A 44,009-nucleotide genomic window follows, 5' to 3' on the forward strand; every position below is an offset into this window, starting at 1 on the left:
GTGGGTGTAAGGCCCCCGGTAGACGACCGGGTTGATAGGCCGGAGATGGAAGCGCGGTAACGTGTGGAGTCGACCGGTACTAATAGGCCGAGTGGCTTGAACACACTGAACGTTCAAAGCGAGTCGCTGTTGTGGGTTTGTTCGCGTCCCTGTGTGGTTCTCAGGAAACAATCCGGGAACCGCAGTGCATAATATAATACCGAGCTGAGTCGCTCGGACGTTGATTTGCCCGCCCGTGAGGGTGGTGCGTTGAGCGTTCGGTGGTTTTGGCGAAGGGGAAACACCCGGTCCCATTCCGAACCCGGAAGTTAAGCCCTTCAGCGCCGATGGTACTGCATGGGAGACTGTGTGGGAGAGTAGGACGCCGCCGGACTTGAATTGGTCGAGGGTCGCCCCGATTTCACGGGGCGGCCCTCGACGCATGTGGGGCTCCGGCCAAAGTAGGCTGCACGTATCCACGAACACCATCAAGAACAGTGACGGACGTGATGAGCGCGGAAGAGGACGGCCGCGGCGACGACAGCCGCGAACGGCGGGGCGACAACGGGCGGCGGGGCACCCCGCCCCGCCGCGGGGCCGGGCCCCGCGGCGGCCAGGGCGGGCCTGGAGACCGCAAGGGCGGCGGCCCCCGTGGTGGAGCGCCTCGCGCCGGCGGTCCGCAGGGCGGACGCGGCCGTCCCGCGGGCGGCGGGTGGAAGGACCGGGACGCGCGCGGCAAGCGCGATGACCGCAAGCCCGGCCGTCCGTTCAAGCGCTCTGACGACCGGCGTCCGGAATCGCGCGAGGGACGCCGGGAGGACCGCCGGGAAGGGCGGTTCGACGGGCCCCGCGGCGACCGTTCCGAGGGCCGCTCCGAGCGGCCGCGCGGCCAGGGCAAGCCGGGCGAGCGCCGTTTCGGTGGTCCGCGCGGCGGCGGCCAGGGCAGGCCGGGTGAGCGCAAGGAAGGCCGCTTCGGCGGGCCACGCGGGCCCAGGCAGGGTCAGGGCGGCGGGCCCCGTCAGCAGCAGGGCGGCGGCCCGAGGCAGGGTCAGGGCGGCGGGCCGCGACGCGAAGGGCGTCCGGCGGGTGCGCAGGGTGAGCGGCGGTTCGAAGGACGTCCTCCCGAGCGCAGGTTCAAGGACCGCGACGACCGGCCGGGGCGCGACGAGCGCCGTCCGTCGGGGCGCCGGTTCGAGGGCAAGCGCGAAGGGCGTCCGGGCGACCGCGACCGGGGCGGGGCGCCGTTCAAGGGGCGCGGCCCCAGGCGTCCGCAGGAAGGCGGGCGCTCCTACGGGCCGCCGCGCGACCGGCAGGACCGGCGGCCGCGGGCGGAGGAGCGCGAGCGTCCCGCGCCGGCGCACGACGATCCGCTGCTGCCGGACGACGTCACCGGCGAGGAGCTGGACGCCGACGCGCGCGTCGAGCTGCGCACGCTGCCGAAGGAGCTGGCGGCCAAGGTCGCGCGCCATCTCGTGATGGCGGGGCGGCTGGCCGAGGAGGAGCCGGAGCAGTCCTACCGGCACGCGAAGGCGGCGCGGCGGCTCGCGTCCCGGGTCGGGATCGTCCGGGAGGCGGCCGGGATCGCGGCCTACCACGCGGGCGAATGGGCGGAGGCGCTCGCCGAGCTGCGCGCCGCCCGCCGGCTCGGCGCCGGGGACGACTCCTACCTGCCGGTGATGGTCGACTGCGAGCGGGGCCTCGGGCGACCCGAACGGGCCCTCGACCTGATCAAGTCGCCGGAGGCCGGGAAGCTCGACCAGATGGGACGCGTCGAGCTCCGCATCGTGGAGTCGGGCGTCCGCCGCGACATGGGGCAGTACGACGCGGCCGTCGTCATCCTGCAGATCCCGGAGCTGCGCGACCGGCGGCTCCGGCCGTGGTCGATGCGGCTGTTCTACGCCTACGCGGACGCGCTCGTCGAGGCGGGCCGCGCGGACGAGGCCGCCGACTGGTTCGCGCGGGCCGCCGCCGCGGACCGGGACGGGGAGACCGACGCCGCCGAGCGCTACGCCGAGATCGAAGGGCTCCACATCCTCGACACCGAAGAGACCGAGGAGACCGAAGACGCCGAGGAGACCGAGGACGCCGAGGGCGCGGCGGACTCCGAAGCCGCCGCGGAGGCGGGGGACGACGGCGGTTCCGGTGCGGAGCCCGAGCCGGCGGCCGCGACCGACATCGCGTTCCAGCCGCCCGAGCCCGAGGTGATCGAGGCGCAGGAAGGGGACGCCCCGCAGGCTCCGGCGGTGTTCCTGGAGCCCGGGGCGCCGGGTGAGGACGGGCCGCGGGAGTCCGGCGAGTCCGAGGAGGAGCCGCCCGCGGGACCGTGACCACCGGTACTTGACTGGCGGGTAGGTTTCCCGGATATTCACGGGACCGCGCCGTTCGGGGGCCGCCGGACACGTCCGGCGGAGATCGACTCCTTGAGGAGAGTCATGTCCCTGGACCGACGCATGTTCCTGCGCGCCTCCGCCGTCGCCGGCGGCACGACCGCGTTCTCCGGCGCCCTGTGGCAGCGCGCCTTCGCCGCCGCGGGGCCCGCGCAGCCCGGCCCGAGCCCGTACGGGCCGCCGGGGGCCGCGGACGGCAACGGCGTGCAGTTGCCGGAGGGCTTCACGAGCCGTGTCGTGGCGCGGTCGATGCGGCGCGTCGAGGGGACGCGCCACACCTGGCATCCCGCGCCCGACGGCGGCGCGTGCTTCGCCGACGGCGACGGCTGGATCTACGTCAGCAACTCGGAGGTCCCGCTCGTCGGCGGCGTCTCCGCCATCCGGTTCGACGCGACGGGGAAGGTGACGTCGGCGTACCGGATCCTCAACGGCACCACGCTGAACTGCTCCGGCGGCGCGACCCCGTGGAACACGTGGCTGTCCTGCGAGGAGCACGACTTCGGCCTGGTGTACGAGACGGACCCGCGCGGGCAGAGGTCCGCGGTGGCGCGCCCGGCGATGGGCAGGTTCAAGCACGAGGCCGCCGCGTCCGACCCCGAGCGCGAGGTCGTCTACCTGACCGAGGACCAGGGGGACGGCTGCTTCTACCGGTTCCGCCCGGACACGTGGGGCGACCTGTCGTCCGGGACGCTCGAAGTGCTGGTCGGCTCCGGGACGGGTCCCGTCCAGTGGGCGAAGGTGCCGAGCCCGCAGCTGTGGCTGACGCCGATCCGCGACCAGGTGGCGGGCGCCATGCGCTTCGACGGCGGCGAGGGGTGCTATTACACGCACGGCGTCTGCTACTTCACCACCAAGGGCGACAACCGGGTGTGGGCCTACGACGCCGCCGCCGAGAGCCTGGACATCGCCTACGACGACGACCTCGTCACCGGCGGGGAGGCGCCGCTGCACGGCGTCGACGCCGTGACCGCGACCGCGTCCGGTGAGCTGTACGTCGCGGAAGACGGCGACAACATGGAGATCAACCTCATCACCAGGGACGGGATCGTGACGCCGTTCCTGCGGGTCGTCGGCCATGACGAGTCGGAGATCACCGGGTGCGCGTTCAGCCCGGACGGGTCGCGGCTCTACTTCTCGTCCCAGCGCGGGAAGGACGGTTTCATCGCCGGGACGGACGGCTACACGTTCGAGGTCACCGGCCCGTTCCGCCGCTGAGCGCTCACGCGTGCCGGTCGAGGGCGTGCATGATGCCGGCGACGTTGCTCTCCGCGCTGTTGAGCACTTCGTACTTGGCGACCAGTTCGGGGTCGGTGTCCTCGCTCATGACGGCGTAGCGGTGCCTGGTCCGGTCGACGACCATGGCGACGGCGTGGTCGAGGTCGAGGTCCTGGTCCTTGGCGTCCTGGACGGCGTCCACCCAGACGCGCAGTTCCTCCGCCGACCGCTCCAGCGTGTCCTCGACCTCGTCGACGGGCCCGTAGTGCGCGAACAGCAGCCGCTGCGGGCCCAGTGACCGGAACCTGCCGAGGGAGGCGAGGGCGGTGTCGAGGTCGAAGTCCGGCGGCGGTGTCGCGGGCTTCACGTCCGCCGTCTCCGGGATGTAGATGCCGGCGGCGTCGCCCACGTACAGGTCGCCGGTCCGGGAGTCCATCAGGCCGACGTGGTGCTTGGCGTGGCCGGGGGAGTAGTGCGACTCCAGCAGCCGCCCGCCGCCGAGGTCGATGCTGCCGGTGTCCTCGACGGCCCTGATCCGGGCGGCGTCCGTGGGCTTCAGCTCGCCGAACAGGGTGTCGAGGCTGTCCCCGTACACCATGCGGGCGCTGCGCATGAGCCGCGACGGGTCGGCCAGGTGCCGCGCGCCCTTCTCGTGGACGACGATCTCCGCCCGCGGGTACATCTCCGCGATGTCGCCGACGCCGCCCGCGTGGTCGAGGTGGATGTGCGTCACGACCACGGACGCCAGGTCGTCGGCGCCCACGCCCAGCTGCCGCAGCGCCGCCCGCACCACGGGCGCCGAACCCGACGTGCCCGGCTCCACCAGGCACGGCCGGTCGGAGAGGATCAGGTACGCGGCGGTGATGCCGCTGTAGCCGGCCATCCGGGTGTCGATCTCGTAGACGTCCCCGCCGAGGGGTGTGATCGTGGTCGCGGTGTCCATTCCACGATCATGGCCTCTCGGAGGCGTCCGGGTCGAGGAGCCGCAGGACGAGACCGGTGCGGGGCTTCGGCCCGAACGAGGTCGACTTGCGGGGGACGCGCTCCCCGCCGCCCGCCACGGCGAGGACGTCCTCGACCTTCAGGGGGTTCAGGACGACCGCCGTGCCGCCCGCGCGGCGGGCGCGGGCGATGGCGGCGGACGGGTCGTCGTGCACCACCTCGATGGCGTTCTCGTTCTCCGGGACGTTCCACACGGCGTCCATGAGGACGTGGTCGAGGACGGCGGTGTCGAGCCTGCGCCAGCGCGGTGAGTGCTCGGACGGCATGGAGCGGGCGAGCACGTCCTCGTCGGGGTCGGTGAGCAGGTGGAGGGTGCCGCCCCCGCCGAGGAGGAACGCGGGGCCGTCCGCGCCGGCGAGGGCCCGCACGGCGGGCCCCTCGTCCCCGTAGCCGGTGACGCGGAACACCTTGCGCGCCTTCTCGACCGCCTCGTCCGGGCGGAGGCCGGGCAGGACGCGGTGGATCGCGCCCAGATGCGGCGGGTAGCGCGTCGAGTCGACCAGGAGCGCCAGGCCCGCGTCCCAGGGCCCAGGTCCGTCGCCGGCGGCGTGGCGGCGGGCCTGCAGCGCGCGGTAGGTGGCGTAGCGGTGGTGGCCGTCGGCGATGAGGGCCCGCTTGTCGCGGAGGTCGCGGGCGATGCGCGCGTGCGCGGCGGGGTCGGTGATGCTCCACAGCCGGTGCGTCAGCCCGTCGTCGGCGCCGAACTCCAGCAGCGGGGCATGCGAGGCGGCCTCGTCGACGATCCGGGCCGCGTCGCCGCCGCCCTCGTACACCAGGAAGATCGGCTCCAGGTTGGCGTTCGCGGCCGTCATCAGCGCGAGCCGGTCGCGGACCGGCCCCGGGAAGACGTTCTCGTGCGGCAGGACGACGCCGTCGGCCTCGGCGCGCAGCCCCAGCGCGCCGATGAGGCCGCGCTGCAGGACCGTCCCGCCGCGGGCCGCCTCGTAGACGTAGAGGGCGGGCTCGGGGTCGGCGGCGAGCGCGCCCTCGGCGAGCCAGCGGCGGAGCCGCTCGCCCGCCGCCGCGTAGCTCTCCCCGGCGGCGCGCGGCAGGTTGAGCCGGACGATGTTGTGCCCGCCGCCCGCCAGCAGCCGCAGCGCCGCGGCCTCGTCGATCAGGTCGTAGGGCGGCATGGTCACCGCGGCCGGATCGCCCGCCACGGCGGGGACGAACCGGACGCCGCGGAACGGGGACAGCTCCAGGCCGGCGCCCGTGCGCGGCCCCGCCGTCCCGAAGATCCGGGCGCTGAACTCCTCCGGCGCGAGGCCGGAGGAGAGGTCGTCGTCCACGCTGGGCATGGTATTCAGCTGAGGGCGCGCGGCGTCCCTGCGGGTACGGTCGTAATGATCCGAGGGGAGGTCCATATGAGTGGTCAAGGGCCCGGACGGCCGGAGGATTCCCCAGGCGGGCACCCGGGCGCGGACCGGGGCGCGGAAGCGGGCGGCGACCCGGGCGAGCATGCGGCCTCGCCGGGCGGCGGGGTCTACGAGTGGTACACGCGGGGCCTGGAACTGCTGCGGGCGGGCAGCGCCGCCGCGGCGCTGCAGCTGCTGACCAGGGCGGCCGAGGCCGAGCCGGGGTCGCACAGCATCCGGGAGGCGCTCGGCCGCGCCCAGTTCGGCGCCCGCCAGTTCGACGCGGCCGCCGAGAGCTTCCGCGGGATCGTCGAGGCGGAGCCCGCCGAGGACTACGCCCGGTTCGGGCTCGGGCTGGCGCTGAGCCGTCTCGGCGATTTCGCGGGCGCCGTCGAGCAGCTGGCGCTCGCCGCCGCCATGCGCCCCGACAACCCCGACTACGCCAGGGCGCTGCGGCAGGCCAGGGCCACCCTCGACGCCCGGCGCTGACCCGTCCATTACCCGCCGGTAACGACTCCCGTACGATCGCACCCATGAGGAGCGCGATGAAAGGCAGCGACCGTCCCCTGAGCGAGGCCTACGACGTCGCCCTGCTCGACCTCGACGGGGTGGTCTACGTCGGCCGCAGGCCCGTCCCGGCGGCGGCGGACTCGCTCGCCAAGGCGCGCGCGGCCGGGCAGCGGCTGGCGTTCGTGACCAACAACGCCTCCCGGACCCCGTCCGCCGTGGCGGCGCTGCTCACCGAGGTCGGCGTCCCGGCCGAGCCCTCCGACGTCGTGACCTCCGCGCAGGCCGCGGCGCGGCTGCTCGCCGAGCGGCTGCCCGCCGGGTCGGAGGTGCTGGTCGTCGGCGGCATGGGCCTGCGCCAAGCCCTGTACGCGCAGGGGCTGCGGCCCGTGTCGACGGCGGCGGGACGCCCGGCCGCCGTCGTGCAGGGCTACCACCCGGACCTCTCCTACGGGACGCTCGCCGAGGGAGCGCGGGCCGTCAGCATGGGCGCCCTGTTCGTCGGCTCCAACGGCGACCTGACCATCCCCGGCGGCGACGGCCCCCCGCAGCCCGGCAACGGGGCCCTGCTGCGCGTGATCACGGCGGCGACCGGCGTCGAGCCCGTCGTGTCCGGCAAGCCCGAGCGCCCGCTGCATCAGGAGTCGGTCCTGCGCACCGGGGCGCGGCGCCCGCTCGTGGTCGGCGACCGCCTCGACACCGACATCGAGGGCGCGTGGAACGGCGGCGCCGACAGCCTCCTGGTCTTCACCGGCGTCACCCACCCCCTGCAGGCCCTCACCGCGCCGCCGCACCGGCGCCCCAGCTACCTCGCCCCCGACCTGACGGGGCTGCTCGTCCCGCACCCGGAGCCCGTCCGGGAGGACGGGGCGCACCGCTGCGGTGGCTGGACCGCCCGGCGCGACGGCGACGCCTTCACCGTCACCGGCTCCGGCGACCCCTGGGACGGCCTGCGCGCCCTCGCGTCCGCCGCCTGGGAGGACGACGCGCCGCCGCCCCCCGAGGCCCTCACCGGCGCCCTCGACGCCCTCCGGCTCTAGACCGGCCCCGAGACCGGCCGCGGGGAACCGGCTCTAGAGGAGCCTCCGCAGCCGCAGCAGGTCGAGGAAGCTCGCCTCGATCTTGACGCGGCCGGCCGCCCACGCCTTCGCCGGATGCAGTTCCTCGCCGGCCATGGCGACGAGGTCGTCGCTGCCGACGGTGAGGCGCACCTGCGCCGACTCCGGGTCGCCGTCGGCCTCGAACGGGTCGAGGCCGCCCGCGTGGAGCCGGGTGCGGTAGGCCAGCCCGAGGTCGGTGATGCGGCAGCTGATCGTCCGCTCCACGACGTGCTCGGCGAGCCGGTCGCCGTCCACCTCCGCCAGCCGCGCCGCGATGCGCGCCAGCGCCGCGCGGCAGTCGTCCTCGTTCGCCATGGTCAGGCCGTTCCCCCCTCGTCCGGCAACGATGTCGCTCAGGGACGGTAGCGTTCGGAATGAGCCGGAGGCGACTCGTGGCGGGCGCTCCGGGACCGTTTGGGAGGTAAAAGTGATGTCCGACGAGGCCGCGGAGGCCGCGCAGGCGCCCGACCCGGCGCCCGAGCCGGAGCCGGAGTTCCCGGCGGCGCCGCCGCCCGACCCGACCGGCGACCCGCGCGTCGACGCCGCCGTCGCGCCCCTCGGCGGGCTGGGCGCCCTGCCCGTCGCCGAGCACGTGCGGGTCTTCGAGGACGTCCACCGGCGGCTGCAGGACCTGCTCGCGTCCGCCGACCAGGACGAGCCGGCCCCCGCCGCGCCGCCGCGCCCCGCCTTCCCCGACGCCCTGCGCCCCCGCCCGTGAGCGCCAGACGCAGGCTGGACGCCGAGCTCGTCCGCCGCAAGCTGGCCCGGTCGCGCGAGCACGCCGGGCAGCTGATCGCCGACGGCCGGGTCCGGGTCGGCGGGCAGCGCGCCGCCAAGGCCGCGACGCAGGTCGAGGCGGGCGCGGCGATCCTCGTCGAGGACGCCCCCGGCGGGCCCGAGTACGTCTCGCGCGGCGGGCACAAGCTCGCGGGCGCGCTCGAGGCGTTCCCCGGCCTGCGGGTCGCGGGCCGCACCTGCCTCGACGCGGGCGCCTCCACCGGCGGGTTCACCGACGTCCTGCTGCGCGCGGGCGCCGCCCATGTCTACGCGGTCGACGTCGGGTACGGCCAGATCGCCTGGTCGCTGCGCACCGACCCGCGGGTCACCGTCATGGAGCGGGTCAATATCCGCGACCTGGAACCGGGCTCGCTCGGCGACCCGCCGCCCGAGCTGGTCGTCGGCGACCTGTCGTTCATCTCGCTGAAGCTCGTCCTCGGGCCGGTGCGCGCGTGCGTCGCCCCCGGCGCCGACTACGCGGTCATGGTGAAGCCGCAGTTCGAGGTCGGCAAGGACCGGGTCGGCGCGGGCGGCGTCGTCCGCGAGCCGGAGCTGCGCGCCGAGGCCGTGCGGGGCGTCGCCGAGCACGCCGTGACGCTCGGCCTGGGCGTCCTCGGCGTGGCGGCCAGCCCCCTGCCCGGCCCGTCGGGCAACGTCGAGTATTTCCTGTGGCTGCGGGCCGGGGCCCCGCCGCTGGACGAGGCCGCCCTCGCCAAGGCGATCGAGGAGGGGCCCCAGTGAGCGGCGCGCTCCCGAACGTGGACGGTCCCCGGAACGTACAGAGGACGTCCGGGGAGGGAACCCCCGTGGGAGGGGAGTTCGTCCAGACGTCTGCAGGCCGGAGCGCACCGGGGAGTGGGGCGAGAGCATGAGCGAGAGGTCGGTGCTGGTGGTGGCGCACACCGGGCGGCCGGAGGCCGTCCGCAGCGCGCAGCTGGTCATCGAGCGGCTCGGCCAGGCGGGGATCGGCGTCCGCGTCCTGGACGGCGAGGCCGACCAGATCGGCTGCGCGGGCGTGCGGGTCATGCCGAGCACCGCGGCCGCCGCCGACGACGCCGAGGTCGTCATGGTCCTCGGCGGCGACGGCACGCTGCTGCGCGCCGCCGACCTGACCCGCGCGTCCGGCACGCCGCTGCTCGGCGTCAACCTCGGGCACGTCGGGTTCCTCGCCGAGGCCGAGCGCGACGACCTCGCCGCCACCGTCGACCGGGTCTGCGACCGCCGCTACGAGGTCGAGGAGCGGATGACCATCGACGTCACCGCCCGCCGCAACGGCACGGTCATCGGCGCGACGTGGGCGCTGAACGAGGCGAGCATCGAGAAGGCCGAGCGGGAGCGGATGCTGGAGGTCGTCCTCGAGATCGACGGCCGCCCCCTGTCGAACTGGGGCTGCGACGGAGTGGTGTGCGCCACCCCGACCGGCTCCACCGCCTACGCCTTCTCCGCCGGCGGCCCGGTGGTGTGGCCGGAGGTCGAGGCGATGCTCGTCGTGCCGATCAGCGCGCACTCGCTGTTCTCCCGCCCGCTGGTGGTGTCGCCGCGCTCGTCGGTGGCCGTCGAGGTGCTGCCCGGCACGCCCCGCGCGGTGCTGTGGTGCGACGGGCGCCGCACCCTCGACCTGCCGCCGGGCGCGCGGGTGGAGGTCCGCCGCGGCGCGGTGCCGGTGCGGCTCGCGCGGCTGCACCTCACCCCGTTCACCGACCGGCTGGTCACGAAGTTCGGGCTGCCCGTGACGGGCTGGCGCGGGCGCGTCAGGCAGCCGTCCCGGCCGTCCCCGCCGCTGGCGGACTCGCAGGTCGCGGACGGATCCGGGCCCGCCCGCCCCGACCCGCCGCCGGAGCCCGGCGGCGCCCCGGAGGGCGGCTCCGGCGAATCGCCCGGGGGAGCGGCGGGCGGGCAGAGAGGATAATCTCCACAGGCGCCGATCGGGGATTCGTTTGCGGAGGGTTGTGACGCCGGTGCGTCCGATGGTCGATGAGGTGCGGATCCAGGGCCTCGGAGTGATCGACGAGGCCGTGCTCGATCTGTCGCCGGGCTTCAACGTGGTGACCGGGGAGACCGGGGCGGGCAAGACCATGGTGGTCACCAGCCTCGGGCTGCTGTTCGGCGGCCGCGCCGACCCGCAGCGGGTCCGGCCGGGCGCGGGCCGCGCCACGGTCGAGGGGCGGCTCGTCGTCGACCCGGGCGGCCGGGTGGTCGAGCGGGTCGAGGAGGCCGGCGGCGAGCTGGACGACGGCGCGCTGATCGTCACCCGGTCGGTGTCGGCGGAGGGCCGCTCCCGCGCGTTCCTCGGCGGCCGGTCCGTCCCGGTGAGCGTGCTGATCAACCTGGCCGACGACCTGGTCGCCGTGCACGGCCAGTCCGACCAGCAGCGGCTGCTGCAGGCCGGGCGGCAGCGCGCCGCGCTCGACCGGTACGCGGGCGGCGCGCTGACCAAGCCGATGCGCGCCTACACCAAGGCGTACCAGCGGCACCGGCAGGTCACCGCGCTGCTGGAGGAGCTGACGACCCGGGCGCGCGAGCGGGCCCAGGAGGCCGACATGCTCCGCTTCGGCCTGGAGGAGATCGAGAAGGTCGACCCCAAGGACGGCGAGGACGCCGACCTCGCCGCCGAGGAGGAGCGCCTCGGGCACGCCGACGCGCTGCGCGGCGCCGCCGACACCGCGCACGAGGCGCTGCTCGGCGACCCGGCCGCCGCGTTCGAGGCCGCGAACGTGACGAGCCTGCTCGGCCAGGCCCGCAACGCGCTGGACGCCGTCCGCGACCACGACCCCGAGCTCGCGGCGCTCGCCGACCGGCTCGCCGAGGCCGGCTACCTCGTCTCCGACGTCGGCACCGACCTCGCGTCCTACGCCGAGTCCGTGGACGCCGACCCGGCGCGGCTCGCGGCCGTCCAGGAGCGGCGGGCCGAGCTGACCGCGCTGATCCGCAAGTACGGCGGGCCGGACGGCACGGCCGCCGGGGTCCTGGAGTGGGCCCGCACGGCCGCGGCGCGGCTCGCCGAGCTCGAGGGCGACGACGACCGCATCGAGGAGCTGCGCGCCGAGCACGCCGAGCTGACCGAGCGGCTCGCCGCCGAGGCGGGCGAGCTGACCGCCGTCCGCGCCCGCGCCGCCGAGCGGTTCTCCGGCGCCGTCACCGAGGAGCTCACCGCCCTGGCGATGCCGCACGCCCGCGTCACCGTCACCGTCAGCCCCACCGGGGAGTACGGCCCGCACGGCGTCGACGAGGTCGAGGTGCGGCTCGCGCCGCATCCGGGCTCGCCGCCGCTGCCGCTGCACAAGGGCGCCTCCGGCGGCGAGCTGTCCCGGGTGATGCTGGCGATCGAGGTCGTGTTCGCGGGCGCCGACCCCGTCCCGACGTTCGTGTTCGACGAGGTCGACGCCGGCGTCGGCGGCAAGGCCGCGGTGGAGATCGGGCGCCGGCTGGCCCGGCTCGCCCGGAACGCGCAGGTGATCGTCGTCACGCACCTGCCGCAGGTCGCCGCGTTCGCCGACCAGCACCTGGTGGTGGAGAAGTCCGACGACGGCACCGTGACCAGCAGCGGCGTCACCGCGCTCGACCGGGAGGGCCGCGTCCGGGAGCTGTCGCGGATGCTCGCCGGCCTGGAGGACTCCGAGCTCGGCCGCGCCCACGCCGAGGAGCTGCTCGCCATGGCCGCCGAAGACCGGTGACCTCACCGTCCTCCTCCCGGCGGGCTCTGCCCCGGCCGCCCTCCGCCGGGGCTCCCGCGCGGCGGGACGGCCCGGCAAACGCTACAGAGCGTGCTCGATCGGACACGCCTGGACGGTCGCGGCTGCCAGCGTCCCCCGCGGCGCTCTGGCAGGATGGTCGGTGATGAACGACCCGTCACCCACCGCCGAGCCCGGCGCCGAGCGCGGCGCCCGGCCCGCCCTGAAGCTGCCCCGGCGCGTGCTCACGCTCGGCCGCGGCCGCGACGACGGCCGGTCCGGGGTCACCGCCACCGCCCGGCTCGACCGCCGCACGAAGGATTTGACCAAGCGGCTGCAGCCCGGCGACGTCGCGGTGATCGACCATGTCGACCTCGACCGCGTCAGCGCCGAGGCGCTGGTGTCGTGCGAGGTCGGCGCCGTGGTGAACGTCGCGCCGAGCATCTCCGGGCGCTACCCCAACCTCGGCCCGCAGATCCTGGTCGACGCGGGCATCCCGCTGGTGGACGACGTCGGGCCGGAGATCTTCACCAAGCTGAACGAGGGCGACCAGGTCCGCGTCGAGGGGCCCGCCGTGCACCGCGGCGAGGACGTCGTGGCCAAGGGCACCGAGCAGACGGCCGAGACCGTCGAGGCGGCCCTGACCGAGGCCAAGGCGGGGCTCGCGGCACAGCTGGAGGCGTTCGTCGCCAACACGATGGAGTACGTCAAGCGCGAGCGCGACCTGCTCATCGACGGCGTCGGCGTCCCCGACGTCAGCACCAGGATCGCCGGCCGGCACGCGCTGATCGTCGTCCGCGGCTACCACTACCGCGAGGACATCGCGACCCTGCGGCCCTACATCCGCGAGTACCGGCCGGTGCTGATCGGGGTGGACGGCGGCGCCGACGCGCTGCTGGAGGCCGGCTACCGCCCCGACATGATCGTCGGGGACATGGACTCGGTGTCCGACGACGCGCTCACCTGCGGCGCCGAGATCGTCGTGCACGCCTACCGGGACGGCCGCGCGCCCGGGCTGAAGCGGGTGCACGAGCTCGGGCAGGAGGCCGTGGTCTTCCCGGCCACCGCCACCAGCGAGGACATCGCGATGCTGCTCGCCGACGACAAGGGCGCCACCCTGATCGTCGCCGTCGGCACGCACGCCAACATGGTGGAGTTCCTCGACAAGGGCCGCGCGGGCATGGCCAGCACCTTCCTCACCCGGCTCCGGGTGGGCAGCAAGCTCGTCGACGCCAAGGGCGTCAGCAGGCTCTACCGCAGCCGCATCTCCACCTGGTCGCTGCTGTTCCTCGTCCTCGGCGCGTTCATCGCCATCGTCACCGCCGTCGCCATGTCCCCGGCGGGGGACGTCATCAGTCCCCTGATCGCCGACCGCTGGCACGCCTTCGTCTTCTGGCTGACCGGACTCTTCACGTGATCGATTTCCGCTACCACCTCGTCTCCATCGTCGCGATCTTCCTCGCGCTGGCGCTCGGCATCGTGCTGGGCTCCACCACCCTGTCGGACTCGGTGAGCGACACCCTGCGCCAGCAGGCCAACTCGGCGGCCAAGACCGCCCAGCAGGCCCGGCTGGCCCAGCGGGAGCTGCAGCACCAGGTCAACGGGCAGGAGCAGTTCGCGAACGTGCTGTCGTCGCAGATCGTCCAGAACCGGCTGAAGGACCAGTCGGTCGTGCTGATCGAGACGCCGGGCGCCGGCAACGACGGCATCGAGCGGGTCAGCGAGCTGGCCAAGAACGCGGGCGCCGCCGTCACCGGCCGCGTCACGATCCAGAAGAAGCTCCTGGACGCCGACCAGCAGACCACCGTCGACGAGCTGGCCACCCAGCTGAAGGCCGACGACGTGGCGTTCCCCCGCGACGCGAGCGCCTACGACAAGGCGGGCGCGGTGCTGGCCAATGCCCTCGTCACCAAGGACCCCGCCAAGTCCGGCCGCGAGGACGCGGTCGGCGGCGCCGTCCTCAACGGCTTCAAGGAGGCCGGGTACGTCACCACCAGCGGCAAGCCCGGCCAGCACGCCACCCTCGCGGTCGTCGTCGCGCCCGCGGCCCCGTACAACTACGACGGCGGCGACGCCGCCACCAAGGGACTGATCTCGCTGGCGACCGCCCTCGACGCCGCCGGGCGCGGTACCGTCGTCGGTGGCCCGCCGACCTCCGCGCAGGAGGGCGGGCTGATCGCGGCGCTGCGCGACTCCGACGCCGGCGACTCGGTCTCCACCGTGGACGCGGTGGACACCGCGTCCGGGCAGGTCGTGACGATCCTGGCGCTGCAGAAGGAGATCGGCGGCAAGTCCGGGCAGTACGGGACGGGCGCCGGCGTGAGCGGCTACCTGCCCTCGCCCGCGCCCACGGCGGGGAAGAACGGGTGACCTGATGAGCAGAGGCATCGCGAGGGGCGCGCGGCTCGCGGCGGGCCTGGCCCTCGGCGCGGTGGCGGCGCGCGCCGCCCACGCCGCGCTGACCGGCCGGCCGCCCGGCCTGAACGGGCTGCCGGGCGAGGAGGTCTGGGGCCGCACCAACCACCGCGGCGAGCCGGTGACGCTGCTGGAGGGGCCCGCGTTCGTCGCGGGCGCCGCCGCGGCCGGGCTGCTCGCCCCCGGCACCCCCGGCCGGATGCGCGCCGCCGCGCTGCTCGCCGGCACCGGGTCCGGCGTCCTCGGCGGCTACGACGACCTCGCCGGGTCGGGCGCCTCCCGCGGCTTCAAGGGCCACCTCACCGCGCTCGCCCGCGGCGAGGTCACCAGCGGCGCGGTGAAGATCCTCGGCATCGGCGCGACCGGGCTGGCCGCCGCCGCGGTCGCCGGATCGCCCGCCCCGTCCCGCACCGGCCGCGCGTTCGACACGCTGGTCAACGGCGCCGTGATCGCCGGCGCCGCGAACCTGATGAACCTGTTCGACCTGCGCCCCGGCCGGGCGATCAAGGTCGGCCTGCTCGCCGGCGGCCCGCTGGCGCTGACCCGGTCCGGCTCCGCCGTCGTCGCGGCGCCGCTCGGCGCCGCCGCCGCGCTGCTGCCCGAGGACCTCGGTGAGCGCGCGATGCTCGGCGACACCGGCGCGAACGCGCTCGGCGCCCTGCTCGGCCTCGGCGCGACCCGGCTCGGGCGCGGGCCGCGGCTCGCGGTGCTGGCCGGGCTGCTCGGGCTGAACGCCGCGAGCGAGTTCGTCAGCTTCACCAGGGTCATCGCGGGCAACCCGGTGCTGAACCGCATCGACATGCTCGGCCGCCGCCCGGCGGCGCCGGCCCCGGCCCCCGCCCCGGCGGCGGAGGCCGGCGCGCCCGACGCCCACCGGGCGTCCGTCCCGCCGCAGGCGGGTCCCGCGGGCGACGGCGTCGCGGCGGGCCCGGCCTAGGCCCGCCCGCCCGCTCCCCGGAGAACGTCCACGCGCGTGACCCCTCCCGAAACGTCCCCGCCGGCCCGGCGGTCCCCGGGCATGCGCCGGTTCGCCGGCGGCCTCGCCGGCGCGGCCGTCGTCATCGCCGTCATCACGGTGCTGGCGCGGCTCGCCGGGTTCGGCCGCACCTACGCCTTCTCCCAGACGGTCACGACGTCCTGCCTCAGCCAGGCGTACTTCACCTCGACGCAGTTCCCCAGCATCGTCTACGAGATCGTCGCGGGCGGCGCGCTCGCCAGCATGGTCGTGCCGGTGCTCGCCGGGCCCGCCGAGCGCGGCGACCGCGAGCAGGTCCGCCGGATCGGCTCGGCGCTGCTCACCTGGATCGTCGTGCTGATGGTGCCGCTGTCGGCGCTGATGGCGCTCGGCGCCCGCCCGATCATGCGGGCGCTGGTCGGCGACGACCTGCAGGGCTGCTCGCCGGACCAGATCGTCGACGCCGGCTCCACCATGCTCGCGATCATGTCGGCGCAGATGGTGATGTACGGGCTCGCGGTCGTCCTGTACGGGCTGCTGCAGTCGCACCGCCGGTTCGTCGCGCCCGCGCTGGCGCCGCTGATGTCGAGCCTGGTGGTGATCGGCGCGTACCTCGCCTACGCGCCGCTCGGCCGCGGTTTCGAGAACGACCTCGCCGGGCTGCCGACGGAGGCGATGCTGACGCTGTCGGTCGGGACGGCGCTCGGCGGCGTCGCGATGGCGGCGACCGCCGGGGTCGCGGTGTGGCGGCTGAGGCTGCGGCTGCGGCCGACGCTGCGCTTCCCCGAGGGGGTCGCGCCGCGGGTGCGGCGGCTCGCCGCCGCGGGCCTCGCCACGGTCGCGGCGCAGCAGCTGTCGGCGCTGCTGGTGGTGCGGCTCAGCTCCCGGGGGACGAGCGGCGCGCTCGCCAACTACCAGTACGCGTGGGCGATCTACCTGCTGCCCTGGGCGATCCTCGCGGTGCCGATCGCGACCAGCGCGTTCCCGCTGCTGTCGGCCCGGATCAGCGCGGGGGAGCAGGACCGGTTCGACGCGGTGACCGCGTCCACCACCCGCGCGGTGATCCTGGTGTCGTGCGCGGGCGCCGCGGCGCTCGCCGCCGTCGCCGTCCCGATCGCGGCGGTGTTCAACCCCGGCCACCCCGACCAGCAGGAGGTGCTGTCGCGGGCGGTGCTCGCGTTCGCGCCGGGCCTGCTCGGCTACGGCCTCGTCGCGCATCTCGGCCGCGTCCTGTACGCGTGCCACCGGGGGCGGGCCGGGGCCGTGGCGGTCGCGACGGGCTGGGGCGTCGTGATGGTCGCCGACGTCGCGCTGGTGCTGGTGGTCGAGCGGCAGTGGGTCGTCGCGGCCTTCGGCGCCGGCAACGCCCTCGGGATGACCGTCGCCGGTGCGCTGCTGCTGAGCACGCTCGTGCGGGCGCGGGGCGGTGCGGCCGCGCGCGGCCTGCCGCGCGCGCTCTCGGCCGGGGTGCTGGGCGGCGCGGCGGGCGGCGCCGCCGGCTACGCGGTCGCGGCGCTGCTCGGCCCCGGCGGCACCGGCGCCGCGGGGGAGCTGCGCAACGTCGGGACGGGCGCCCTCGCCGCGCTGGTCGCGGGCGCCGTATTCCTCCTGCTCGCATTCCTGATCGACGGCCGCGACCTGCGCGCCGTCCTCACCCGGAAGGTGACACGCCATGGCTGACGGCCGGGACCTGGAGGGCCTGCGCGTCGCGCTCGTCCTCGGCACGAGCGCGGGCGGCGTCGGACGGCACGTCCGGTCGGTGGCGGCGGGCATCGCCGCGCGCGGCGCCCGCGTCCTCGTGTGCGGGCCCGCGCAGACCGAGGAGCAGTTCGGGTTCGGCGCCGCCGGGGCCCGCTTCGCCGAGGTCGACCTCGCCGACCGGCCCCGCCCGGTGCACGACGCGAAGGCGGTGGCGCGGCTGCGGTCGCTGCTGCGCGGCGCCGACGTCGTGCACGCGCACGGGCTGCGGGCGGGCGCCCTCGCGGTGGCGGCCGGGGCGCGGGTCGCGCCGGGCCCGCTGCGCTTCTCCAGGGGCGGCCCGCCGCTGGTGGTCACCCTGCACAACGCGGTGATCGCGGGCGGGCGGACGGCCGCGGTCTACGGGGCGCTGGAGCGCGTCGTCGCGCGCGGCGCCACCCGCGTCCTCGGCGTCTCGCCCGACCTGGAGGAGCGGATGCGCTCGCTCGGCGCCCGGTCGGTGGGGCACGCGATCGTGCCCGCCCCGGCGCCGACGGCGCAGCCGGGCCCGGCCGCCCGCGCCGACCTGCGGGCGGAGCTGGGCGTCGGGGACCGGCCGCTGATCCTCACGGTGGGGCGGCTCGCCGCGCAGAAGGGCCTGCCCACGCTGCTCGATGCCGCCGCGGTCTGGGCGGCCCGCACCCCGCCGCCGCTGGTCGCGATCGCCGGGGACGGCCCCCTGGCCGGCGAGCTGCGCGACCGGATCGAGGCCGAGGACCTGCCCGTCCGGCTGCTCGGCCACCGCTCCGACGTGCCCGCGCTGCTGGCCGCCTGCGACGTGGCGGTGCTGCCGAGCGTGTGGGAGGGGCAGCCGCTGATCGTCCAGGAGATCCTGCGGGCCGGGCGGCCGCTCGTCGCGACCCGGGTGGGCGGCATCCCCGGCATGGTGGGCGCCGAGCCGCGCCCCGCCGGCGGCTCGCTGCTGCAGGGGCCGGAGAGCAGGGCGGCGCTGCTGGTGCCGCCGGGCGACGCGGAGGCGCTGGAGCGCGCGGTGAGCCGGGTGCTGGACGACCCGTCGCTCGCGGCGCGGCTCGGCTCGGCCGCCGCCGAGCGCGCCGCGGCGCTGCCCGGCGAGGAGGACGCCGTCATCCAGCTGGCCGGCGTCTACCGGGAGCTGGCCGCCGCGCGTTAGACGCGCGAACCGGGGACATGGTTCGGAACGGGTCCGGAAAAAGCCCGCCGAAGCGGGAACCGTCCCACCGGGGGCCGCGTTCAAGTAGGCAAGTGGAGGGGAGTATCCCCGCGCGCGGTTCTCGTCAATACGGTCGGCCCATGCCGGCCCGGGTCCGCGGCCCCCGTGCTCTTCTGGGCGGGAGAGACCTCCAGCGCTCGTTCGTGTCCGCTGGAGGTGTTCACGTTGTCCGTGTCCCCGCTGGTGTGGGGCCTCACCATCGCAGGCATCCTCGCCGTCATCGCCGCCGACCTCTTCCTGATCCACCGGAACGACACGCGGGAGTTCACCACCCGCAGGGCCGCGTTCTGGTCCTCGATCTACATCGGCCTCGCCGTGCTCTTCGGCGCCGGGGTCTGGCTCTTCGCCGGGGGCCGGTACGCCGGTGAGTACTTCGGCGGGTTCGTCACCGAGAAGAGCCTCAGCGTCGACAACCTCTTCGTCTTCATGGTGATCCTCGCCCGGTTCGCGGTCCCGAAGCAGGCCCAGCACACCGTGCTGATGGCGGGCATCGTGATCGCGCTCCTGCTGCGCGGCCTGTTCATCGCGGTCGGCGCCGCCGCGATCTCGACCTTCACGTGGGTCTTCTTCCTGTTCGGCGCGTTCCTCATCTGGACCGCGATCGGCCTGGTGCGCGGCGGCGACGAGGAGGAGGTCAAGGAGAACGCGCTGCTGCGGTGGGCCAAGCGCGTCATCCCGACCTCCGAGGAGTACGACGGCGGCCGGTTCACCACCCGGCGGGACGGGCGGCGGCTGCTGACCCCGATGGCCATCGTCATGATCGCGATCGGCTCCACCGACGTGCTGTTCGCGCTGGACTCCATCCCGGCGATCTTCGGGCTGACCACCGAGCCGTACCTGGTGTTCACGGCCAACGCGTTCGCGCTGATGGGCCTGGTCCAGCTGTACTTCCTGCTCGGCGGGCTCACCGACCGGCTCGTCTACCTCGCGCACGGGCTGGCGTTCATCCTCGGCTTCATCGGGGTCAAGCTGATCTTCCACGCGCTGCACGAGTACGGTGTCGCCTGGGCGCCGGAGATCCCGATCTGGGTGTCCCTCGCGGTGATCGCCGGGACGCTCACCGCCACCACCGCGGCGAGCCTCGCGGTCGGCGGCGGCCGGACCGCCGGGTCCGGCGAGACCGCCGGGTCCGGCGGGGACGCGGCGGCGGAGTCCGCCGCGGCGACACGCGAGAGCTGAGACCCGGCTCTCCTCCCACAGATCCGAATCCTGTTCTAGAATCGCGGTCAAAAGGGTCTGAGAGAGGGTTGACGCATGGCCATCGGGCTGACCGAGGAGCACGAGGCGCTCGCCGAATCGGTGCGCGGCTTCGCCGAGCGCAACATCCCGGCCGCGGCCGTCCGGGCCGTGCTGGACGCCGACGAGGAGACCAGGCCGGGCTTCTGGCCCGCCCTGGCCGAGCAGGGCCTGCTGGGCCTGCACCTGGACGAGGAGCACGGCGGGCAGGGCTACGGCCTGCTGGAGCTGTCGGTCGTGCTGGAGGAGCTGGGCCGCGCCGCCGCGCCCGGCCCGTTCCTGCCGACCGTCCTCGCCGGCGCCGTCATCGACGCGTCCAGCAACGCCAAGCTGCGCGCGGAGCTGCTGCCCGCGCTCGCCGGCGGGTCGAAGACCGCCGCGGTCGCGCTGGACGGCGCCCTGACCGGCCGCCGCGAGGACGGCTCCCTGGTCGTGACCGGCACGTCCGGCACGGTGCTCGGCGCCGCGCTCGCCGACGTCGTCGTCCTGCCGGTCGCCGCCGACGAGGGCGAGCAGTGGGTCGCGGTGGACGCCGCCGACCTCACCGTCACCCCGGTCGCGAGCCTGGACCGGGTCCGCCGCGTCGCCGCCGTCGAGGCGTCCGGGGTGGCCGTCGCCGCCGACCGCGTCCTGGACGGCGTCACCGCCGGCCGGGTCACCGACCTCGCCGCCGCGCTGTTCGGCGCGGAGGCCGCCGGCCTCGCCGGATGGCTGGTCGACACCGCCGCCGAGTACGCCAAGGTCCGCGAGCAGTTCGGCCGCCCGATCGGGCAGTTCCAGGGCGTCAAGCACAAGGCCGCCCGCAGCCTGATCGCGCTGGAGCAGGCCCGCGCCGCCGCCTGGGACGCCGCCCGCGCCCTGGACGAGGGCACCGGGGAGGCCGGGTTCGCCGCCGCCGTCTCCGCCGTGATCGCGCTGGACGCCGGCGTGCAGACCGCCCGCGACGCCATCCAGATCCTCGGCGGCATCGGGTTCACCTGGGAGCACGACGCGCACGTCTACCTGCGCCGCGCCCTCACCCTGCGGGCGCTGCTCGGCCCGTCCACGCGGTGGGCCGCCAAGGTCGCCGAGCTCGCGCTCGCGGGCGGCCGCCGCGAGGTCGTGCTGGAGCTCGACGAGGACGCGCAGCCGCTGCGCGAGCGGATCCGCGCCGAGATCGCCGAGCTGGCCGCGATCGAGGACAAGGACGCGCTCGCCGCGAAGATGGGCGACGAGGGCTGGACCGTCCCGCACTTCCCGAAGCCGTGGGGCCGCGAGGCCGGGCCGGTCGAGCAGATCCTCATCCAGCAGGAGCTGAAGGCCGCCAAGGTCAAGGCCCCGAACCTCGGGATCGGCGCGTGGCTGGTGCCGTCCCTCGTCCGGTACGGGTCGGACGAGCAGAAGGAGCGCTTCCTGCGGCCGACGCTGCAGGGCAGGATCGTCTGGTGCCAGCTGTTCTCCGAGCCCGGCGCGGGCTCCGACCTCGCGTCGCTGTCGATGAAGGCCGAGCGGGTCGAGGGCGGCTGGAAGCTCACCGGGCAGAAGATCTGGACGTCGCTCGCCCAGCACGCCCAGTGGGGCTTCTGCATCGCCCGCACCGACTTCGACGCGCCCAAGCACGACGGGATCACCTACTTCCTCGTCGACATGAAGTCCCCGGGCGTCGACGTCCGGCCGCTGCGCGAGCTGACCGGTGAGGCGCTGTTCAACGAGGTGTTCCTGGACGGCGTGTTCGTCCCCGACGAGCAGGTCGTCGGCGAGGTGAACAAGGGCTGGCAGGTCGCGCGGAACACGCTGTCCAACGAGCGGGTGTCGCTGTCGACCGGCGGCGGGCTCGGCATGGGCGTGCCCGAGCTGCTGCGGTTCTTCGCGAACCGGACGCCGGACGCCGTCGGCGCCGCCGAGGTGGGCAGGCTCGTCGCGCAGGGCCAGTCGATCGACCTGCTCGGCCTGCGCACCACGCTCAAGCAGCTGAACGGCGTGGAGCCGGGCGCGGAGGCCAGCGTCCGCAAGCTCCTCGGCGTCCAGTTCAACCAGGACGTCGCCGACTACTGCTGGGCGGCGCAGGGCACGGCCGCCGCGACCGAGGTCCCGATGACCGAGAGCGGCATCGTGGCGCGCGCCATGCTGTTCAGCCGCGCGATGACCATCTACGGCGGGACGACCGAGGTGCAGCTCAACATCATCGGCGAGCGCATCCTCGGCCTGCCCCGCGACGCCGAGCCCGGCAAGTAGCGCCGCTACCGGCGCGGACGGAAGGTGTAGGTGACGTTCACCAGGACGACGCCGGCGAGGGCGACGAACAGGCCCGCCAGCCCGGCGTTGACGACGCCGAGCGCGCCGAGCGGGATGGCGGCGAGCAGCGACAGCACGGCCATGGCCAGGCTGTGATCGTGCTCGCCGCCGCGCGCGGGCGCGGGACGCGGCCGGGGCCGCGGCGCGGCCCCGGCCCGGGCGTCGAGGGTCTCCTCGATGCGGTCGACGACCGTCTCCAGGAACGCCTCGTCGTACTCGGGCCCGAGCTCGCGCCGGGCCGCCATCGCCGCGGTGAGGTCCTCGCGCGGCAGTCGTGGGGACGTCATGTCCCGGTTATAGGCGGCCGGGCGCGCCGGACGCGTCACCCGGCAGGACGAACCGGCCGGTACCCCCCAGGTAGCAACCGCACTACACTGCCGCTTCCGCCCCCGACCATCCGGAGGTCCGCGTGACCCGCCAGGGCGTTCTCGCCGTATGCGCCGCCACTGCCGCCGCCGCGCTCGCGCTCGGCGGATGCGGGAGCGGGACGGAGCCCGCGGCGGACGACGGCCCCTCCGAGGCGGCCACCGCGCTGGCGGCGCTGCCGGCGGTGAAGCGGTCCGACGTCCGCCCGCTCGTCGGCCGCTGGGTCGGCACGGCCAAGGACTACTTCCAGTTCAAGGTGGACGGAAGCGGCGTCTGGGTGCGCGACGGGCAGACGATGTGGAGCGGCGTGGTCATCCCCGAGGGCGACGGCAAGTTCCGGTTCTCATGGCAGGGCGGCGATCCGCAGGTCGCGTCCTACTGGGGCCTCGAGCTGGAGGACCGGACGACGTTCGTCTTCTCAGCGACCAACCAGAAGTACAAGGCCGTCGCGAAGAAGGGCAAGGAATGACCGACGCGATGTTCTCCTCGCCCGCCGACGTCGAGGCGCGGCTGGCCGAGGCCGGCTACCTCGCGGACGAGGCGATCGCCACCACCGTCTACCTCGCGCAGGCGCTCGGCAAGCCGCTGCTCGTCGAGGGCCCGGCCGGGGTCGGCAAGACCGAGCTGGCGAAGGTCGTCGCGGCCTCGACCGGCGCGGAGCTGATCCGGCTCCAGTGCTACGAGGGGCTGGACGAGGCCCGCGCGCTGTACGAGTTCAACTACAAGAAGCAGCTCCTCGCGATCCAGGCGGCGCCCGCCGACCGGGCCTGGCAGGAGACCCACGACGACATCTTCTCCGAGGAGTTCCTGCTGGAGCGGCCGCTGCTGGCCGCGATCCGGCGCACCGGCCCGACCGTGCTGCTGATCGACGAGGCGGACAAGGCCGACGTCGAGGTGGAGGGCATGCTGCTGGAGGTCCTGTCGGACTTCCAGGTGACGATCCCCGAGCTCGGCACGGTCGGCGCCGTGCGGCGCCCGTTCGTGCTCATCACCTCCAACGCGGCGCGGGAGCTGTCGGAGGCGCTCAAGCGCCGCTGCCTCTACCTGCACCTGGACTACCCGTCGGCCGAGCGGGAGCGCGACATCGTGCTCGCGCAGGTGCCGGGGATCGAGGTGGAGCTGGCCGAGCAGCTCGTCCGCACGGTGGGGACGCTGCGCGACCTGGAGATCAAGAAGGCGCCGTCCATCGCCGAGACCGTCGACTGGGCCCGCACGCTGCTCGCCCTCGGCCTGGACGAGCTGGACGAGGCCGCCGTCGCGCGGACCCTCGGCGTCGTCCTCAAGCACGTCGCCGACCAGCGGCGCGCCGCGAAGGAACTCGGGCTGCGGGGCTGACATGGCATCGCTGGTCGACCGGCACACCGGGTTCGTCGCGGAGCTGCGCCGGGCCGGGCTGCCGGTGTCGGTCGCCGAGGGCCTGGACGCGGTCCGCGCCATGCAGGCGATCGACCTGCTCGACCGGGAGTCGCTGCGCGCCGCCTACGCCGCGACGGTCGTCAAGCGGCCGCAGCACCGCGCGACCTTCGACACCCTCTTCGACCTGTGGTTCCCGGCGGCCGTCGGGGACGGCGCGGCGGCCTCCCCGGAACGCCCGGAGCGGACACTGGCCGGCGACGGGCGGCCCGTCCCGCCCGCGCTCGACCCGCTGGTGCAGGAGCGGCGGGACGAGCTGGCGGAGCTGCTGCTCACCGGCGACGACGCGGGCCTGCGGCAGTTCGCCCGGACGGCCGTCGCCGAGTACGGGCGGACACCGGGCCAGGAGTCGTGGTTCTCCTCCGGCGTGCTGAACGCGCTGTCGCCGGACACGCTGATGGCGCGGCTGCTCAACGCCGTCCTCGGCGGGCAGGAGCGCGGCGGGATGGCCGAGCGGGTCGCCCGCCGGACGTTCCGCGACCGCATCGCCCGGTTCCGGGACCTCGTCGGCGCCGAGGTGCGCCGCCGCATCGCCGAGGACACCGGCGTCGAGCGGACCGCCCGGATCACCGTCCGGCCGCCGCTGGAGCGGCTCGACTTCGCCGGCGCGAGCCGCGCCGAGATGGAGGCGCTGCGCCGCGAGGTGCACCCGCTGGCCCGCCGGCTGGCGGCCCGGCTGGTGCAGCGGCAGCGGCACGGCCGGCGCGGGCGGCTGGACTTCCGCCGGACGGTCCGCGCGTCCCTGGCCAGCGGGGGAGTGCCGCTCACCACCCACCACCGGCCGCCGCGCCCGCACCGGCCCGAGCTGGTGGTGCTGTGCGACGCCAGCGACTCGGTGTCGGCGTTCGCGCACTTCACGCTGCTGCTGACGTTCGCGCTGCGGGAGCAGTTCAGCAGGGTCCGGGCGTTCGCGTTCATCGACACCACCGACGAGATCACCAAGTACTTCGCGCCGGGCAGCGACGTCGTGGACGCGATGGCCCGCCTCGCCGCCGAGGCGGACCTCGTCTGGATCACCGGCCGGTCCAACTACGGCCACGCCATCAAGGTGTTCGACGAGAAGTACGGCGACGCCGTCACGTCCAAGACGGCGCTGCTCATCCTCGGCGACGCCCGCTCCAACTACGGGGAGCTGTCGCTGCCGGTGCTGGAGTCGCTGGTGGACCGGGCCCGGCACGCGTACTGGCTCAACCCCGAGCCGCGCGGCCGGTGGGACACCGGCGACTCCGCCGCGTCCCGCTACGGCGAGCTGGTGCCGATGTTCGAGTGCCGCAACCTGACGCAGCTCGCCGCGTTCATTGAGGAGCTGGCTTGAGTGGATGGGTGGGGGCACCCATAGGGAGCTAGGTTCGCGCGGGGCGGCGGTCGCGGATGATCAGAGCCAGGGCGGCGTAGGCGAGGGACGCGACCGCGGAGACGACCATGGCGGTGTTGGTGCCGTGCGCCAGTGCGGCCGGGTCGTGCCCGGAGCCGGTCGCGATCGCTCCGACGATCGCGACGCCCAGCGACGCCCCGATGTAGCGGGCGGTGTTGTTGGCGCCGGCGCCCATGCTGGCGCGGTCCGCGGGGACGCTCTCCACGGCCAGCCGGGCGAGCATCGCGTTGGTGAGGCCGCTCGCGACGCCGGCGACCGCGAGGCCGGGGGCGAGGCGCCACCAGTGCCCGTCCGGGGCCATGTCGGCCATCGCGAACTCGCCCACGGCGGCGAGCGCGAACCCGGCGGCCAGCAGGCGCCGGACGGGCAGCCGCGCCGGGAGCCGGTGCGCCTGCAGCGCGACCGCGAACGACAGCGCCGACCAGATCGCGAGGACGAGCGCCGCCTCCACCGGTGACAGCCCCATGACCAGGGTCATCATCGTCGCCAGGTAGGTCATGACGCCGATCACGGCGAGCCCGGTGACGAGCGCGCCCGTCACCGACAGCAGGAACGCGGGCCGCCGGAACAGGGCGAGGTCGACCAGCGGCTCCCGGCGCCGCGCCTCGATCAGCACGAACGCGGCGAGCAGGGCGGCCGCCGCGGCGAGCAGGGCGAGCACGCCCGGCGCCGTCCAGCCGGTGCGGCCCCAGGTGATCGCGGCGGTCAGCGCCGCGATGCCGAGGCTCATGGTGACGAGGCCGGGGACGTCCACGCCGCGCGGCCGCTCGGCGCGGGACTCCTCCAGCGCGCGTGCCGCCGCGACGGTGAGCAGGACGGACGCGGCGACCGTCGCCCAGTACCAGAGCCGCCAGCCGCCGAGCACGGTCAGCCCGGCGGCGCCGATCGGGCCGAGCGCGATGCCGAGGCCGACCATCGCGCCCCACATCCCGGTGGCCCGCGCCCGGTGCGGCCCCTGCTCGAACGAGGCGCCGATGATGCCGAGCCCGGTCACCAGCAGCGCGGCGCTGGCGGCGCCCTGCGCGATGCGGCCCGCGACGAACACCAGGGCGTTCGGGGCGAGCGCGCACGCCACGCTGGAGGCGGCGAGCGCCGCCGCGCCGGCCACGAACGTGCGCTTGCGGCCGTGGTCGTCGGCGAGGCCGCCGGCGGCGAGCAGCGCCGCGGACAGGCCCAGGCTGATGGAGCTCATCAGCCAGATCTGCGCGGTGGCGCCGGCGTGCAGGCCGCGGGCGGTGTCGGCGAGCGTCGCCGCCGGCGCGCAGTAGTTCATCAGGGCCAGGAGGGTCGCGGCGGCCGGCAGTGCCAGCGCGGCGGGCGGGCCGGGCGCGCGGCGCGCCGCGCGCGGTGCGGCCAGGGTCGTCATGCGGACTCCGATCAAGTTCAGTGAACGAACCGACTGGGTGACGGTAGCACGTGAGGTTCGGTCAATGAACTACCTGGCGGGTAATGTGGGACGCATGGCACTCGGCAAGGACTACGCGGCGCAGGACTGCTCGCTGGCCCGCGCGCTGGAGGTCGTGGGGGAGCGCTGGACGCTGCTGATCATCCGGGACGCCTTCTACGGCGTGCGCCGGTTCAGCGACTTCCTCGTCCACCTCGACATCCCGCGCGCCGTGCTGTCGGCGCGCCTCCAGGCGCTCGTGGAGGCCGGCGTCCTGGCGAAGGACGACCACGACTACGTGCTCACCGAGGCGGGCAAGGAGCTGTGGCCGGTCGTGCACACGCTCGCCCGCTGGGCGGAGGACCACCTGTCCGCCGACGTGTGCCGCGTCTTCCTGCACGCCGGCTGCGGCACCCGCATCGGGCCGGACGGGATGTGCGCCGCCTGCGAGCGGCCGGTCCGGCCGGAGGAGTTGGAGGTCCACGCCGGCCCCGGCGTGCGGCGCCGCACCGACCCGGTCAGCCTGATCCTGCGCTCGCCGCACCGGATGCTCGACCCGATCCGCACCTGAGTGAGCAATCCCTCGCCGGGATCGCGCGCTCCGCACGGCGATATGCGAGTTATGACCGGATAATCTGCACGCCCATGGAGACCGACAAGGCGACGCCTGCGCCCCGGCCCAGGCGGATCATCTTCGGTCCCCTGTGGCGGTTCATCGACGGCGCCCCCGGCGACTCGCGCGCCCGGATCGCCCGCCGCGCCCGCGTCCTCGTCACGATCGCCACCGGCCTCGCCAACCTCGGCGGCGCGCTGGTCGTGCTCGCGTTCACCGTCGTCGTCCCCGACCCGGTCGGGCACGTCTCCGAGCGGCTCCGGCTGATCAACCTGAGCGTGTTCATCGCCTACGTGTCCGCGGCCGTGCCCGTCGGCCTGCTGCTCGGCGAGCGGTTCTTCCGCCGCGTGCGCCGCCTCGTCGAGCGGCACGGCGAGCCCGACCGGCACGAGCGGGCGCTGCTGCTGTACGGGCCGCTGCGGCTGATGGCGCTGCACCTCACGCTGTGGGGGATCGGGACGGTCGGCTGGGTCGTCATCAACGCCCCGTTCTCCGGCATCCTCGCCGTCAAGCTCGGCCTGACGAGCCTGCTCGGCGGCCTCACCACCTGCACGGTCGTCTACCTGCTCACCGAGCGGCTGCTGCGCCGCGCGGTGACCACCGCGCTGGCCAGCGAGGTGCCGAGCCGCACCGGGCTGCCGGGCGTCGTCGCCCGCTCCGTGCTCGCCTGGGCGCTCGGTACCGGCGTCCCGATCCTCGGGCTGATCACCCTCGCCGTCGGCAGCTTCCTCATCGCGAGGATCACCGTGCGGGACTTCGCGGTCGCGGTGCTCGCGCTCGGCGGCATCGCGCTGCTCGTCGGGCTCGGCGTCACCTACACCGCCGCCCGCGCCATCGCCGACCCGGTCGAGTCGGTGCGGGCCGGCCTCGCGCGCGTGCAGCGCGGCGACCTGGACGTCGAGGTCCCCGTCTACGACGCCAGCGAGGTCGGGCTGCTGCAGGCCGGGTTCAACCACATGGCCGCCGGGCTGCGCGAGCACGAGCGGCTGCGCGACCTGTTCGGCCGCCAGGTGGGCGCGGACGTCGCGCGCGTCGCCGTCGAGCGCGGCATCGACCTCGGCGGCGAGCTGCGCGAGGTCGCGGTGATCTTCGTGGACCTGATCGGGTCCACCCGGCTCGCCGCCGACCGGCCGCCCGCCGAGGTCGTCCGGCTGCTGAACCGGTTCTTCGCCGTGGTCGTCGAGGTCGTCGGCGCGCACGGCGGCTGGATCAACAAGTTCGAGGGGGACGCCGCGCTCGCGATCTTCGGGGCGCCGCTGCCGCTGGAGGGCGCCCCGGACCGCGCGCTGGCGGCGTCCCGGGAGCTGGCCGCCCGCCTGCGCGCCGAGGTCCCGGAGGTGGCGGCGGCCGTCGGTGTCTCGGCCGGGGAGGCCGTCGCCGGGCACATCGGCGCCGAGGAGCGCTTCGAGTACACGGTGATCGGCGACCCGGTGAACGAGGCCGCCCGCCTCACCGACCTGGCCAAGGGCACCGAGGAGCGCGTCCTCGCCGCGGGGTCGCTGGTCGGCCGGGCCGCCGAGGAGGAGAGGGAGCACTGGCGCCTCGGCGACGAGGTCACCCTCCGGGGGCGGACACGGGCCACGCGGCTGGCCTCGCCCTGCCCGCCCGAGCGCGTCCCCGGCGTCCCCGGCTAGGACGGGCCGAGCGTGGCGCCGTTCAGCGTCGTGTAGAACGGCGACTCCGACAGCCGCGAGCCCTTCTCCTCGCCGATGTAGACGTCGGCGTGGTTCTCGCCCCCGTAGCCGGGGCGGAACAGGTCGGTGACGGTCCAGCGGGCGTTACGGAACGCCGCGCACACCCGGTCGCCGATCGGCCGGCCGTGCGCGTCCCGCCCGCAGCCGGTGATCGCGAACCGCTGCCCCCGCGCCAGCACCGACGTGTCGGCCGCCGCCGACGCCCACGCCCGCAGCGGGCGGCCCTGGGAGTCGCGCGTCGTGTCGTCCAGCCAGAACCCGACGCTGTGCGACCAGTTCAGGTACCGGCCGCGCTGCGGCCCGGCGGTGATGCGCCCGCTGCCCTCCATCTGGACGACCTTCAGGAAGTCCTCGGGGTAGGACCCGAGCGGCTCCTTGCCGTGCGAGCAGTGGAACCGCGTGCAGCCCCGGACGGCCTTGCGGCGGCCGTCGTAGAGGCTCTCAAGCGCCGTGTAGTAGGTGGTCACGCGCCACCCGCCGGGCCGTCCCAGCGGCGCCGCGGGGGACGCCGGCGCGGAGGGGCCCGCGGTGGGCCCGGCAGGAGCGGGCCCCGCCGGAGTGGGCGCGGTGGGTGCGGACACGGTGGGTGCGGGCGCGGCGGGGGCGGGTGCGGCCGGCGGCGGGACGGCGTTCGCCGCCCCCTCGGCGTCCCGCCCGCATCCCGCCAGCGCGCCGCACCCGGCCAGCGCCGCGCACAGCATCAGCGCCGCCGGTACCGCGCGCCGCATCGCACCCTCCCGGCTCGGGACGCCCGCCCACCACCGGGGACCCTATCCCGGTCAGTGCCCGCGGGCTATCCACTCGTCCAGATGCGGCGCCTCCGCCCCGATCGTGGTGGAATCGCCGTGCCCGGTGCGGACGATCGTCTCCGGGGGCAGCGTCAGCAGCCGCTCCCGGATCGAAGTGATGATCGTCGGGAAGTCGGAGAACGAGCGGCCGGTCGCGCCCGGCCCGCCGTTGAACAGCGTGTCGCCGGAGAACACCGTGCCCAGCCCGGGCGCGTAGAGGCAGACCGCCCCGGGGCTGTGCCCGGGAGTGTGCAGGACGGTCAGCTCCGTGCCCGCCACCGTGACGACCTGCCCGTCGGCCAGCTCGCCGTCCGGGTCCTCGGCGGGGTGCCGCTGCTTCCACAGCATCAGGTCGTCCGGGTGCAGCAGGATCGGCGCGCCCGTCGCGGCCCTCAGCGCGGGGGCCGCGTCGATGTGGTCGTCGTGGCCGTGCGTCGACACGATCGCGACGAGCCGCCGTCCGCCGACCGCCGCCGCGATCGCGTCGGCGTCGTGCGCGGCGTCGATGACCACCGCCTCGTCGTCGTCGCCGACGATCCAGACGTTGTTGTCGACCTCCCACGTCCCGCCGTCCAGGGAGAACGTCCCGGACGTGACGACGTGGCCGATGCGCGCCCGCGGCGCGTCCGCGGCCATCAGAGCAGCACCACCGAGCGCAGCACGTCGCCGCGGTGCATCTTCTCGAACGCCGCCTCCACGTCGCCGAGCCCGATCGTCTCGGACACGAACGCGTCGAGGTCTAGGCGCCCTTGCAGGTAGAGGTCGATGAGCATCGGGAAGTCGCGCGAGGGCAGGCAGTCGCCGTACCAGGACGACTTCAGCGAGCCGCCGCGCCCGAAGACGTCCAGCAGCGGCAGCTCCAGCCGCATCTCCGGCGTCGGCACCCCGACGAGCACCACGGTCCCGGCGAGGTCGCGGGCGTAGAACGCCTGCTCGTAGGTCTCCGGGCGGCCGACCGCCTCGACCACGACGTCCGCGCCGAACCCGCCGGTCAGCTCCCGCACCGCCTCGACGACGTCCGCCTTCCCGGCGTCGACGGTGTGCGTGGCGCCGAGGCCGGACGCGGTCGCCAGCTTCCGCTCGTCCAGGTCCACCGCGATGATCTTCGCGGCGCCGGCCAGCCGGGCGCCGAGCACCGCCGCCGCACCGACGCCGCCGCAGCCGATGACCGCGACCGTGTCGCCGCGCCCCACCTGCCCGGTGTTGATCGCCGCGCCGAGCCCGGCCATCACGCCGCAGCCGAGCAGCCCCGCCACCTCCGGCTTCGCCGCCGCGTCGACCTTCGTGCACTGCCCGGCCGCCACCAGCGTCTTGTCGGCGAACGCGCCGATCCCGAGCGCGGGCGACAGCTCGGTGCCGTCCTCGAGGGTCATCTTCTGCGAGGCGTTGTGGGTGTCGAAGCAGTACCAGGGCCTCCCGCGCAGGCACGCCCGGCACTGCCCGCACACGGCCCGCCAGTTCAGGACGACGAAGTCGCCCGGGGCGACCTCCGTGACCCCGTCGCCGACCGACTCGACGATCCCGGCGGCCTCGTGCCCGAGCAGGAACGGGAACTCGTCGTTGATCCCGCCCTCGCGGTAGTGCAGGTCGGTGTGGCACACCCCGCACGCCTGGACCTGGACGACCGCCTCGCCGGGGCCCGGGTCCGGAACGTTGATCGTCTCGATGCGCACCGGCTGACCCCTGCCCGGTGCGACGACCCCGCGTACCTGCTGCGCCATCCTTGCCGCCTCCGTCCTCTCGATCTTCCCCGACCCTATCCGCCGCCCGGCCGGCGCGCCCCCGCCTCACCGCCCGGCGGGGACACCCCCGCCGGTATGAGCGGCAAGATCACCCGCACGCGCGAGGCGCGTCCGGGCGTCCGGGCGGAAGGCTGGCCGCCATGACGAGCACCACCATGACCAGTACCGCGATCCGGCTGACCGCCGCACTCCTGGCCGCCACCGCGGCCACCGCGACCGCCGCTCCGGCCGTCGCGCTCGAACGCCCCGCCGCCGGGCACGACCCGGCCTCCGCGTACGGGCCGGCCTCCGCGCACGGGGCCGCGGCCCGCGGCCACCTCGTCTCGGCCGACCACCTCGGCACCATGTCCGCGGACGAGGTGCGCGCGTGGCTGGCGACCGAGGACTTCGACGCCGCCTCCGTCCGCTACGGCGTGGACACCTACCGCCTGGTCTACCGGACGGTCGACGCCCGCGGCCGGGCCACCACGGCCAGCGGCCTCCTCGTCCTGCCGCGCAGCCGCGACCGCCGCCTGGCGACGGTCTCCTACACGCACGGCACGACCAGCTACAAGCCCGAGGCCCCCTCGACGTCGGAGGACGTGTGGGGCTCCGCTCCCGCCGTCACCTACGCCGCCGCCGGGTTCGCGGCGGTCGCGCCCGACTACCTCGGCCTGGGGCTGGGGCCCGGCGTGCATCCCTGGAAGCGCGTGCCGTCGGAGACGAGCGCGTCCCTCGACATGCTCCGCGCCGCCCGCCAGCACGCGGCGCGCGTGGGCCGCGTACTGGACGGCCGGGTCTTCGCGGCCGGGTTCTCGCAGGGCGCGTCGTCCGCGCTCGGCCTGGCCCGGGTCCTGCAGGACGGCGCCGACCGCCGCTTCCGGATCGAGGCCGTGGCCCCGATCAGCGGCGGGTACGACTTCCGGGGCGCCGAACTGCCCGCCCTGCTCGGCGGCGACCTCGACCCGAAGCTGTCCGTCGCCTACACCGCCTACCTGCTCACGTCCTGGAACCGCGTCTACGGCGGCATCTACCGGACGCCTTCGGAGGTGTTCGAGGCCGAGTACGCGGACCGTGTCGAGAAGTTCTTCGACGGCACGACCCCCGGCCCGGTGATGCTGGAGGGCCTGCCGGACACGCTCGACGAACTGCTGACCCCGCGCGGTATGGACGTGCTGAGGAACCCGTCCGGCACCTTCGCCGAGGCGCTGCGGGTGGACGCGGAGGTCTGCACCGCCTGGACTCCCCGGATCCCCGTCCGGCTCTACAAGATGGCCGCCGACGAGCAGGCGGTGACCGCCAACACCGACCACTGCGCCGCGTGGCTGCGGCAGCGCGGCGCCGCCGTCCGGGTCGTCGAGCTGGAGGACCGGCTCTACGGGGGCTCCCGCCACCTCGGCTCGAACCTCGCCGGCACCGCCGAGGCCGTCCGGTGGTTCACCGCGCTCAGATGAAGTGGATGGCCTGGAGCTTGTCGGCGGCGGTGCGGTCCAGCACCGTGACCCCGGCGGCGGGCGGCAGGGGGTCGCCGCCGCGGGCGCGGTCGACGAGCGGCTCCCAGCGGCGGCAGTGCCGGTTGAACGTCGCGGACGTGACGATGCGTCCCCGGGCGACCTGGCCCGCGCGCGCCGTCTCCGGGGCGACGTCGATGAGGATCAGGTGCAGCCGGCCGCCGCGCCGCCGCGCCAGCCACGCGAACAGGTACAGGATGTGCGGCCAGGTGCCGCGGGTGTGCGCGACCACGCCGTGCCCGGTCCAGACCGCGCGCCCGATGCGCCACACGTGCGTCGCGTGCACGATCGGGGTGCGCAGCCGCACCGGCAGGGGGCGCAGGAACCGCGCCCACCAGTTGCGGGACTGGCGCGAGTCGATCACCAGGGCGCCGCCGGCGGGCACCGGCGCGGTCTCGTCGCCGCACAGCCCGTAGAGCCGGTCGAGCAGGGTGCTCTTGCCGGCCCCCGGCAGGCCGGCGACGAGCACGAGGGAGCCGGCCGGGTAGCGCAGGGCCGGCCCCGGGTCCACCTCGCGGCGTTCGTGGATGGTCGTCTCCTGGTCTCGGCCCGGTGGTGGTGTTGGGGCCAACGAACACCCCGCACCGCTTGTTCCGGGCCGGACGTCACCATCCCCGCGCGCGCCACTCCGGGAGCGAGGGCCGCTCGCGGCCGAGCGTGGAGTCCTTGCCGTGGCCGGGATAGAACCAGGTGGCGTCGGGGAGCCGGTCGAAGACGCGCTCCTCGACGTCCGACAGCAGCTGCTTGAACCGCGTCGGGTCGCCCCAGGTGTTGCCGACGCCGCCCGGGAAGAGGCTGTCGCCGGTGAACAGGTGCGGGCGGTCGGCCAGCTCGCCGCCCGCGTCGTACAGCAGCGCGATCGAGCCCGGCGTGTGGCCGCGCAGGTGGATGACGTCGAGGGACACCCGCCCGAAGCGGATCGCGTCGCCGTGCTCGACCGGCTCGGCGACCGGCTCGGGCAGCGCGTCGGCGTCGCGGGGGTGCGCGGCGACCGGGGCGCCGGTCGCGCGCACCACCTCGCTCAGCGCCATCCAGTGGTCCTGGTGGCGGTGGGTGGTGACGACGCGGGTGAGCGGGCCGTCGCCGACGAGCTCCAGCAGCCGGGACGCCTCGTTCGCCGCGTCGATCAGCAGCCGCTCGCCCGTCGCCGTGCAGCGCAGGATGTAGGCGTTGTTGTCGTACGGGCCGACGCTCACCTTGGTGACCGACAGCCCGGGCAGCTCCCGGACGTCGGGGCGGCCGCCGGTCTCGACGTTCCCGGTGTAGGTCATGGGTCCTCCCCGTCGGTGGTGCGGAGACCATCTTCCCCCATCGCGCGGCGCGGGACGCGCCGGGCCCGCCGCCGGAATGAGTCGCCAGACGCAGCCGAACCGTGCGCGGGCGGACGGAAATCTCCCGCTTGCCACCGCACCATGGGAACTGGAAGATCAGGTTCGACGCGTGAGGACGGTGGAAGCGTTGGTGACCGCATTCCGTCCCGGACCGGACAGGGAGAAGCCCGAGGACCTCCTCGGGCACGCCTGCGAGCTGGTCCGGCTCAGCGGCAGGGACTCCGCCGTCGCCGCGGTGTTCCTCGCCGTCGTGCTCGCCGGGACCGCGTCCCGGCTCGCGGCCGGCCCGCCCGGCCCGCCCGCGCTGGCGCTGCTGCCGGTGCTCGCCGGCGCGTTCGCGGTCTCCGCCGGGTACGCCGTCCGGTCCCGCCGCACGCTGGTGGCGGTGCTCGGCGAGGTCCGCGCCCGCACCGGCTCGCCCGTCGACCCGGGCGTGCCGTGGACGCCGTTCGGATCCGCGGTCGCGCTGGAGGACCGGGTCCGCGACGCGGAGCTGCGCCGGCTGCTGGCCGCCGCGCACCGCTGCGGCGAGCTGTCCTGGCAGGCCGTCGCGTGGGCGGTGGCCACCTCCGTGCTGTTCCTGTTCTGGACGCTGGCGGCGGCGATGGCGGGCGGGTGACCGGAGTGACCGACCTCGGGCAGATCGACCACGGGCAGACCGACCACGTGCCGGACGTCCGGCCGGGCAGCTTCTGGGACCGGCTCGCCCCCGCCGACCGGCAGGCCCTGCGCGCCATGGGCCGCCGCACCGACATCCCGCCCGGCGGGATGCTGTGCCACCAGGGGTCGGTGGCGCCCGCCGTGTACGTGGTGTTCAAGGCGTCGCCCCGCGCCGCCAGCAACGCGGTCGCCAAGGAGTTCGTCGACTCCAGCGACGGCGACGAGTCGATCATCGATCTGTTCGGCGCCGGGGACCTGGTCGGCTTCCTCGGCCCGTGGGGGCATCCGCAGCGCGGCAGCGTCGCCGCGCTCGACCACGTCGCGGCCCTGCGCGTGGACCGCGCCACGTTCCGCAGCCTGCTCGCGGCGAACCCGCGGGTCGCCGAGGCGATGATGCACGCGATCTCCGAGGCCGTCACCTTCGGCGGCCGCCGCCACGCGGTCCGCGCGGCCGACCACCCGCAGCGCCTCGCCTACCACCTGCTGGAGCTGGCGCACCGGTTCGGCGAGCCCGGTCCCGGGGACGGGACGCGCATCCCGCTCAGGCTCAGCCAGGCCGAGCTGGCGAACTGGGCGGGGATCTCCCGCGAGACGCTGGTGCGGTGGTTCCGGTCCTGGCGGGCCAAGGGCATCCTGCACCGCCGGCCCCGGCCGCTGACCGTGCTCGACGTCGAGCGGCTCCGCCGCGCCGCCAGCCCCTGGGGGGACGAGTGGCCCGCGCCGGGCGCCGCGCCCGCCCGTCCCGCCGAGCCCGCCGGGCAGACCGCCATCGCGGCCCGCGAACCGGTGCGGCTGGACCCGCCGGGCGGCCGCGCGGCCGCGGCGCGGCTCCCCGCCGACGACCCCTTCTTCGCCGGGCGGGCGGTGAGCCTGAGCAAGCTGGACCTGCTGGTCGGCCAGTCGGTGTGGCCGCGCGCGGTCGTCGTGCAGGGCATGGCGGGGGTCGGCAAGACGACGCTGGCGGTGCACTGGGCGCACCGCGTCGCCGACCGGTTCCCCGACGGCGCGCTGTTCGCCGACCTGCGCGGCACGACCCGCAGCCCGGTCACCCCGGCGGAGGCGATGGGGCAGGTGCTGCGCGCCGCCGGCGTCCCCGGCGACCAGCTGCCCCGCACCGAGGACGAGCTGGCGGCCCAATGCCGGTCGCTGCTCGGCGGCCGGCGGATGCTGCTGATCCTCGACAACGCCGTCCAGCCCGAGCAGGTCAGGCCGCTGCTGGCGGCGGTCGCGTCCGGGCTGGTGGTGGTCACGAGCCGGCGGCGGCTGCCCGCGCTGCTGGAGGGCGCCGACATCCGCACGCTGGAGCTGCGGGAGATGGCGACGCAGGAGGCGGTCGACCTCATCGCCAACGTCCTCGGGCCGGGCGACGCCCGCGTCCGGGACGAGCACCGGGCCGTCGAGCGGCTCGCCCGCGAGTGCGGGCACCTGCCGCTGGCGCTCGGCGTCATCGCCGGCCGGCTCGCCGAGAACCCCGGCGAGTCGATCGCCGGGACCGTCCGGGAGCTGGCCGCCCGCGACGCCCCCGGCGGCGCCCCGCCCGGGACGCCGGGGCCGGGCCTGAGCGCCGTCGTCGACCCGACGTTCGAGGTCGCCTACCGCAGCCTGCGCCGCGACCAGCGGGAGGCGTTCCGCCGCCTCGGGCTCGTCGCGGGCCCCGACTTCACGCCCGCCGCCCTCGCCGCGCTGCAGGACCGCACGGAGGACGAGGCCCGCGAGTGCCTGGAGGGCCTCCGGCAGGCGTACCTCGTGCAGGACGTCGGCCCCGGCAGGTACCGGATGCACGACCTGCTGCGCGACTTCGCCCGCGAGCGCGGCCTCGGCGAGGACTCCGACGGCGAGCGGCAGGCGGCCCAGCGGCGGCTGCTGGCCGGCTACCTCGCCGACGCCCGCGCGGCCGGCGCGGCGCTGCCGGGCCGGCCCCGGCCCACCGTGCACCGCGGCGAGGCGCGGGCCCGCCCGTCGGCGGACGAGCGCGCGGAGGCGCTCGCCTGGTTCGAGGGCGAGCGGCGCAACCTGGTCGCCGCCGTCCACCAGGCCGCCCGGCTCGGCCTGCACCGCACCTGCTGGGAGCTCGCCGACGCGCTGTTCGACTTCCAGGAGTTCCGCCGCTACAGCGAGGACAACATCGCCGTACAGCAGGCGGGCCTGCACTCCGCCCGCACCGAGGAGGACTGGGCGGCGGCGGCCGTGATGCTGCACAACCTCGCGGTCGCCCACTTCGAGCTGGGCGGCTCGGTCGAGGCGATCGGGTACGGCGAGGACGCGCGCCGCGCGTTCCGGGCCGTCGACCCGCCCGACCCGTACGGGGAGGCCGTCACCCTGGCCACGCTCGCCGACGTCCACGTCGTCCTCGGCCGCTACCTGACCGCGATCGACCACGCGCGCCGGTCCCTGGAGATCCATGAGCGGCTCGGCGACGACGGGGGAGTGGCCAAGAGCCGCAGCACGCTCGCCCGCGCCCACCTCGGCCTCGGCGACTACGAGACCGCGCTGGTGCACGCCGACCGGGCGCTGGCCGTCCGGCGCAGGATCGACGACCAGGCGGGCGTCGCCGAGACCCTGCTCACCGTGGCGGGCGTCCACCGCCGCCAGGGCAGCGTCCACGAGGCCGTGACGCACGCGCTGGAAGCGCTGTCCATCCGGCAGGAGCTCGCGGACATGCACGGCGCCGCCCAGGCGCTGACCGAGCTGGCGCGCATGAACGCGGCGCTCGGCCTGCGCGATATGGCGCAGCAGGACGCCGAGCAGGCCCTGCGCACCTACCGGGCCCTGGGCGGACGTCACGGGGAGGCGCGCGCGCTGAACACGCTCGGGATGCTGATGTGCGAGGCGAGCAAGTTCGCCGAGGCGTTCACCTACTGCGGGGAGGCGCTGCGCCTGCACCGCGACACCAGCGACCGGCACGGCGAGTCCGAGGCGCTCGCGCAGATCGGGATCGTCCACTGGCGGCTCGGGCGGTACCGGGAGGCGCGCGAGCACCTGCTGCGCGCGCTGGAGATCCGCCGCGAGATCGGCGACCAGCACGGCGAGGCCCACGACCTGGAGCACCTGTCGGTCGTGATGCGCCGCCTCGGCCGCCCCCAGGAGGCCCTCGTCCTCGGCCTGGAGGCCCTCGACCTGTGGCATCAGCTCGGCGCGCGCAGCGGCATGGCCGGGACGCTCGGCAGCCTCGCCCGGACCTACTCCTGGCTCGGCCTGCCCGTGGAGGCCGAGCACGCCGCCCGGCAGGCGCTGCACCTGCGCAGGTCGGGCGGCGACTGGTACGGCCTCGGCGTCGGCCTGGACACCCTCGCCGCCGTGCTGCGCCGCGCCGGGCGCCCGGAGGAGGCGCTCGCCGAGGAGTCGGAGGCGCTGCGCTTCCTCGGCGAGGTCGGCGACCGGCACAGCGAGGCCACCGGCCTGGTCCACCTCGCCGCCATCCACCTCGACCTCGGCCGCGCCGACGACGCCCTGGAGACCGGGCGGCGCGCCCTCGACCTCGCCGCCGAGCTGGGCGCCGCCCGCGAGCAGGCGCACGCGCTGCACACGATGGCCCGCGCCTGCCAGCTGCTCGGCAAGCACGCCCGCGCGGTCGAGCACGTCGGCGCGGAGATCGTCGTCCGCCGCGACATGGACGACCGGCGCGGGCTCCGGGCGGCGCTGGAGCTGCTCGGCGCCTCGCACCGCGCGCTCGGCGACCGGGCCGCGGCGGCGGACTGCGCCCGGCGCGTCCGCGCCCTCGACAACCTGCTTGAATCGGAAAGATCGCTCGATATGTGAACATGATGCTCGAATGAGGCGTCCAGCCGTGGCCCCGGCGGCGAGGAGGCGAAAGGGTGGAGACCCCGTTCTGGGACGCGCTGAGCCCGCGCGCCCGGGAGGCGCTGCGCGCCGCCGGGGCCCCGGTGGTGATCCGGCCGGGCGCGTTCCTGATGCGCGAGCACACCCGCGCGTCCCAGGTCTTCGTGCTGCGCGCCGGGGCGGTGAAGGTCTGGGTGGACCGGGACGGCGAGACCGCCATCCTCGACGTCCTCGGGCCGGGCGACCTGGTCGGCGAGGTGGAGGCGGCGGACGGCGGCATCCGGCACGCCAACGTCGAGGCCATGACCCGGGTGGAGGCGCTGGTGCTGCCCGCCGCGCGGTTCCGCTCCGTCCTGGACGCCCAGCCCGGCGCGGTCTGGGCCGTCGCCGCCGTCCTCGCCGAGCGGCTGCGCGACTCCAACGACCTGCGCGTCGCGCACTTCCCCGACGACCCCGAGCGCCGCCTCGCGAGCCGCCTGCTGCGCCTGGCCGAGCGGTTCGGCACCCGTGCCTGGGAGGAGCTGCCGGAAGGCGCGCCGGGGGCCGGTGCGCCGGAGGAGTGCGTGCCGGGGGAGGGCGTGCCGGAGGAGGGCGTCCGCGTCCAGATCCCGATCTCCCAGCAGGACCTGGGCCGCTGGGCCGGGATGGGGCGCCGGAAGGTCGCGCAGATCCTCGGCGCCGAGCCGCTGCGCGGCGCCCTCAGCGTCAGCCGCACCGCGATCGCCGTCCGCTCCGCCGGCGCCCTGCGCCGCCTCGCGGGCCGCGACTGAGGCTAGAACGCCGCCGGCGGGTGCGGCCAGGGCGGCGGCGCCGGCAGCGGCACGTCCGGGCGGACGTGCACGCCCTCGCCGCCGGTGCGGCCCGACAGCCAGCCGAGCAGCGCACGCCCCGACCCGGACGCCTCCGGACCGCCCTCCGTCCAGCCGAGGTCGGCCGACTCCCCGGAGTCGGTCGCGATGATCCGGAACCCGGCCAGCCCGCCGTGCGACCCGCCCGCCAGGGCCGCCATGTCCGCCAGCGTCGCGGCCGCCGCCCACCGGACGTAGGAGTCGGGCCAGTCGGCGGCCCCGTACCCGGCGGCGAGGTCGGCGTGGTGGACCTCCACCTCGTTCCACCGGCGGTACACCGTGTACCAGGCCGGATGCGCCCAGCCCTGCATCGCCTTCACCGGAGCGTTCCAGACCTCCTCGGGCAGCCTCACGGCCTGCTCGGCGAACCGCTCGGCGGTGGCGCGGACGTCCGCGACCAGCTCGGCGCAGGTGCGCCCGGCGCCCGCGTCGAGGTCGGCGTTGCGCCGCTCCAGGCTCGGGTACTGCGGGATCTCCACGCCCGTTCGCGCCGATTCGAGCAGGTTCCACAGGGAGTCGGCGTTGCGGGCGATATGGGTGGCGACATGGCCCCGGCTCCACCCCGGCAGCGCCGACGGGCCGCGCAGCTCGGCCTCGCCGAGCCCCTCAAGCGTCGCGACGACGCGCTCCGTGCCCGCGTCCAGCTCCTCGATCACACCCCGCCAGTCCATGACCCTCCCTCGCCGGAATCGACCCTCCATCCTGTCGCACCGGCCCGTCCCGTGCCAGAGTGGTGATCATGGACCTTCCGATCTGCGCGACCTGCGGCGTCCAGTACGGCGGCACCCGTCCCGACTGCCCCATCTGCGAGGACGAGCGGCAGTACGTCGGCTGGGACGGCCAGCGGTGGACGAGCCTCACCGAACTGCGCCGCGGCCACCGGGCGCGCATCGCGGAGGAGGGGCCGGACGTCGTCGGCATCGGCACCGAGCCGTCCTTCGCCATCGGCCAGCGGGCCCTGCTGCTGCGCGCGCCGTCCGGCAACGTGCTCTGGGACATGATCACCTACCTGGACGACGACCTGGTCCGCCGGGTGAACGACCTCGGCGGCGTCTCGGCGATCGCGATCAGCCACCCGCACTACTACGGCACCATGATCGAGTGGGCGCACGCGTTCGACGCGCCCGTCTACATCCACGCGGCGGACCGCCGGTGGGTGGCCCGCCCGGACGACGCGGTCGTCTTCTGGGAGGGCGACACCCGCGAGCTGGCGGACGGCCTCACCCTCATCAACGCCGGCGTTCACTTCGCCGGCGGCCAGGTCCTGCACTGGCGCGACGCCCGCGCGCTGTTCTCCGGTGACATCCTGCAGGTCGTCAACGACCGCGACTGGGTGAGCTTCATGTACAGCTACCCGAACTACATCCCCGAGCGCCCGCGTACCGTCCGCCGCGCGCTGCGCCTCCTGGAGCCCTACGACTTCGACCGCGTCTACGGCGCCTGGTGGAAGAAGATCGTCTACACCGGCGGCAAGGACGCCGTCGCCCGCTCCGCCGACCGCTACCTCCGCTACGCCCTCGACGACGAGTAATCCCTGGTCGGCGGGGAAGCGGTGCCCCCCATGGGGCGGACGGGGGTTCGGGCGTTGCGGTGGCGGGCGGTGTTCGAACACGTGTACGGTTTGGATGTGCCGTCCGGACCGGTGGCGCCGGGCGGGTAGCTTCATGAAATGCGGCGGCGGGCGCCGTCGTTGCAGAGTCGGGGGATTCCGTCCTACCCCGTGGCTAGCCTTGAGACGGCCCGTCTCTCTCCAGATCGCCGCGCCCCAGAAGAGGAACCGGAAGTCACACCGTGCATGACCGACTCATCGTGCGTGGAGCACGCGAGCACAACCTGAAGGACGTCTCGCTCGACCTCCCGCGGGACTCCATGATCGTGTTCACCGGTCTGTCGGGGTCCGGGAAGTCCAGCCTGGCGTTCGACACCATCTTCGCCGAGGGCCAGCGCCGGTACGTGGAGTCGCTGTCGGCGTACGCCCGGCAGTTCCTCGGCCAGATGGACAAGCCCGACGTCGACTTCATCGAGGGGCTGTCCCCGGCGGTGTCGATCGACCAGAAGTCGACCAGCAAGAACCCGCGGTCGACGGTCGGGACGATCACCGAGGTGTACGACTACCTGCGGCTCCTCTACGCGCGGATCGGGCACCCGCACTGCCCCGAGTGCGGCCGGCCGATCAGCCGGCAGGCGCCGCAGCAGATCGTCGACCGGGTGCTGGAACTGGAGCCGGGCACGCGCTTCCAGGTGCTGGCGCCGGTGATCCGCGGGCGCAAGGGCGAGTACCTGGAGCTGTTCCGCGAGCTGCAGTCCAAGGGCTACTCCCGGGCGGTGGTGGACGGGCGGATGGTGCGCCTGGACGAGCCGCCCAAGCTGAAGAAGCAGGAGAAGCACGACATCTCCGTCGTGGTCGACCGGCTCTCGGTGAAGGACTCCGCGCGCCAGCGGCTCGCCGACTCGGTGGAGACCGCGCTCGGCCTCGCCGGCGGCACGATCGTCCTCGACTTCGTCGACCTCCCCGAGGACGACGAGCAGCGCACGCGGATGTACTCCGAGCACCTCTACTGCCCCTACGACGACCTGTCGTTCGAGGAGCTGGAGCCCCGGTCGTTCTCGTTCAACTCGCCCTACGGCGCCTGCCCCGACTGCACGGGGCTGGGCACGCGCATGGAGGTCGACCCCGAGCTGGTCGTGCCGGACGAGGAGCTGACCCTCGGCGAGGGCGCCATCCAGCCGTGGTCGAACGGCCACGTCAGCGACTACTTCCTGCGGCTGCTGTCGGCGCTGGGCGACGCCATGGGGTTCGACCTGAACACCCCGTGGCACAAGCTGCCCGCCAAGGCGCGCAAGGCGATCCTGAACGGGCACGAGACCCAGGTCCACGTGCGGTACAAGAACCGCTACGGCCGGACGAGGTCGTACTACACCGCCTACGAGGGCGTGATCCCCTACATCCAGCGGCGGCACGCCGAGTCCGAGAGCGACTCCAGCCGGGAGCGGTTCGAGGGCTACATGCGCGAGATCCCGTGCCCGACGTGCGAGGGCGCCCGGCTCAAGCCGGTCGTGCTGGCCGTCACCATGGGCGGGATGTCGATCGCCGAGGTCGCCGCGCTGCCGATCGGCGAGGCCGCGAAGTTCCTGCTGGCGCTGGAGCTGAACGAGCGCGACAAGAAGATCGCCGAGCGGGTGCTCAAGGAGATCAACGCCCGCCTGGGGTTCCTGCTGGACGTCGGCCTCGACTACCTCACCCTCGACCGGGCGTCGGCGACGCTCGCCGGCGGCGAGGCGCAGCGCATCCGGCTCGCGACGCAGATCGGGTCCGGCCTGGTGGGCGTCCTCTACGTGCTGGACGAGCCGTCCATCGGCCTGCACCAGCGCGACAACCACCGGCTGCTGGAGACGCTGCTGCGGCTCCGCGACATGGGCAACACGCTGATCGTCGTCGAGCACGACGAGGACACCATCGCCGCCGCCGACTGGATCGTCGACATCGGCCCCCGCGCGGGCGAGCACGGCGGCGAGATCGTCGTGTCCGGCACCGTCGAGGACCTGAAGAAGTCCGAGCGCTCGCTGACCGGCGCCTACCTCGCCGGGCGCCGCGAGATCGCCGTCCCGGAGATCCGGCGCCCGCGCACGAAGGGGCGCGAGGTCACCGTCAAGGGCGCGCAGCAGAACAACCTGCGCGACGTGGACGTGGCGTTCCCGCTCGGTGTCCTCACCGCCGTCACCGGCGTGTCCGGGTCGGGCAAGTCGACGCTGGTCAACGACATCCTCTACAACTCCCTCGCCAAGAAGCTGAACGGGGCGAAGACCGTCCCGGGCAAGCACAGGCGGGTCAACGGCGTCGACCAGCTCGACAAGGTCGTGCACGTCGACCAGTCGCCGATCGGCCGCACGCCGCGCTCGAACCCGGCGACCTACACCGGCGTGTTCGACCACATCCGCAAGCTGTTCGCGCAGACCACCGAGGCGAAGGTGCGCGGCTACCAGCCGGGCCGGTTCTCCTTCAACGTCAAGGGCGGCCGCTGCGAGAACTGCTCCGGCGACGGCACCATCAAGATCGAGATGAACTTCCTGCCGGACGTCTACGTCCCGTGCGAGGTCTGCCACGGCGCCCGCTACAACCGGGAGACCCTGGAGGTCCACTACAAGGGCAAGACGATCTCCGAGGTGCTCGACATGCCGATCGAGCAGGCCACCGAGTTCTTCGAGCCGATCAAGGCGATCCACCGGCACCTGAAGACGCTGAACGACGTCGGCCTCGGCTACGTCCGGCTGGGCCAGCCCGCGCCGACCCTGTCGGGCGGCGAGGCGCAGCGCGTCAAGCTGGCGTCCGAGCTGCAGAAGCGCTCCACGGGGCGCACGATCTACGTGCTGGACGAGCCGACCACCGGCCTGCACTTCGAGGACATCCGCAAGCTCCTCGGCGTGCTGAACGGCCTGGTCGACAAGGGCAACACGGTGATCGTCATCGAGCACAACCTGGACGTCATCAAGACCGCCGACTGGATCATCGACATGGGCCCCGAGGGCGGCTCCCGGGGCGGCACGGTCGTCGCCGCGGGCACCCCCGAGGACATCGCCGCGGTCGAGGCGAGCCACACCGGGCAGTTCCTCAAGAAGATCCTCGGTTAGGCGTCAGACATCCCTGGAGGTTGAATGTCAAGCGGCGAGGTCGTGGTGGTGGTGTGACCATGCGGTGGTCTGGTCGTAGGTGGTGTGGGTTTTG

At 74.9% G+C, this 44,009-nt stretch carries 36 protein-coding genes, 2 rRNA genes and 1 pseudogene; 28 read left to right on the forward strand and 11 right to left on the reverse strand.

Features of this window, described 5'->3' with window-relative positions; translation table 11 throughout:
- From CHF16_RS35990 to CHF16_RS36005, 4 genes are all read left to right on the forward strand, one after another.
- Positions 1 to 104: ribosomal RNA gene (locus CHF16_RS35990) — 23S ribosomal RNA — on the forward strand; the annotation flags it as partial.
- Positions 105 to 256: 152 nt separating this feature from the next.
- Positions 257 to 373 (forward strand): 5S ribosomal RNA (gene rrf / locus CHF16_RS35995).
- Positions 374 to 476: 103 nt separating this feature from the next.
- A complete protein-coding gene (locus CHF16_RS41695; RefSeq protein ID WP_245869753.1) occupies positions 477 to 2,306 on the forward strand; it encodes a hypothetical protein in 1,830 nt (609 codons plus the stop codon).
- A 105-nt stretch (positions 2,307 to 2,411) separates the two neighbouring features.
- Positions 2,412 to 3,581: an alkaline phosphatase PhoX gene (locus tag CHF16_RS36005; protein ID WP_218826997.1), complete on the forward strand. Its 1,170-nt coding sequence runs from the start codon at positions 2,412 to 2,414 to the stop codon at positions 3,579 to 3,581.
- Positions 3,582 to 3,585: 4 nt separating this feature from the next.
- On the opposite strand, the gene CHF16_RS36010 is transcribed toward CHF16_RS36005, so the two are convergent.
- Together CHF16_RS36010 and CHF16_RS36015 are read right to left on the reverse strand one after the other, a co-directional pair.
- On the reverse strand, positions 3,586 to 4,524 hold the full coding sequence (locus CHF16_RS36010; protein WP_089330665.1) for an MBL fold metallo-hydrolase: 939 nt from the start codon (positions 4,522 to 4,524) through the stop codon (positions 3,586 to 3,588).
- Between the two features lie 7 nt (positions 4,525 to 4,531).
- Complete coding sequence (locus tag CHF16_RS36015) at positions 4,532 to 5,881, reverse strand: DUF1015 family protein (protein WP_089330666.1); 1,350 nt, start codon at positions 5,879 to 5,881, stop codon at positions 4,532 to 4,534.
- A 66-nt stretch (positions 5,882 to 5,947) separates the two neighbouring features.
- Here CHF16_RS36015 and CHF16_RS36020 point away from each other — a divergent pair, with 66 nt between their 5' ends.
- Complete coding sequence (locus tag CHF16_RS36020; protein ID WP_089330667.1) at positions 5,948 to 6,427, forward strand: tetratricopeptide repeat protein; 480 nt, start codon at positions 5,948 to 5,950, stop codon at positions 6,425 to 6,427.
- Between the two features lie 56 nt (positions 6,428 to 6,483).
- Complete coding sequence (locus CHF16_RS36025) at positions 6,484 to 7,485, forward strand: HAD-IIA family hydrolase (protein ID WP_089330668.1); 1,002 nt, start codon at positions 6,484 to 6,486, stop codon at positions 7,483 to 7,485.
- A gap of 33 nt (positions 7,486 to 7,518) precedes the next feature.
- On the opposite strand, the gene CHF16_RS36030 is transcribed toward CHF16_RS36025, so the two are convergent.
- Positions 7,519 to 7,860, reverse strand: a complete 342-nt coding sequence (locus CHF16_RS36030; protein ID WP_089330669.1) for an SCP2 sterol-binding domain-containing protein — start codon at positions 7,858 to 7,860, stop codon at positions 7,519 to 7,521.
- 115 nt (positions 7,861 to 7,975) lie between these two features.
- Between CHF16_RS36030 and CHF16_RS36035 the strand changes: the two genes are divergently transcribed.
- The 11 genes and pseudogenes from CHF16_RS36035 to CHF16_RS36085 all read left to right on the forward strand — a co-directional run bounded on the left by CHF16_RS36035 (position 7,976) and on the right by CHF16_RS36085 (position 21,742).
- On the forward strand, positions 7,976 to 8,263 hold the full coding sequence (locus CHF16_RS36035; RefSeq protein WP_089330670.1) for a hypothetical protein: 288 nt from the start codon (positions 7,976 to 7,978) through the stop codon (positions 8,261 to 8,263).
- Entirely contained in the window at positions 8,260 to 9,063 is an 804-nt protein-coding gene (locus tag CHF16_RS36040) for a TlyA family RNA methyltransferase (protein WP_089330671.1), read from the forward strand. Before CHF16_RS36035 ends, CHF16_RS36040 begins: the two co-directional genes overlap by 4 nt.
- Positions 9,064 to 9,190: 127 nt before the next feature.
- Positions 9,191 to 10,078, forward strand: a pseudogene (locus tag CHF16_RS36045) (NAD kinase); the annotation flags it as partial.
- A 211-nt stretch (positions 10,079 to 10,289) separates the two neighbouring features.
- Positions 10,290 to 11,996, forward strand: coding sequence for a DNA repair protein RecN (gene recN, locus CHF16_RS36050; RefSeq protein WP_089330673.1), 1,707 nt, complete (start codon positions 10,290 to 10,292; stop codon positions 11,994 to 11,996).
- Between the two features lie 163 nt (positions 11,997 to 12,159).
- Complete coding sequence (gene steA / locus CHF16_RS36055; protein WP_089330674.1) at positions 12,160 to 13,410, forward strand: putative cytokinetic ring protein SteA; 1,251 nt, start codon at positions 12,160 to 12,162, stop codon at positions 13,408 to 13,410.
- Complete coding sequence (locus CHF16_RS36060; RefSeq protein ID WP_089330675.1) at positions 13,407 to 14,363, forward strand: copper transporter; 957 nt, start codon at positions 13,407 to 13,409, stop codon at positions 14,361 to 14,363. The genes steA and CHF16_RS36060 overlap by 4 nt, the downstream gene beginning before the upstream one ends.
- A 4-nt stretch (positions 14,364 to 14,367) precedes the next feature.
- Positions 14,368 to 15,345 (forward strand): hypothetical protein, encoded by a 978-nt coding sequence (locus CHF16_RS36065; protein WP_245869749.1) that lies wholly within the window; start codon positions 14,368 to 14,370, stop codon positions 15,343 to 15,345.
- Between the two features lie 36 nt (positions 15,346 to 15,381).
- Positions 15,382 to 17,043 (forward strand): murein biosynthesis integral membrane protein MurJ, encoded by a 1,662-nt coding sequence (gene murJ, locus CHF16_RS36070; RefSeq protein WP_245869750.1) that lies wholly within the window; start codon positions 15,382 to 15,384, stop codon positions 17,041 to 17,043.
- A complete protein-coding gene (locus CHF16_RS36075; RefSeq protein WP_179271869.1) occupies positions 17,036 to 18,232 on the forward strand; it encodes a glycosyltransferase family 4 protein in 1,197 nt (398 codons plus the stop codon). The genes murJ and CHF16_RS36075 overlap by 8 nt, the downstream gene beginning before the upstream one ends.
- Before the next feature lie 225 nt (positions 18,233 to 18,457).
- Positions 18,458 to 19,471, forward strand: a complete 1,014-nt coding sequence (locus tag CHF16_RS36080) for a TerC family protein (protein ID WP_089330696.1) — start codon at positions 18,458 to 18,460, stop codon at positions 19,469 to 19,471.
- Positions 19,472 to 19,546: 75 nt separating this feature from the next.
- A complete protein-coding gene (locus CHF16_RS36085; RefSeq protein WP_089330677.1) occupies positions 19,547 to 21,742 on the forward strand; it encodes an acyl-CoA dehydrogenase family protein in 2,196 nt (731 codons plus the stop codon).
- 5 nt (positions 21,743 to 21,747) lie between these two features.
- Here CHF16_RS36085 and CHF16_RS36090 read toward each other — a convergent pair whose 3' ends face one another.
- Complete coding sequence (locus tag CHF16_RS36090) at positions 21,748 to 22,089, reverse strand: hypothetical protein (RefSeq protein ID WP_089330678.1); 342 nt, start codon at positions 22,087 to 22,089, stop codon at positions 21,748 to 21,750.
- Between the two features lie 122 nt (positions 22,090 to 22,211).
- Here CHF16_RS36090 and CHF16_RS36095 point away from each other — a divergent pair, with 122 nt between their 5' ends.
- The 3 genes from CHF16_RS36095 to CHF16_RS36105 are packed head-to-tail and all read left to right on the forward strand — an operon-like array spanning position 22,212 to position 24,896.
- Positions 22,212 to 22,637: a hypothetical protein gene (locus CHF16_RS36095; RefSeq protein WP_089330679.1), complete on the forward strand. Its 426-nt coding sequence runs from the start codon at positions 22,212 to 22,214 to the stop codon at positions 22,635 to 22,637.
- Positions 22,634 to 23,503 carry an AAA family ATPase gene (locus CHF16_RS36100; RefSeq protein ID WP_089330680.1) on the forward strand — a complete coding sequence of 290 codons (870 nt, stop codon included), beginning with the start codon at positions 22,634 to 22,636 and terminating at the stop codon, positions 23,501 to 23,503. Before CHF16_RS36095 ends, CHF16_RS36100 begins: the two co-directional genes overlap by 4 nt.
- A gap of 1 nt (position 23,504) precedes the next feature.
- Complete coding sequence (locus CHF16_RS36105) at positions 23,505 to 24,896, forward strand: vWA domain-containing protein (RefSeq protein WP_089330681.1); 1,392 nt, start codon at positions 23,505 to 23,507, stop codon at positions 24,894 to 24,896.
- Between the two features lie 28 nt (positions 24,897 to 24,924).
- Here CHF16_RS36105 and CHF16_RS36110 read toward each other — a convergent pair whose 3' ends face one another.
- The gene (locus tag CHF16_RS36110) at positions 24,925 to 26,322 is read right to left on the reverse strand and encodes an MFS transporter (protein ID WP_089330682.1); all 1,398 of its coding nucleotides are present in this window, start codon (positions 26,320 to 26,322) and stop codon (positions 24,925 to 24,927) included.
- A gap of 94 nt (positions 26,323 to 26,416) precedes the next feature.
- Here CHF16_RS36110 and CHF16_RS36115 point away from each other — a divergent pair, with 94 nt between their 5' ends.
- Complete coding sequence (locus CHF16_RS36115; protein WP_089330683.1) at positions 26,417 to 26,911, forward strand: winged helix-turn-helix transcriptional regulator; 495 nt, start codon at positions 26,417 to 26,419, stop codon at positions 26,909 to 26,911.
- Positions 26,912 to 26,985: 74 nt separating this feature from the next.
- The gene (locus CHF16_RS36120) at positions 26,986 to 28,587 is read left to right on the forward strand and encodes an adenylate/guanylate cyclase domain-containing protein (RefSeq protein WP_089330684.1); all 1,602 of its coding nucleotides are present in this window, start codon (positions 26,986 to 26,988) and stop codon (positions 28,585 to 28,587) included.
- On the opposite strand, the gene CHF16_RS36125 is transcribed toward CHF16_RS36120, so the two are convergent.
- From CHF16_RS36125 to CHF16_RS36135, 3 genes are read right to left on the reverse strand one after another with little or no spacing between them, the layout of a single operon-like run.
- Entirely contained in the window at positions 28,584 to 29,375 is a 792-nt protein-coding gene (locus CHF16_RS36125) for a hypothetical protein (RefSeq protein WP_245869751.1), read from the reverse strand. The two genes, CHF16_RS36120 and CHF16_RS36125, sit on opposite strands and share 4 nt — an antisense overlap.
- A gap of 51 nt (positions 29,376 to 29,426) precedes the next feature.
- On the reverse strand, positions 29,427 to 30,071 hold the full coding sequence (locus CHF16_RS36130) for an MBL fold metallo-hydrolase (protein ID WP_089330685.1): 645 nt from the start codon (positions 30,069 to 30,071) through the stop codon (positions 29,427 to 29,429).
- The gene (locus tag CHF16_RS36135; protein ID WP_089330686.1) at positions 30,071 to 31,156 is read right to left on the reverse strand and encodes an S-(hydroxymethyl)mycothiol dehydrogenase; all 1,086 of its coding nucleotides are present in this window, start codon (positions 31,154 to 31,156) and stop codon (positions 30,071 to 30,073) included. Before CHF16_RS36135 ends, CHF16_RS36130 begins: the two co-directional genes overlap by 1 nt.
- A 161-nt stretch (positions 31,157 to 31,317) precedes the next feature.
- Between CHF16_RS36135 and CHF16_RS36140 the strand changes: the two genes are divergently transcribed.
- A complete protein-coding gene (locus CHF16_RS36140) occupies positions 31,318 to 32,610 on the forward strand; it encodes an alpha/beta hydrolase (RefSeq protein ID WP_218826998.1) in 1,293 nt (430 codons plus the stop codon).
- Here CHF16_RS36140 and CHF16_RS36145 read toward each other — a convergent pair.
- On the reverse strand, positions 32,603 to 33,238 hold the full coding sequence (locus CHF16_RS36145; protein ID WP_245869752.1) for an ATP-binding protein: 636 nt from the start codon (positions 33,236 to 33,238) through the stop codon (positions 32,603 to 32,605). The two genes, CHF16_RS36140 and CHF16_RS36145, sit on opposite strands and share 8 nt — an antisense overlap.
- A gap of 34 nt (positions 33,239 to 33,272) precedes the next feature.
- Complete coding sequence (locus CHF16_RS36150; RefSeq protein WP_089330688.1) at positions 33,273 to 33,938, reverse strand: MBL fold metallo-hydrolase; 666 nt, start codon at positions 33,936 to 33,938, stop codon at positions 33,273 to 33,275.
- Positions 33,939 to 34,128: 190 nt separating this feature from the next.
- Here CHF16_RS36150 and CHF16_RS39910 point away from each other — a divergent pair, with 190 nt between their 5' ends.
- From CHF16_RS39910 to CHF16_RS36160, 3 genes are read left to right on the forward strand one after another with little or no spacing between them, the layout of a single operon-like run.
- Positions 34,129 to 34,617: a hypothetical protein gene (locus CHF16_RS39910; RefSeq protein WP_143228267.1), complete on the forward strand. Its 489-nt coding sequence runs from the start codon at positions 34,129 to 34,131 to the stop codon at positions 34,615 to 34,617.
- Positions 34,614 to 38,417 (forward strand): tetratricopeptide repeat protein, encoded by a 3,804-nt coding sequence (locus CHF16_RS36155; RefSeq protein ID WP_143228268.1) that lies wholly within the window; start codon positions 34,614 to 34,616, stop codon positions 38,415 to 38,417. Before CHF16_RS39910 ends, CHF16_RS36155 begins: the two co-directional genes overlap by 4 nt.
- Positions 38,418 to 38,473: 56 nt before the next feature.
- On the forward strand, positions 38,474 to 39,208 hold the full coding sequence (locus CHF16_RS36160) for a Crp/Fnr family transcriptional regulator (protein WP_089330690.1): 735 nt from the start codon (positions 38,474 to 38,476) through the stop codon (positions 39,206 to 39,208).
- 2 nt (positions 39,209 to 39,210) lie between these two features.
- Here CHF16_RS36160 and CHF16_RS36165 read toward each other — a convergent pair whose 3' ends face one another.
- Positions 39,211 to 39,957 (reverse strand): maleylpyruvate isomerase family mycothiol-dependent enzyme, encoded by a 747-nt coding sequence (locus tag CHF16_RS36165; RefSeq protein ID WP_218826999.1) that lies wholly within the window; start codon positions 39,955 to 39,957, stop codon positions 39,211 to 39,213.
- A gap of 68 nt (positions 39,958 to 40,025) precedes the next feature.
- Between CHF16_RS36165 and CHF16_RS36170 the strand changes: the two genes are divergently transcribed.
- Both CHF16_RS36170 and uvrA read left to right on the forward strand, forming a co-directional pair.
- Positions 40,026 to 40,817 (forward strand): MBL fold metallo-hydrolase, encoded by a 792-nt coding sequence (locus CHF16_RS36170; RefSeq protein ID WP_089330692.1) that lies wholly within the window; start codon positions 40,026 to 40,028, stop codon positions 40,815 to 40,817.
- A 260-nt stretch (positions 40,818 to 41,077) separates the two neighbouring features.
- Positions 41,078 to 43,915: an excinuclease ABC subunit UvrA gene (gene uvrA / locus CHF16_RS36175; protein WP_089330693.1), complete on the forward strand. Its 2,838-nt coding sequence runs from the start codon at positions 41,078 to 41,080 to the stop codon at positions 43,913 to 43,915.
- The last annotated feature ends 94 nt before the right edge of the window (positions 43,916 to 44,009 follow it).

The sequence above is a fragment of the Actinomadura meyerae genome (assembly GCF_900188445.1).
Taxonomy (GTDB): Bacteria; Actinomycetota; Actinomycetes; order Streptosporangiales; family Streptosporangiaceae; genus Spirillospora; species Spirillospora meyerae.

What these genes read in the sequence shown, in the direction of transcription:
- CHF16_RS36005 (WP_218826997.1), top strand. Translation starts at nt 2,412, where the DNA reads ATGTCCCTGGACCGACGCATGTTCCTGCGCGCCTCCGCCGTCGCCGGC.
- CHF16_RS36010 (WP_089330665.1), bottom strand. Translation starts at nt 4,524, where the DNA reads ATGGACACCGCGACCACGATCACACCCCTCGGCGGGGACGTCTACGAG.
- CHF16_RS36015 (WP_089330666.1), bottom strand. Translation starts at nt 5,881, where the DNA reads ATGCCCAGCGTGGACGACGACCTCTCCTCCGGCCTCGCGCCGGAGGAG.
- CHF16_RS36020 (WP_089330667.1), top strand. Translation starts at nt 5,948, where the DNA reads ATGAGTGGTCAAGGGCCCGGACGGCCGGAGGATTCCCCAGGCGGGCAC.
- CHF16_RS36025 (WP_089330668.1), top strand. Translation starts at nt 6,484, where the DNA reads ATGAAAGGCAGCGACCGTCCCCTGAGCGAGGCCTACGACGTCGCCCTG.
- CHF16_RS36030 (WP_089330669.1), bottom strand. Translation starts at nt 7,860, where the DNA reads ATGGCGAACGAGGACGACTGCCGCGCGGCGCTGGCGCGCATCGCGGCG.
- CHF16_RS36035 (WP_089330670.1), top strand. Translation starts at nt 7,976, where the DNA reads ATGTCCGACGAGGCCGCGGAGGCCGCGCAGGCGCCCGACCCGGCGCCC.
- recN (WP_089330673.1), top strand. Translation starts at nt 10,290, where the DNA reads ATGGTCGATGAGGTGCGGATCCAGGGCCTCGGAGTGATCGACGAGGCC.
- steA (WP_089330674.1), top strand. Translation starts at nt 12,160, where the DNA reads ATGAACGACCCGTCACCCACCGCCGAGCCCGGCGCCGAGCGCGGCGCC.
- CHF16_RS36065 (WP_245869749.1), top strand. Translation starts at nt 14,368, where the DNA reads ATGAGCAGAGGCATCGCGAGGGGCGCGCGGCTCGCGGCGGGCCTGGCC.
- CHF16_RS36075 (WP_179271869.1), top strand. Translation starts at nt 17,036, where the DNA reads ATGGCTGACGGCCGGGACCTGGAGGGCCTGCGCGTCGCGCTCGTCCTC.
- CHF16_RS36085 (WP_089330677.1), top strand. Translation starts at nt 19,547, where the DNA reads ATGGCCATCGGGCTGACCGAGGAGCACGAGGCGCTCGCCGAATCGGTG.
- CHF16_RS36090 (WP_089330678.1), bottom strand. Translation starts at nt 22,089, where the DNA reads ATGACGTCCCCACGACTGCCGCGCGAGGACCTCACCGCGGCGATGGCG.
- CHF16_RS36100 (WP_089330680.1), top strand. Translation starts at nt 22,634, where the DNA reads ATGACCGACGCGATGTTCTCCTCGCCCGCCGACGTCGAGGCGCGGCTG.
- CHF16_RS36105 (WP_089330681.1), top strand. Translation starts at nt 23,505, where the DNA reads ATGGCATCGCTGGTCGACCGGCACACCGGGTTCGTCGCGGAGCTGCGC.
- CHF16_RS36110 (WP_089330682.1), bottom strand. Translation starts at nt 26,322, where the DNA reads ATGACGACCCTGGCCGCACCGCGCGCGGCGCGCCGCGCGCCCGGCCCG.
- CHF16_RS36115 (WP_089330683.1), top strand. Translation starts at nt 26,417, where the DNA reads ATGGCACTCGGCAAGGACTACGCGGCGCAGGACTGCTCGCTGGCCCGC.
- CHF16_RS36120 (WP_089330684.1), top strand. Translation starts at nt 26,986, where the DNA reads ATGGAGACCGACAAGGCGACGCCTGCGCCCCGGCCCAGGCGGATCATC.
- CHF16_RS36125 (WP_245869751.1), bottom strand. Translation starts at nt 29,375, where the DNA reads ATGCGGCGCGCGGTACCGGCGGCGCTGATGCTGTGCGCGGCGCTGGCC.
- CHF16_RS36130 (WP_089330685.1), bottom strand. Translation starts at nt 30,071, where the DNA reads ATGGCCGCGGACGCGCCGCGGGCGCGCATCGGCCACGTCGTCACGTCC.
- CHF16_RS36135 (WP_089330686.1), bottom strand. Translation starts at nt 31,156, where the DNA reads ATGGCGCAGCAGGTACGCGGGGTCGTCGCACCGGGCAGGGGTCAGCCG.
- CHF16_RS36140 (WP_218826998.1), top strand. Translation starts at nt 31,318, where the DNA reads ATGACGAGCACCACCATGACCAGTACCGCGATCCGGCTGACCGCCGCA.
- CHF16_RS36150 (WP_089330688.1), bottom strand. Translation starts at nt 33,938, where the DNA reads ATGACCTACACCGGGAACGTCGAGACCGGCGGCCGCCCCGACGTCCGG.
- CHF16_RS36165 (WP_218826999.1), bottom strand. Translation starts at nt 39,957, where the DNA reads ATGGACTGGCGGGGTGTGATCGAGGAGCTGGACGCGGGCACGGAGCGC.
- CHF16_RS36170 (WP_089330692.1), top strand. Translation starts at nt 40,026, where the DNA reads ATGGACCTTCCGATCTGCGCGACCTGCGGCGTCCAGTACGGCGGCACC.